The organism is Pseudomonas sp. UBA6310 (assembly GCF_002438225.1).
Lineage (GTDB): Bacteria > Pseudomonadota > Gammaproteobacteria > Pseudomonadales > Pseudomonadaceae > Pseudomonas_O > Pseudomonas_O kuykendallii.
The window spans coordinates 1-56,802 of the sequence record NZ_DJTK01000051.1 but is presented as its reverse complement, the minus strand read 5'-3'; the positions used below and the strand labels follow the sequence as shown (position 1 = coordinate 56,802).

48 protein-coding genes and 3 pseudogenes (1 of these 51 only partly in view) are annotated in these 56,802 nt (G+C 66.0%); 28 read left to right on the top strand and 23 right to left on the bottom strand.

Features of this window, described 5'->3' with window-relative positions:
• Positions 1-660, bottom strand: partial view of an AraC family transcriptional regulator gene (locus B3E91_RS12235; protein WP_287029652.1) — the 5' portion only. Its footprint begins 204 nt before the window's first position; only the first 660 of its 864 coding nucleotides appear in the window; its start codon is at positions 658-660; the stop codon falls past the left edge of the window.
• Positions 661-929: 269 nt separating this feature from the next.
• Positions 930-1,148, bottom strand: a pseudogene (locus tag B3E91_RS12230) (cupin domain-containing protein); the annotation flags it as partial.
• A 122-nt stretch (positions 1,149-1,270) separates the two neighbouring features.
• On the opposite strand from B3E91_RS12230, the gene B3E91_RS12225 reads away from it, so the two are divergent.
• Positions 1,271-2,251 (top strand): MBL fold metallo-hydrolase, encoded by a 981-nt coding sequence (locus B3E91_RS12225; RefSeq protein WP_287029650.1) that lies wholly within the window; start codon positions 1,271-1,273, stop codon positions 2,249-2,251.
• 193 nt (positions 2,252-2,444) lie between these two features.
• Positions 2,445-3,392 (top strand): LysR family transcriptional regulator, encoded by a 948-nt coding sequence (locus B3E91_RS12220; RefSeq protein ID WP_287029649.1) that lies wholly within the window; start codon positions 2,445-2,447, stop codon positions 3,390-3,392.
• 114 nt (positions 3,393-3,506) lie between these two features.
• Here the strand turns inward: B3E91_RS12220 and B3E91_RS12215 are convergent, their stop codons facing one another.
• Positions 3,507-5,213 carry a 2-isopropylmalate synthase gene (locus B3E91_RS12215; RefSeq protein WP_287029648.1) on the bottom strand — a complete coding sequence of 569 codons (1,707 nt, stop codon included), beginning with the start codon at positions 5,211-5,213 and terminating at the stop codon, positions 3,507-3,509.
• A gap of 305 nt (positions 5,214-5,518) precedes the next feature.
• Here B3E91_RS12215 and B3E91_RS12210 point away from each other — a divergent pair, with 305 nt between their 5' ends.
• The 4 genes from B3E91_RS12210 (at position 5,519) to B3E91_RS12195 (ending at position 8,552) form a co-directional block, all read left to right on the top strand.
• Positions 5,519-6,283 carry an AraC family transcriptional regulator gene (locus B3E91_RS12210; RefSeq protein ID WP_287029647.1) on the top strand — a complete coding sequence of 255 codons (765 nt, stop codon included), beginning with the start codon at positions 5,519-5,521 and terminating at the stop codon, positions 6,281-6,283.
• 127 nt (positions 6,284-6,410) lie between these two features.
• Positions 6,411-6,755, top strand: a complete 345-nt coding sequence (locus B3E91_RS12205; RefSeq protein ID WP_287029646.1) for a metalloregulator ArsR/SmtB family transcription factor — start codon at positions 6,411-6,413, stop codon at positions 6,753-6,755.
• Positions 6,756-6,774: 19 nt separating this feature from the next.
• Positions 6,775-8,067 carry an arsenic transporter gene (locus tag B3E91_RS12200; RefSeq protein ID WP_287029645.1) on the top strand — a complete coding sequence of 431 codons (1,293 nt, stop codon included), beginning with the start codon at positions 6,775-6,777 and terminating at the stop codon, positions 8,065-8,067.
• Between the two features lie 14 nt (positions 8,068-8,081).
• Positions 8,082-8,552 (top strand): arsenate reductase ArsC, encoded by a 471-nt coding sequence (locus B3E91_RS12195; RefSeq protein WP_287029642.1) that lies wholly within the window; start codon positions 8,082-8,084, stop codon positions 8,550-8,552.
• 214 nt (positions 8,553-8,766) lie between these two features.
• Here the strand turns inward: B3E91_RS12195 and B3E91_RS12190 are convergent, their stop codons facing one another.
• The gene (locus B3E91_RS12190) at positions 8,767-9,522 is read right to left on the bottom strand and encodes an SDR family oxidoreductase (protein ID WP_287029640.1); all 756 of its coding nucleotides are present in this window, start codon (positions 9,520-9,522) and stop codon (positions 8,767-8,769) included.
• 99 nt (positions 9,523-9,621) lie between these two features.
• Between B3E91_RS12190 and B3E91_RS12185 the strand changes: the two genes are divergently transcribed.
• Both B3E91_RS12185 and B3E91_RS22285 read left to right on the top strand, forming a co-directional pair.
• Complete coding sequence (locus B3E91_RS12185) at positions 9,622-10,269, top strand: cupin domain-containing protein (protein ID WP_287029639.1); 648 nt, start codon at positions 9,622-9,624, stop codon at positions 10,267-10,269.
• A 120-nt stretch (positions 10,270-10,389) separates the two neighbouring features.
• Positions 10,390-10,638 (top strand): GrpB family protein, encoded by a 249-nt coding sequence (locus B3E91_RS22285; protein WP_414708253.1) that lies wholly within the window; start codon positions 10,390-10,392, stop codon positions 10,636-10,638.
• Positions 10,639-10,865: 227 nt separating this feature from the next.
• Here the strand turns inward: B3E91_RS22285 and hrpA are convergent, their stop codons facing one another.
• The 6 genes and pseudogenes from hrpA to fadD2 all read right to left on the bottom strand — a co-directional run bounded on the left by hrpA (position 10,866) and on the right by fadD2 (position 21,587).
• The gene (gene hrpA, locus B3E91_RS12175) at positions 10,866-14,975 is read right to left on the bottom strand and encodes an ATP-dependent RNA helicase HrpA (protein WP_287029637.1); all 4,110 of its coding nucleotides are present in this window, start codon (positions 14,973-14,975) and stop codon (positions 10,866-10,868) included.
• A gap of 120 nt (positions 14,976-15,095) precedes the next feature.
• Entirely contained in the window at positions 15,096-15,875 is a 780-nt protein-coding gene (locus B3E91_RS12170; protein ID WP_287029635.1) for an SGNH/GDSL hydrolase family protein, read from the bottom strand.
• 240 nt (positions 15,876-16,115) lie between these two features.
• A complete protein-coding gene (locus B3E91_RS22280) occupies positions 16,116-16,871 on the bottom strand; it encodes a methyl-accepting chemotaxis protein (protein WP_414708254.1) in 756 nt (251 codons plus the stop codon).
• 102 nt (positions 16,872-16,973) lie between these two features.
• Positions 16,974-17,729: pseudogene (locus B3E91_RS22275) on the bottom strand (cache domain-containing protein); the annotation flags it as partial.
• 254 nt (positions 17,730-17,983) lie between these two features.
• The gene (gene fadD1, locus B3E91_RS12160; RefSeq protein ID WP_287029633.1) at positions 17,984-19,672 is read right to left on the bottom strand and encodes a long-chain-fatty-acid--CoA ligase FadD1; all 1,689 of its coding nucleotides are present in this window, start codon (positions 19,670-19,672) and stop codon (positions 17,984-17,986) included.
• A gap of 226 nt (positions 19,673-19,898) precedes the next feature.
• Entirely contained in the window at positions 19,899-21,587 is a 1,689-nt protein-coding gene (gene fadD2, locus B3E91_RS12155) for a long-chain-fatty-acid--CoA ligase FadD2 (RefSeq protein ID WP_287029632.1), read from the bottom strand.
• A gap of 225 nt (positions 21,588-21,812) precedes the next feature.
• On the opposite strand from fadD2, the gene B3E91_RS12150 reads away from it, so the two are divergent.
• The 10 genes from B3E91_RS12150 to codA all read left to right on the top strand — a co-directional run bounded on the left by B3E91_RS12150 (position 21,813) and on the right by codA (position 32,991).
• The gene (locus B3E91_RS12150) at positions 21,813-22,754 is read left to right on the top strand and encodes an alpha/beta hydrolase (RefSeq protein WP_287029631.1); all 942 of its coding nucleotides are present in this window, start codon (positions 21,813-21,815) and stop codon (positions 22,752-22,754) included.
• On the top strand, positions 22,751-23,221 hold the full coding sequence (locus B3E91_RS12145; RefSeq protein ID WP_287029630.1) for a MaoC family dehydratase: 471 nt from the start codon (positions 22,751-22,753) through the stop codon (positions 23,219-23,221). Before B3E91_RS12150 ends, B3E91_RS12145 begins: the two co-directional genes overlap by 4 nt.
• Before the next feature lie 272 nt (positions 23,222-23,493).
• Positions 23,494-24,768, top strand: a complete 1,275-nt coding sequence (codB, locus tag B3E91_RS12140) for a cytosine permease (RefSeq protein ID WP_273232840.1) — start codon at positions 23,494-23,496, stop codon at positions 24,766-24,768.
• A gap of 29 nt (positions 24,769-24,797) precedes the next feature.
• On the top strand, positions 24,798-25,859 hold the full coding sequence (locus tag B3E91_RS12135; protein ID WP_287029628.1) for an isopenicillin N synthase family dioxygenase: 1,062 nt from the start codon (positions 24,798-24,800) through the stop codon (positions 25,857-25,859).
• Positions 25,856-26,968 (top strand): BMP family ABC transporter substrate-binding protein, encoded by a 1,113-nt coding sequence (locus B3E91_RS12130; RefSeq protein ID WP_287029625.1) that lies wholly within the window; start codon positions 25,856-25,858, stop codon positions 26,966-26,968. Before B3E91_RS12135 ends, B3E91_RS12130 begins: the two co-directional genes overlap by 4 nt.
• A 5-nt stretch (positions 26,969-26,973) precedes the next feature.
• Positions 26,974-28,494 carry an ABC transporter ATP-binding protein gene (locus B3E91_RS12125; RefSeq protein WP_287029689.1) on the top strand — a complete coding sequence of 507 codons (1,521 nt, stop codon included), beginning with the start codon at positions 26,974-26,976 and terminating at the stop codon, positions 28,492-28,494.
• Between the two features lie 15 nt (positions 28,495-28,509).
• The gene (locus B3E91_RS12120) at positions 28,510-29,583 is read left to right on the top strand and encodes an ABC transporter permease (RefSeq protein WP_287029624.1); all 1,074 of its coding nucleotides are present in this window, start codon (positions 28,510-28,512) and stop codon (positions 29,581-29,583) included.
• Positions 29,583-30,512, top strand: coding sequence for an ABC transporter permease (locus tag B3E91_RS12115; protein WP_287029622.1), 930 nt, complete (start codon positions 29,583-29,585; stop codon positions 30,510-30,512). The genes B3E91_RS12120 and B3E91_RS12115 overlap by 1 nt, the downstream gene beginning before the upstream one ends.
• Entirely contained in the window at positions 30,512-31,753 is a 1,242-nt protein-coding gene (locus B3E91_RS12110) for a PucR family transcriptional regulator (RefSeq protein ID WP_090228571.1), read from the top strand. Before B3E91_RS12115 ends, B3E91_RS12110 begins: the two co-directional genes overlap by 1 nt.
• Positions 31,750-32,991, top strand: a complete 1,242-nt coding sequence (gene codA, locus B3E91_RS12105) for a cytosine deaminase (protein WP_287029621.1) — start codon at positions 31,750-31,752, stop codon at positions 32,989-32,991. The genes B3E91_RS12110 and codA overlap by 4 nt, the downstream gene beginning before the upstream one ends.
• Positions 32,992-33,265: 274 nt before the next feature.
• Here the strand turns inward: codA and ccoM are convergent, their stop codons facing one another.
• From ccoM to B3E91_RS12070, 7 genes and pseudogenes are all read right to left on the bottom strand, one after another.
• Positions 33,266-33,382 carry a cytochrome c oxidase subunit CcoM gene (gene ccoM, locus B3E91_RS12100; RefSeq protein ID WP_275937449.1) on the bottom strand — a complete coding sequence of 39 codons (117 nt, stop codon included), beginning with the start codon at positions 33,380-33,382 and terminating at the stop codon, positions 33,266-33,268.
• A gap of 180 nt (positions 33,383-33,562) precedes the next feature.
• A complete protein-coding gene (locus tag B3E91_RS12095) occupies positions 33,563-33,718 on the bottom strand; it encodes a hypothetical protein (RefSeq protein ID WP_282343359.1) in 156 nt (51 codons plus the stop codon).
• A 257-nt stretch (positions 33,719-33,975) separates the two neighbouring features.
• Positions 33,976-36,396 (bottom strand): annotated as a pseudogene (locus B3E91_RS12090) (TonB-dependent siderophore receptor).
• A 66-nt stretch (positions 36,397-36,462) separates the two neighbouring features.
• Positions 36,463-37,428 carry a FecR domain-containing protein gene (locus B3E91_RS12085; protein ID WP_287029687.1) on the bottom strand — a complete coding sequence of 322 codons (966 nt, stop codon included), beginning with the start codon at positions 37,426-37,428 and terminating at the stop codon, positions 36,463-36,465.
• On the bottom strand, positions 37,425-37,934 hold the full coding sequence (locus tag B3E91_RS12080; RefSeq protein ID WP_287029620.1) for a sigma-70 family RNA polymerase sigma factor: 510 nt from the start codon (positions 37,932-37,934) through the stop codon (positions 37,425-37,427). Before B3E91_RS12080 ends, B3E91_RS12085 begins: the two co-directional genes overlap by 4 nt.
• Positions 37,935-38,132: 198 nt before the next feature.
• The gene (locus B3E91_RS12075) at positions 38,133-38,738 is read right to left on the bottom strand and encodes an alpha-ketoglutarate-dependent dioxygenase AlkB family protein (protein WP_287029685.1); all 606 of its coding nucleotides are present in this window, start codon (positions 38,736-38,738) and stop codon (positions 38,133-38,135) included.
• A gap of 5 nt (positions 38,739-38,743) precedes the next feature.
• Positions 38,744-39,043, bottom strand: a complete 300-nt coding sequence (locus B3E91_RS12070) for an aspartate-semialdehyde dehydrogenase (RefSeq protein WP_273232857.1) — start codon at positions 39,041-39,043, stop codon at positions 38,744-38,746.
• A 191-nt stretch (positions 39,044-39,234) separates the two neighbouring features.
• On the opposite strand from B3E91_RS12070, the gene rapA reads away from it, so the two are divergent.
• Positions 39,235-42,078, top strand: a complete 2,844-nt coding sequence (gene rapA / locus B3E91_RS12065) for an RNA polymerase-associated protein RapA (protein WP_287029619.1) — start codon at positions 39,235-39,237, stop codon at positions 42,076-42,078.
• A 59-nt stretch (positions 42,079-42,137) separates the two neighbouring features.
• Here the strand turns inward: rapA and B3E91_RS12060 are convergent, their stop codons facing one another.
• Positions 42,138-43,469 carry a spinster family MFS transporter gene (locus B3E91_RS12060; RefSeq protein ID WP_286786250.1) on the bottom strand — a complete coding sequence of 444 codons (1,332 nt, stop codon included), beginning with the start codon at positions 43,467-43,469 and terminating at the stop codon, positions 42,138-42,140.
• Between the two features lie 236 nt (positions 43,470-43,705).
• On the opposite strand from B3E91_RS12060, the gene B3E91_RS12055 reads away from it, so the two are divergent.
• Positions 43,706-45,895 (top strand): putative bifunctional diguanylate cyclase/phosphodiesterase, encoded by a 2,190-nt coding sequence (locus B3E91_RS12055; protein WP_287029618.1) that lies wholly within the window; start codon positions 43,706-43,708, stop codon positions 45,893-45,895.
• On the opposite strand, the gene B3E91_RS12050 is transcribed toward B3E91_RS12055, so the two are convergent.
• From B3E91_RS12050 to B3E91_RS12035, 4 genes are read right to left on the bottom strand one after another with little or no spacing between them, the layout of a single operon-like run.
• On the bottom strand, positions 45,869-46,666 hold the full coding sequence (locus tag B3E91_RS12050) for a hydroxypyruvate isomerase family protein (protein WP_287029617.1): 798 nt from the start codon (positions 46,664-46,666) through the stop codon (positions 45,869-45,871). The two genes, B3E91_RS12055 and B3E91_RS12050, sit on opposite strands and share 27 nt — an antisense overlap.
• The gene (locus B3E91_RS12045) at positions 46,663-47,550 is read right to left on the bottom strand and encodes an NAD(P)-dependent oxidoreductase (RefSeq protein ID WP_287029616.1); all 888 of its coding nucleotides are present in this window, start codon (positions 47,548-47,550) and stop codon (positions 46,663-46,665) included. The genes B3E91_RS12050 and B3E91_RS12045 overlap by 4 nt, the downstream gene beginning before the upstream one ends.
• A 53-nt stretch (positions 47,551-47,603) precedes the next feature.
• On the bottom strand, positions 47,604-47,978 hold the full coding sequence (locus B3E91_RS12040; RefSeq protein WP_282343381.1) for a DUF5064 family protein: 375 nt from the start codon (positions 47,976-47,978) through the stop codon (positions 47,604-47,606).
• A gap of 51 nt (positions 47,979-48,029) precedes the next feature.
• The gene (locus tag B3E91_RS12035; RefSeq protein WP_273232868.1) at positions 48,030-48,350 is read right to left on the bottom strand and encodes a DUF2288 domain-containing protein; all 321 of its coding nucleotides are present in this window, start codon (positions 48,348-48,350) and stop codon (positions 48,030-48,032) included.
• Between the two features lie 373 nt (positions 48,351-48,723).
• On the opposite strand from B3E91_RS12035, the gene B3E91_RS12030 reads away from it, so the two are divergent.
• The 5 genes from B3E91_RS12030 (at position 48,724) to B3E91_RS12010 (ending at position 53,604) form a co-directional block, all read left to right on the top strand.
• Complete coding sequence (locus tag B3E91_RS12030) at positions 48,724-49,845, top strand: branched-chain amino acid ABC transporter substrate-binding protein (protein ID WP_273232869.1); 1,122 nt, start codon at positions 48,724-48,726, stop codon at positions 49,843-49,845.
• 118 nt (positions 49,846-49,963) lie between these two features.
• Complete coding sequence (livH, locus tag B3E91_RS12025; RefSeq protein WP_090228610.1) at positions 49,964-50,878, top strand: high-affinity branched-chain amino acid ABC transporter permease LivH; 915 nt, start codon at positions 49,964-49,966, stop codon at positions 50,876-50,878.
• Positions 50,875-52,134 (top strand): high-affinity branched-chain amino acid ABC transporter permease LivM, encoded by a 1,260-nt coding sequence (locus tag B3E91_RS12020; RefSeq protein ID WP_090228613.1) that lies wholly within the window; start codon positions 50,875-50,877, stop codon positions 52,132-52,134. The genes livH and B3E91_RS12020 overlap by 4 nt, the downstream gene beginning before the upstream one ends.
• Complete coding sequence (livG, locus tag B3E91_RS12015; protein WP_090228615.1) at positions 52,131-52,898, top strand: high-affinity branched-chain amino acid ABC transporter ATP-binding protein LivG; 768 nt, start codon at positions 52,131-52,133, stop codon at positions 52,896-52,898. The genes B3E91_RS12020 and livG overlap by 4 nt, the downstream gene beginning before the upstream one ends.
• Before the next feature lie 4 nt (positions 52,899-52,902).
• Positions 52,903-53,604 (top strand): ABC transporter ATP-binding protein, encoded by a 702-nt coding sequence (locus tag B3E91_RS12010; RefSeq protein WP_273232873.1) that lies wholly within the window; start codon positions 52,903-52,905, stop codon positions 53,602-53,604.
• A gap of 69 nt (positions 53,605-53,673) precedes the next feature.
• On the opposite strand, the gene B3E91_RS12005 is transcribed toward B3E91_RS12010, so the two are convergent.
• Entirely contained in the window at positions 53,674-54,021 is a 348-nt protein-coding gene (locus B3E91_RS12005) for a DUF5629 family protein (RefSeq protein WP_287029612.1), read from the bottom strand.
• 128 nt (positions 54,022-54,149) lie between these two features.
• Between B3E91_RS12005 and B3E91_RS12000 the strand changes: the two genes are divergently transcribed.
• The 3 genes from B3E91_RS12000 to ahpF all read left to right on the top strand — a co-directional run.
• Complete coding sequence (locus tag B3E91_RS12000; protein WP_287029611.1) at positions 54,150-54,749, top strand: short chain dehydrogenase; 600 nt, start codon at positions 54,150-54,152, stop codon at positions 54,747-54,749.
• 249 nt (positions 54,750-54,998) lie between these two features.
• The gene (gene ahpC / locus B3E91_RS11995; RefSeq protein ID WP_090228623.1) at positions 54,999-55,562 is read left to right on the top strand and encodes an alkyl hydroperoxide reductase subunit C; all 564 of its coding nucleotides are present in this window, start codon (positions 54,999-55,001) and stop codon (positions 55,560-55,562) included.
• Positions 55,563-55,705: 143 nt separating this feature from the next.
• The coding region (ahpF, locus tag B3E91_RS11990) for an alkyl hydroperoxide reductase subunit F (RefSeq protein ID WP_287029610.1) at positions 55,706-56,802 on the top strand (1,097 nt) is incomplete at its 3' end.

Below are 56,802 nucleotides of genomic sequence, written 5' to 3'. Positions count from 1 at the left end.
GATCATCTCGCGGACGCCGTAATCGTTCGGCAGCACGGCCCCGTCGATTTCGCCGCAGAGGGCGAAGCGGAATTCTTCCGCCGGTGTCGTGTCCGGGTTGCCGTAGGGAATGCCGAAGGTGCGCTGGGTGCCTACCGGCGACTGCCCGCTGCTCTTACGCCACTGGATGAATCGGCGCACGCTCTGGTCCAGCTGTGCGGGAGGGCCGCAGTGATCGAGCGCGGCGACCCGGACTTCGGCGAAATCAACGATACGTACCTGCATGCTAATGCTCCTGGAAAAATGGGGAATGGCGAAAACCGCATGCCAGGTCTGCCAGTTCGGCTGCTGCCGGAACGCACTGGGCGCCATGCCGAAGTCCCGTCGAAAGGCCCGACTGAATGCCTCGGGGCTGTCGAAGGCGGCGTCGAGCGAGGCGTCCAGCACCGAGTATTCCGCGCCGGACGCCAGCCGATGCGCCGCGCGCCGGAGACGCATCAGCTGCACATAGCGTGCAACCGGCACGCCCACATGGGCGGTGAATTGCCGGTGGAAGTGAAACGCCGAGAAATGCGCCACCTCGCTCAAGGCCTTCAGCGAAAGGTCACCCTCCAGGTGGTCATCGATGTAGGCGAGCACGGCGTCGAAGCGTTTGCCGTAGGCAGTTGGAGTTTCGGGCACTGGACGCTCCTGGTTATGCGGTCGGCGACAGCATCTCCCGATCCGCAACGGGCGCGCCTAGCCGGACTTGCTCAGGTTACGCCCATGGCGGCCGCCTCCGCCGGTCAGCCGCGGCTATCTGTTAGCACGGCGATGACAGGCTGGTCGGTCGCTACCCGTCGGCTCGTATTGCCATCGGCCGAGCAAGCAGGGTGGACGACGCTTCATCCGTCCACCGTGTCTCCAGGCTCCCCGGCTGCCCGCCGGCCTCGTACTCGGAAAGATTCGGGTCAGATCCACAAATCGTTCAAGGCAGTCCGTTCGCCACCTTCATGGCCCGTGTTCAAGATACCGCGCGGCTCGATCATCATCACTTTCGCTTCACCGCACGCTACTGTCCTGTGCTCGAGCCCGCGCGGCACGACATAGAGTTCTCCCGGGTTCACATGGACACAGCCGTCAGGCAGGTCGATGCGCAAGACCCCTTCCAGTACCAGGAACGCTTCATCAGCAGCCACGCGCCTCGCTGCATCCAGCCATCCATCTCATGGATACCCCGTATAGATTTCCGCTCCCTGGTTGGATACCACGCGAGCCTCTACGCTGATGCCTCACACTCAGGAGACTCACCATGAGCAAACCGAACAGAGCATTCGCTGCCGTTCTATTCACGGCCTTCCTGTTAAAGTTCCCTCTCGCACACGCCCAGCCCGATCCCCTGCCCGCGCACACCGTGCAGCAGCAGGCAGGCGGCTACAAGGTGCGGGTCGGCGACGTGGAGGTGACTGCGCTGAGCGATGGCACCATCCCCATCGATCTGCATGCCTTGCTCAAGGGCGCAGCGCCCGAGGACATCGACAAGCTGTTGCTGAAGAGCTTCCAGCGCAACCCGCTGGAAACCTCGATCAACAGCTTTCTCGTGACCCTGCCGGGCCACCAGGTGCTGGTCGATACCGGCGCCGGGCAGTTGTTCGGCCCCGGCAAAGGCGGGCGTCTGCCCGAGAGGCTGGCAAGTCAGGGCCTCAAGCCTGAAGACATCACCGAGGTGCTGCTCACGCATGCCCATTCGGATCATTCGGGCGGGCTGGTCAGGGACGGGCAGCGCGTGTTTCCCAATGCCACGGTGTATGTCGGCAAACCCGACCTGGATTTCTTCTTCGATGAAAGCAACCAGAAGCGAACGGGCTACGAACAGAAGTATTTCGACGTCGCCCGCCTGACCCTGCAGCCCTACCTGGACGCCGGCAAGGTGCGGACGTTCTCGCAAAGCGAGGAGGTGCTGCCAGGCATCACCGCCACGCTCCATCCGGGGCATACGCCGGGCTCGGCCTTCTACAAGCTGACCAGTGCCGGCGAGAGCCTGACCTTCGTGGGTGATCTCATCCATGTGGCAGCGGTGCAGTTTCCCCTGCCCGGGGTGACGATCACCTTCGACCAGAACCAGGCCAAGGCCGCCGCCGTGCGCAAGGCGCAGTTCGCCTCCTTCGCCAAGGAGCGGGCCCTGATAGCCGCGCCTCACCTGCCCTACCCCGGCATGGGCCATCTGCGGGGCAATGCCGGCGGAGGCTATGATTGGGTTCCCGTGACCTATACCGACCGCGAGGCGCACTAGGCGCTGTATGAAAGGCACCTGCGCCCGGGGCTGCGTTGTAACGATCCGGCGGGATCGCCAGCCCGGTCGGGAAGGCGCCGCCGGCCAGGGCGCCTTGAGCGAATGATGCGCGGCGTACAGCCTGCGAACGCGGACGCGGGCCCAGTTCAATCCTCCGCGGGTTTGCCTCGCCCAACCTGTCCGGAGACTTTTCGTGCAGCCCTATGAGATCGCCGGTATGAAGTTGCCTTCGGGTATCGACATGGACCTGCTGCTGACCCTGGATGCCTTGCTGGACGAGCAGAACATCACGCATGCGGCCTCGCGCCTGGGCATCAGCCAGCCGGCGATGTCTGCCCGGCTGTCCCGCCTGCGCCGGGTGTTCGGCGAGCGGCTTTTCATCCCGGCGCCTACCGGGCGCGGCGTGCTGCCGACACCCCGTGCGCTGGCGCTGCGCCCGACCTTGCAGCAGGTGCTCAACGGCATGTCCGCCCTGCTGGAGCCGGTGGGGTTCGATCCCGCCACCAGCCAGCGCACCTTCGTGGTGGCCTTGCACGAAAATCCGGCCCTGATGGTGGGCGCCGACCTGTTCAACCGCCTGCGCGAAAAGGCGCCGCTGGCGCGCCTGCGTTTCGCCCTGCCCGATCCCGACACGCTGCCCCGGCAGATGGAGCAAGGTGAAGTCGACCTGTTCATAGGCATTGGCGAATCGGCCAGCGGGGATTGGGTGGGACGCCGGTTGTTCACCGACCACTTCGTGACTGCACAGCGCAAAGGCCATCCACGCGGGCCGCGTGAACTCGGACTGGAGGATTTCTGCTGCGCACCGCATTTGCTGGTGTCCTCGGCCGGTGACCCCTTCGTCGGCATCGTCGACCGCGTTCTGGCCGAACGCGGCAGAAGCCGCCAGGTGATGATGTCGACGCAGAGCTACGCCATGGCGCCGGCGCTGGTGGCGGGCACCGATCTGCTGTGCACGTTGCCACGCCGCCTGCTGAGACAGTTCGCCACCTCGCTGGACCTCTTCGAGCCGCCGATCGACCTGCCATCGCTGGCCCTCAACGCCTATTGGCACCCACGCAACCATGAGGATGCCGCCAGCATCTGGCTGCGCGAGCAGGTCCTGCAGATTGCCGGCGTGCTGGAGCGAAACGAGGGCTGACTCGCTGTCAGCCCTCGGTCTGCTTCGTCATCCCCGTCGACCTGAATCCCGGAGTTCGCCGCTTCGCATCGCAGCGCGGCAGCTACCTTACGCAGGTGGTCGCCCTGCCGCCCGTCAGGGCTGACGCGCAGTCTGGCTCAGTTTCCACGCCAACTGCGCCGGGCCGTCGTCGAAGCGGGACACCGCGACCAGCAACGCCTGGATCGAGGCAACGACGATATTGGCGTGGCTGCCGGCACCGAAGCGCGAACCGGCCACGCCCGGCCAGGCTACCTCGACCAGCGCCAGGGCATTGGCGGCGGCACCGCCCCCCAGGCTGCGTTCCTCGTAGCTGTCGACCCGGATGGGCAGGCCGAGCGCCGCCACGGCAGCGTCGATAGGGCCGTTACCGATGCCCTGCAGCGTCTGCCGGCGGCCGCCTGGCAGCTCGATCTCCAGCCTCAGGCCCTGGCCAGCCTGGGCCTCGAACAGCTGATGGCCGAGATAGACCAGCTCTCCACCAGCGCGCGCGGGTGCCAGGTAGTGGCACTGGAACAGCTCCCAGAGCTCGGCGCTGGTCAATTCCGTTTCGCTGCTGTCGGCCATCTTCTGCACGATGGTGCTGAACTCCACCTGCATGCGCCGCGGCATCGACACGCCGTGGTCGCGCTGCAACAGGTAGGCGATGCCGCCTTTGCCCGACTGGCTGTTGACCCGCACGATGCTGTCGTAGGTGCGCCCCAGGTCCTTCGGGTCGATCGGCAGGTAAGGCACTTCCCAGATGCCATTCGGGTCCTGTGCGGCGAAGCCCTTGGCGATGGCATCCTGGTGCGAGCCGGAGAAGGCGGTGAACACCAGGTCGCCGACATAGGGATGGCGCGGGTGGATCGGCAGCCCGGTGCAGGTCTCGGCGACCCGCGCCACGCCGGCGATGTCGGAGAAGTCCAGGTGCGGGTCGACGCCCTGGGTGTAGAGGTTCAGTGCCAGGGTGACCAGGTCGAGGTTGCCGCTGCGCTCGCCATTGCCGAACAGGCAGCCTTCCACCCGCTGGGCGCCGGCCAGCAACGCCTGCTCGGCGCAGGCCACGCCGGTGCCGCGGTCGTTGTGCGGATGAACCGAGAGCACCACGTGCTCACGGCGCGCCAGGCGCTCGTGCATCCATTCGATCTGGTCAGCGAACACGTTGGGCGTCGCCACCTCTACCGTGGTCGGCAGGTTGATGATGATGGGCCGCTCGGGGCCGGCATCCCAGGTGCGAATGGCGGCGTTGCACATGCGCAGCGATACCTCCAGCTCGGCCATGCAGAAGGTCTCCGGGGAGTACTGCAGCACCCATTCGGTCTGCGGATGCGCCACCACCTTGTCCTTGAGCAGTTGCACGTGGCGCACTACCAACTGCTCCACTTCATCGACCGAGAGGCCGAACACCACCCGCCGCCAGACCGGTGCGATGGCGTTATACAGGTGCACGATCACCCGCCGCGCGCCAGCCACGGCGCGCACCGTCTCGTCGATCAGGTCTTCGCGCAGCTGGGTCATGACCATGGGCGTGACGTCGTCGGGGATGCCGCCCTCGTCGATCAGCTGGCGGATGATCTCGAAATCGGTGCGCGAGGCGGCCGGAAAGCCCATCTCGATCTCCTTGAAACCGAGGCGCACCAGCTCGCCGAACAGGTGCAGCTTGCGTTGCCGGTTCATCGGCTCGAACAGCGCCTGGTTGCCGTCGCGCAGGTCGGTGGACAGCCACACCGGCGCCTGGGCGATACGGCGCGATGGCCAGCGGCGGTTGGGCAGGTCGATGGAGGGAGAAGCACGGTACTTGGTTTGCGGATTGCGCAGCATGGGCGAACCTCGAACGGGAGAGCGAACAGTGCCGACCTCCCCTGCCCGCCATGGCGGGCTGTTCAAGGCCGGGATCTGGGGGAGATCGCAAGTCGGCGCCACACACGTGGCGACAGACCCCGGCCGAAGCTCAGGGCAAGTAGCGTTAGCGAGGGCGGCAGGAGGTTCATGGCGCGGTTCCGGTGAAAGAGGTGCCCAGCTTAGGCAGCCGGAACGCCGGCAACTCACGACAAATGGTCCATTGTTGTCGCCAAATGGTCATTCCTGCCGCTAAGCTGGCGGGCCACGCATCTTGGCCCCACCCCATGGTCGACCACAGCCAACTGCCCCACGAAGCCCTGGCGATGCCGGTCACCGGCGTGTCGGTCGACTACCCCAACGGTCATCAGGTGCCCGCCCACAGCCATCCGCGCGCGCAGCTGATCTATGCGACCTCCGGAGTGTTGCTGGTGGAGACCGCGGCCGGTCGCTGGGTCATACCGCCAACCCGCGCGGTGTGGGTGCAGGCGGGCGTCGAGCACGCCCTGCGCATCCGCGGCAGGGCCTGCATGCGCAGCCTGTTCGTCAGCCCCGACGCCATCGACGGCCTGCCCACGGGCAACTGCGTGATCGATGTGTCACCCTTGCTGCGCGAACTCATCCTGGCGGCCACCCAGGTGCCGGCGCAGTACACAGCCGACAGCCGGGACGGGCGCCTGATGCGCTTTCTTCTCGACGAACTCTGCAGCCTGCCAGTGCTGCCCTTCCACCTGCCCTGGCCGGAGGACGAGCGCATCGCGCGCGTCTGCGTGGCCCTGACGCAACACCCGGCGCTGGCCGGTGGCGCCGAGCATTGGGCAGACCGACTGGCCATGAGCCCGAAGACCTTTCACCGCCGCTTTCTGGCCAGCACCGGCATCACCTTCGGCCGCTGGCGCCAGCAGGCGCGCCTGCTGCTATCGCTCGAAGCCCTGGCCGAAGGCCAGCCGGTGTTGCACGTGGCGCTGCAGCATGGCTACGAGAGCCAGAGCGCCTTTGCCGCCGCGTTCCGCCGGCAGTTCGGCGTCGCGCCGTCGAGCTTCTACACATGAATCCGACAAATGCGTTGGCGGATGACGAGCGAGCCTGAGCGGCCGGGCGACGACGGTCGTGACCGATGAGCCTGTCCTTCACATATGGAAATCCGTATATTCGCTTTCCCGTATGTGAGGTGACGCCATGATCACTCCGCCCGAAGTCTTCAGGAACCTGGCCGACGAGACCCGTGCTCGCGCCACGTTGCTCATCGCCAGCCAGGGCGAGCTTTGCGTCTGTGAGCTGGTCTGGGCCCTGGACGACAGCCAGCCGAAGATCAGCCGCCACCTGGCGCAGCTACGCAGCAGCGGCCTGCTGCGGGATCGCCGCCAGGGCCAGTGGGTCTATTACCGCCTCAATCCCGAACTGCCCGCCTGGGTGCAGGAGATGCTGCAGGTCATCCTGCAGGCGAATGCACAGTGGCTGGCCGACAACACCCTCCGCCTGCAGAACATGGACGGCCGCCCCGTCCGTGACGCCTGCTGCTGACCCTACGAGCGAGTCCTCCATGCTGGTCGCCATTGCCGTATTCGTCTTTACCCTCGTCCTGGTCATCTGGCAGCCCAGGGGCCTGGGTGTCGGCTGGAGTGCCGCGTTGGGGGCGATCATCGCCCTGGCCGCAGGCGCTGTTTCGCTGCACGACATCCCGGCCGTGTGGGCCATCGTCTGGAATGCCACCGCCACCTTCATCGCCGTGATCATCATCAGCCTCCTGCTGGACGAGGCCGGTTTTTTCGAGTGGGCGGCGCTACACGTGGCACGCTGGGCGAACGGCAGCGGCTATCGCCTATTCGCCTTCTGCGTACTGCTTGGCGCTGCCGTTTCGGCGCTGTTCGCCAACGATGGCGCGGCCCTCATCCTCACGCCCATCGTCATGTCGATGTTGCTTGCCCTGCGCTTTTCGCCCGCGGCGACCCTGGCCTTCGTGATGGCTGCCGGCTTTATCGCCGATACCGCGAGCCTGCCGCTGGTGGTCTCCAACCTGGTGAACATCGTCTCGGCCGATTACTTCGGCCTGGGCTTCGCCCAGTACGCGTCGGTGATGGTGCCGGTCAACCTCGCCAGCGTCGCGGCCACCTTGCTGGTGCTGTTCCTGTTCTTCCGCCGCGATATCCCGCGACGGTACGCGCTCGATGCGCTCAAGGAGCCGAAGGCGGCGATCCACGACCGCGCCACCTTCGTCGTCGGCTGGTGGACATTGCTGGTGCTGCTGGTCGGCCTGTTCGCTCTGGAGCCGATGGGCGTTCCAGTCAGCGTGGTCGCTTCGGTCTGCGCCGCGCTCCTGTTGGCCGTTGCCGCGCGTGGGCATCGCATTTCCACCCGCCGGGTGCTGCGTGATGCGCCCTGGCAGGTGGTGGTCTTCTCCCTCGGCATGTACCTGGTGGTGTACGGCTTGAAGAACGCCGGCCTCACGGACGTCCTTACCCAGCTGCTCGACAGCCTTGCCGAACAGGGGCTGTGGAGCGCCGCCATCGGGACCGGACTGCTCTCGGCGTTGCTGTCCTCGGTGATGAACAATATGCCCGCCGTGCTGGTCGGCGCCCTGTCGATCCAGTCCAGCGGCGTGGAGGGCCTGGTACGCGAGGCGATGATCTACGCCAACGTCATCGGCTGCGACCTCGGCCCGAAGATCACCCCGATTGGCAGCCTCGCCACCCTGCTCTGGCTGCATGTGCTGGAGCGCAAAGACATGCGCATCACCTGGGGCTACTACTTCAAGGTCGGCATCCTCCTGACCCTGCCCGTTCTGCTGATCACCCTTTCGGCCTTGGCACTGCGCCTGGGTCTGTCCGCCCCCTAGCTTAGGAGCCTCAGATGCGAGTCCTGTTCATGTGCACGGCCAACAGCTGCCGCAGCATCCTCTGCGAAGCGCTGTTCAACCATTGGGCGCCGGAAGGCTTCGAGGCAATCAGTTCCGGCAGCTTCCCCAGGGGCCAGGTACTGCCACGTAGCCTCACCACGCTGCAGCAGGCTGGCATCTCCACCGAAGGCCTGAGCAGCAAGGGTAACGAGGCGTTCGAGGACAACCCGCCGGAGATTGTCATCACCGTCTGCGACAAGGCCGCCGGGGAAGCCTGCCCGGCGTACTTCGGCCCCGCACTGAAATCCCACTGGGGGCTGGCAGACCCTTCGGATGTGGTCGGTGACGAGGCGGCCATCGACGCCGCCTTCCGCGCCACGCTGGCCCGCATCGAGCAGCGCTGCCGGGCCTTCTTCGCCCTTCCCTTCGACAGCCTCGGCCACGACGAACTCGAACGCGAGCTGGATCGCATCGGCGCGCTCTGAGCAGGAAGCACCTGTCCGACCGACCTTTCGCTGTCCGCCAGCGAAGCGCCGACCCGCAAGCACAAGCCGCGCATCCTGCGGCGGTATGCGCGCCTTCAGCCACAGGCGGACGGTCAGCCAAAGGTGTCCGCGAGCCGTGCAGCGCCTGGAAAGCGCGTTGCCCACACGGCTATCGCGGCGTGACAGGAGGACGAGCGTTTTGCCAGCCACGCCGTCACGCAGAGGCGTGCTGCTCAGCTTCCAGCGCGACGGCATCAGCGCCAGCGGCGGTGCGCATGGGCGAGGCCGGGTCGTTCGCTACGCGCCATACCGCTTCGGCGACATCGTCGGCCTCAGTGACCTCGGATGCTTGAGACCACTCCGCGAACATCTTCTGCGCCAGTTCGGTATAAGGCTCCGGAATGCTGCCTTGCACGCGGGACTGTGCGTTCTTCCCGAAGTCGGTCGTCGGGGCTCGCCCCGGCAGCACCAGATTCACCCGGACATTGAACGCTGCGAGCTCAAGTGCGAGCGACTCGGTGAACGCATTCACCGCCGCTTTGCTCGCGGTATAGACGCTCAGCAGCGGCAATGACTTCATCGTTACGCTCGAAGTGACATTGATGACCACTCCGGCTTTACGCTGCCTGAACTGCGGCAATATCGCCTGAATCATCGCCATCAGGCCAAAGGTGTTGGTCTCGAAGGTTTCGCGGATTGCCTGCATCGAGAAGCCTTCGAGTGCGCCCAGCAAGCCAATGCCGGCATTGTTGACCAGCACGTCGATTGGCCCCGCGTCCTCCAGCACCCGCTGGATGCTGCCTGGATCGGTCACGTCCAGCGCCAGCACGCGGAGATGTTCGGATGCGGGAAAAAGCCCCTCGTTTGGCGAGCGCATCGTCGCGATGACCTTCCAGCCGCGCTCCAGAAAATAGTGAGCGGTGGCCAGACCAAAGCCGGAGGAGCATCCCGTAATCAGCACGGTTTTCATGGGTAGTACCCTTGCGTGGTTGACAGAGCCATAACGATAGGCTGCTGCAACCGGACTTAATATAATTTGAAGTCCGTTAGTATTTCGCAGGAGTCCGACATGTCTGATCCACTCGCAGAAGTGGTCACCCTTCTGCAACCGGGCGCCTCGTTTTCCAAGATTGTCAGTGGCGCGGGGGCCTGGCGCGTAAACCGCTCGGTCGATGGCGAGCCGTTCTACTGCGCGATCCTCGAGGGAGGCAGTCGGCTGTCAGTCGCCGGCCAGCCCGCGATAACGTTGCACGCGGGCGACTTCGTGCTCATTCCAGCCGCCTACGACTTCACGATGATGAGCCGCCAGGCGATGGCAGAAGGAGACCCCGACACCCTCCCCGTCGAGGTACGGCCACGTGACATTCGCGTGGGCAGGCAGGACATCCCGGTCGATGTTCAATTGTTGATAGGACACTGCACCTTCGGCTCTCCGGATGCCGCGCTGCTGGTGACGCTGTTACCCCAGCTGATACACGTTCGCGGCGAACGCCGACTGGCAACGCTGCTAGAACTCGTTACCGAGGAGGCGCGCGGCCAGCGCCCGGCACGGGATTTCATCCTCGCGCACCTGCTGGAAGTACTGTTCATCGAAGCGCTGCGCTCCACTGCAACCGAAACCGCGCCGGCCGGCCTGCTGCGCGGACTCGGCGATGAACGCCTGGCCGTGGCGATACGCCAGATGCACGAACATCCGGACCAGCGCTGGACGTGCTGATTCCTGTATCTGCCCCGGCAGAGAATGAGTCAGCCCGCCATCGAAAAGCGGTACAAATGGCAAAGGACAGCATCCTAGGGCACGGAATACAGTTGGTCGACTTTCAGGCCACCCAAGAGATTGCCGCCTTCGCGCAGAGCTACGCTCAGTAGCCACAAGCCGCACCCGGATACCCCCTCGGATTACAGACCACACGCGTGCCCGCCACGTCATAGCCGCGACCTGTTGAGAGAAGACAGCACTATCCGCAAGCAATATCAGGATTTGAAGCTGCAGCTCGAAGCTAACAACCGGGGAGGCATTGCTGAATATCTCGCGCAAAAGGCGCCCTACATTGATGCCTTGATGGATGTGCACTTACGGGATTAAGTCCGTGCTCACATCAGTTCTCCAGCAAGTAGCCTGGATATCAGAACGGCGAAAAATGCTTCGCGGCCTCCCACTCGCTATATCGACAGTAGGCGGGGGAAACCGCGAGGCGCTGTCCACCCGCAAGATCAAAAACCCGAAGTGATTGAAAGGCCGGACATTCGACAGCTCCACCGGCAAAACCCGGTGGACAAACAAAGCGTTGTCCACCCTACGAAAGCAACGCCTCAGCCTTCCACTGCCGCCCACTGCTTGTTCAGCCGCTTGTCCGACACCGCCACCCGCGTGCCCAGTTGCTGGGCGAACAGGGAGACGCGGTATTCCTCCAGCATCCAGCGGTAGAGCTGCAATTCGGGGTCGCGTTTGCCTTCCTGGGCGTGTTTGGCCAGGCGGGTCTGGTATTGGTCCCAGTAGCCGGCCAGTTCGCCGGACCACACGCGGTCGCGTTGCAGTTGCGCGCCGATCTTCTCGAAGCGTTGTTCCACGGCCTTGAGGTAGCGCGGGTATTCGCGTAGCCATTCGGCCGGGGTTTCGCGGACGAAGCCGGGGTAGACGAGCCGGCCGAGCTGCGCCTTGATGTCGTTCAGCGCCACCGCCTGGGCCAGGTCGATCTTGCCCTTGAAGCGCTTCTGCAGGCCGTGCCAGAGCTTGAGGATATCCAGTACGAGCTTGCCCAGGCGCTCGGCATGTTCGGTCCAGACGCCGCGCTTCTTCTCGGCCAGGGCGGCCAGGGCGGCGCCGTCGCGCGGGAGCGTGGCTTCGCCGTCGAGCACGCAGCTGTCGAGGCTGGCGAGCAGGATGTCCTCGACCAGCGCATCGACGCGGCCCATTTCGCGGTAAAGCAGGCCGAGGTCGGTCAGCCCCGGCAGCTTGTTGCGCAGGAACTTGGCGGGTTCGGCGAGTTGCTGAAGCAGCAGCCGTTGCAGCGCACGGCGGTGCTGGTACTCGGCTTCGGCCTGGGTCGGAAAGCGGCCTTCCTTGACCATGCCGCCCTCCTCCACCAGCGCCGGGTAGACGGTCATCGACAGCCCGGCGACCTTCTGCTGGGTCTTCTCGGCGACTTCGGCGAATGCCCTGGCCTCCACAGGGCCCTGCTGCTTCTGCGTCTGCGGGATCGCCAGAGCGGCCTGGCTGGCTTCGGCGAAGCGCGCTGTGAGTTCGGCCAGGTCGCGGCCTTCGCCGAGGAACTTGCCGCGCGCATCGACCACCTCGATGTTCATCTTCAGGTGGCCGTCGAGCTGCGCCGCGGCTTCCGCCCAGGCGTCCTCGCTCACCCGCGCACCGGTCATGCGTTGCAGCTCGCGGCCGAGGGATTCGGGCAGCGAGCCTTCGGCGAAGACGACCTTGGCCAGCGCCGCCTTGACGAAGTCCGGCACCGGCACGAAGTTCTTGCGGATCGCCTTGGGCAGGTTGCGCACCAGCGCCACCGCCTTGGTTTCCAGCAGGCCGGGCACCAGCCAGTCGAGGCGTTCGCTGCGCAGTTGCGGCAGCAGCGGCGCCGGCACGCGCAGGGTCACGCCGTCGCGCGGGTGATTGGGCTCGAAGTGGTACTCCAGCGACAGCTCCAGCTCGCCGATGTGCAGGCTGTCCGGGTACTGCGCGGCGGTGACTTCGCTGGCCTCGCGGGCGAGCACGTCTTCCTCGCGCATGATCAGCAACCCGGCGTTCTTCGCGCTCTCGCGCTTGTACCAGTTCTCGAAGCTGGCGGCCTGGTAGATGTCCTGCGGGATACGCGCGTCGTAGTAGCCGAACAGGGTTTCCTCGTCGGCGAGGATGTCGCGGCGGCGCGCCTTGGCTTCGAGTTCGTCGAGGCGTTCGAGCAGTTCGCGGTTGGCCGACAGGCAGCGCGCGCGGCTGTTGATCTCGCCGCGCACCAAGCCTTCGCGGATGAACAGCTCGCGCGCCACCGGCGGGTCGATGGGACCGTAATGCACCGGCCGGCGGCCGACCACGATCATGCCGTAGAGGGTGACCTGCTCGTAGGCCACCACCTGGCCGCGCTTCTTCTCCCAGTGCGGCTCGAAGTGGTTGGTCTTGATCAGGTGCGCGGCCAGCGGCTCGATCCAGTCCGGCTCGATCTTCGCCACCATGCGCGCGAACAGCTTGGTGGTTTCCACCAGTTCGGCGGCCATGATCCAGTTCGGCTTCTTGCGCCCGATCACGCTGGAAGGGTGCACCCAGAAGCGTCGCTGGCGCGCGCCGAGGTAGTCGCCGTCCTCGGTCTTCTGGCCGACCTGGCTGAGCAGCCCGGAAAGGATCGCCCTGTGCACCGCGGCGTAGCTGCGCGCGCGCTGCGCGGCCTCGCTGGCTTCGGCCTGCTGGCGGGCGACGACGTTGACCCTGGTGTCGGTGGTCGGCGTTGGCGCGGCGCTGCCGGAGGCCGCATGGGTGTCGCTTCGCTCGATCCGTCCTGCGGGCGGGGCGGATTGCGGCACGTTTTTCGTAGGATGGCGTTGAGCGGAGCGATACCCATCGGGTGACAGCTGCAGCTCGCGGCAGATCAGCGTCAGCTGGCGATGGGCGTCGCGCCACTCGCGCAGGCGCAGGTAGTTGAGGAAGTTCTTGCGGCACCAGGCGCGCAGCGGGTTGGCGCCCAGCTCCTGGCGTTTTTCCTCGAAGCCGCGCCAGAGGTTGATCAGTGCGGCGAAATCGGAATCCACGTCCTTCCACTGCGCGTGCGCCTGGTCGGCGGCCTGCTGGCGGTCGGCCGGACGCTCGCGCACGTCCTGCACGGAGAGCGCGCTGGCGACGATCAGCACCTCGTCGAGGCTGCCCTGCTGCGCGGCCTCCAGCAGCATGCGGCCCAGCCGCGGGTCCACCGGCAGGCGCGCCAGCTGGCGGCCGAGCGGGGTCAGCTGGTTCTCGCGGTTGACCGCGGAAAGCTCCTGCAACAGGTTGAAACCGTCGCTGATGGCCTTGCCGTCCGGCGGCTCGATGAAGGGGAAATCCTCTATCTGGCCGAGGCGCAGATGGAGCATCTGCAGGATCACCGCGGCGAGGTTGGTGCGCAGGATCTCCGGATCGGTGAACGCCGGCCGGGCGAGGAAATCCTCCTCGCTGTACAGGCGCACGCAGATGCCCGGTTCGACCCGTCCGCAGCGGCCCTTGCGCTGGTTGGCGCTGGCCTGCGAGACCGCCTCGATGGGCAGGCGCTGGACCTTGGCGCGGTAGCTGTAGCGGCTGATGCGCGCGGTGCCGGAGTCGATCACGTAGCGGATTCCGGGCACCGTGAGCGAGGTTTCCGCGACGTTGGTGGCGAGCACGATCTTGCGCCCGGCCGCCGGTTTGAAGATCTTCTGCTGCTCGGCGGGCGTCAGCCGCGCGTACAGCGGCAGCACCTCGGTGAGGCGCAGGTTGGCCTTGCGCAGCATCTCGGCGGCATCGCGGATTTCCCGCTCGCCGGGGAGAAACACCAGCACGTCGCCGGGGCGCTGGCCGACGTTCTTCTCGTGCGCGGCAATTTCGTCCAGCGCGGCGAGGATGCCCTGGTCCACCGAGAGGTCTTCCTCGACGCGGTTGCCGTCCTCGTCGTTCTCGGCGGCGAGCGGCCGGTACCAGGTTTCCACCGGATAGGTGCGCCCGGACACTTCGACGATGGGCGCGCCCGGGAGGCCGGCCCCGCTGAAGTGCTGGCTGAAGCGCTCGAGGTCGATGGTCGCCGAAGTGATGATCACCTTGAGGTCGGGCCGGCGCGGCAGCAGGGTCTTCAGGTAGCCGAGCAGGAAGTCGATGTTGAGGCTGCGTTCGTGGGCCTCGTCGACGATGATCGTGTCGTACTTCTCCAGGTAGCGGTCGTGCTGGGTTTCGGCGAGCAGGATGCCGTCGGTCATCAGCTTGATCAGCGTGGCGTCCGTGCTCTGGTCCTCGAAGCGCACCTGGTAGCCGACCCGCTCGCCGAGCGGCGTGCCGACTTCCTCGGCGACCCGCGTGGCGACACTGCGCGCGGCCAGGCGGCGCGGCTGGGTGTGACCGATCAGGCCGTGCACGCCCCGCCCGATCTCCAGGCAGATCTTCGGCAACTGGGTGGTCTTGCCCGAGCCGGTTTCGCCGGCGATCACCAGCACCTGGTGCTTCTGTAGCGCCGCCTTGATCTCGTCGCGCTTGGCGGCGATCGGCAACTGGTCGTCGTAGCGCATCGCCGGCACGCTGGCGCGCCGGGCCTCGACCTTGGCCACCGACGCCTGGAAACGCTCGATCCACTGCGCCAGCCTGGCGTCGTCGCCACCGGCGTTCTTGCGCAGCTCGTGCAACTGCCGGCGCAGGCGGTGACGGTCGGCGATCAGGGTCTGGTCGAGGTTTTTCAGCAGGGCATCGGCGGTGGCGTTCGAATCGGTCATCAGGCGCTTGGCTGGCATCTACGGCGGAGGGCGGATTGTCGCAGATTTCCGCACCCCGCAACGAACACGGGACCGGCGCGCCGATCCCGTGTGTACCTGCTGCCCGGACGGGCGCGCGACTCAGCGCGTCGCCTGTACCGTCGCGCCGCCGAGCCCGGCGGGCACCGTGCGCAGGGCGACGTCCACCGATTGCAGCGCGGTCCAGGCGTCCTGCTGCAGCTCGGCGGCGGTGGCGTGTTCGAAACGGCTGCTCTGCGCGGCCTGCGGCGCCGGCGGCGGGTTGCCGTAGATCAGCGAGTAGAACACCGAGGCGGCGAGGTAGGAGCCGGTGTAGGTCGGATGGCTACCGTCGGCGATGAACAGCGTCGGCTGCGGCTGGCTGGCCAGAGCGACTTTCCAGGCATCGCCGACCGGCGCCAGCAGGCCGTGGTTTTCCTTCGCCACCTGGGTGTAGACGGCGTCCAGCGTGGACTGCATCGAGGGGTCGTTCTGCCGCGCCCAGGTCAGGTAGAAGATCGGCTGGGCGCCGGCCTGGCGCGCGGCCTGGGCGACCAGGCCGGCGTACTTGCGGGTGGATTCGGCGTCCTGCAGCGGCATCAGGCTGAAATCCTGGATCACCACGTAATCCCAGTGCTGGCTGGCGAGCACCTTCTGCACCTCGCCGCGGGCCCAGTGCTGCTTCAGGCTGGAACCGGCGACGGTGACGTCCTTGACCTCCAGCGCGCGCGGCTGCTTGGCCTCCACCGACATCTGCCGGACCATCAGCGGCAGCTGGTTGTAGAAGGTGTAGCTGTTGCCGACGAAGAGCACCTGCAGCGGCTCCCCGGCCTGGGCCTGGCCGAAAACGGCGGTGATGAAAAGAAAGGACGTCAGGAAGAACTGTCGCAGCTGAGTTCGCATAAAGATCACTCGGTGAACGTGAAGAGAACGGGCGTGGAGATTCTGGCGCGCCCGTGTGACAGCACGCTTATATGCGATATCTGTGCAAAAAACGCTCAACTCCAAGCGTTCGGCGACGAGAGGTAGAAGCGCTCCGGCGACAGCGGAACGCTCAGGGATAGGCAAGCGAAGCGGCGTGAACGGCGGCGCCTTCACGCCCGGAAGCAGCTGGCGCCCCGCGTTGCGCGGGGCGCCGGGGACTCATACGCGGAACTGTTGCACCAGCGCCTGCAACCGACCGCTGAGCGCGTTCAGCTCGGCGGCGGTGCGCGCGCCCTGGGCCGCGTCCGAGGCGACGCTGTCGACCGCCGAAGCGATCTGGTGAACGCTGCGGTTGATCTCCTCGGCCACCGCCGTCTGCTCTTCCGCGGCGGAGGCGATCTGCGCGTTCATCAGGTTGATGGTGCCGACCAGCGTGGTGATGGCCTCCAGCGAAAGCCCGGTCTGGTTGGCCTGGCTGCTGGTGGCCTGGCCCTTCTCGCCGCTGCGCTGCATGGCGGTCAGCGACTGGGCGGTGGCGCTCTGCAGGCGGTTGATCATCGCCTGGATCTCGCCGGTGCTCTGCTGGGTGCGGCTGGCCAGCGCGCGCACCTCGTCGGCGACCACGGCGAACCCGCGCCCGGCCTCGCCCGCGCGGGCGGCTTCGATGGCCGCGTTGAGCGCCAGCAGGTTGGTCTCGTCGGCGATCGAGCGGATCACTTCGAGCACCCCGACGATGCCCTGCACGTCGCCGTGCAGGCCGTCGATCACGGCGCCGCTGGCGTGCACGTCCTCCACCAGGCTGTGGATCTGCACGATGCTCTGCTCCACCACCTCGCGCGCCTTGCGTCCCTGCTCGTCGGTTTCCTGCACGGCTTCCGAGGCGCGCTGCGCGCTGCTGGCGACTTCCTGGGCAGCCGCGGACATTTCGTTGATCGCCGTGGCGACCTGATCGGTCTCCTGGCGCTGGCGATCCATCGCCTGTTCCGAGCGATGCGCCTGGCTGGCCACGGCCTCCACCAGCATCGACAGCTCGGAGGACGTATTGCTGACCTGGCGCACCAGCGCCTGGATCTTCTCGACGAAGCGATTGAACGCGCTGGCCAGCTCGCCCAGCTCGTCGGCGCCGGTCACCGGCAGCCGCTGGGTGAGATCGCCATCGCCGCGGGCCACCTCGTCGAGACTCGCCTTGATCCGCAGCAGCGGCCGCAGCAGCGTGCCGGAGAGGTACATCGCGACGGCGCCGATCACCAGCAGCAGGCCCACGGCGCTGCCGATCATCAGCCACGTCAGTTGGTCGATGCGTTTGCCGAAGTGCGCGCGAATGGTCTGAACTTCCCGCTCGATACCGTCAAGGTTGACCGAGGTGCCGAACACCATGTGCCACTTCGGCAAGTACTCGGAATAGCCGATCTTCGGCACCAGGGTGGTGCCATCGCCGAGCACGAAGCTGTAGTCGACGTAATGGCTGCCGTCACGCCCGGCTCGCACCAGCTCGCGGATCGCGTAGACGCCCTGCGGATCGCGGTAGTCCTGGAAGCTCTGCCCGATCTTGTCGCCAGTGCTGCCCTGGAACAGCCGCACGGCGCTCTCGTCATACCCCCAGTAGTAGCCGTCCTTGCCATAGCCGAGGTTCTGCAGCAGCTCGACGGCGCGCGCCCGGGCTTCCAGATCGCCCTCCGCGGAGGCCTCGTACAGCGGCGCGATCGCCTTGCGCGCGACCTGTACGTAATGCTCGATCTCAATACGCCGGGCCTCGATCAGGCTGCTGCGGGCCTCGGCCTCCTGCTGCGCGGCGACGCCCTGAAGCACCCAGACCGACAGCCCCCCGAGCATCAGGGAAAGCAGAAAGCAGGGCACCAGGACCAGCAGCAACACTTTGGGGCGCAATCTCAGGCTGAGCATGAAGCATTTCCTTATAGAGCGTGACGGACGCCGGGCGGCGTCGCCACCGAGGCGGCAATTCTGACAAAAAGCGCGCAGCAACGGGACGACGAGCGAAATACCTGCGCCAGACTGCCGCAGGTCCGGACGCCACGCAGCAACGAAAAAGCCCCGCATGGGCGGGGCTTCTCCGAACGGCGGGACGCTTACTTCTTGCCGAGCTTCTTCAGCTCTTCGTCACGCAGCTCGCGGCGCAGGATCTTGCCGACGTTGGTGGTCGGCAGCGCGTCGCGGAATTCCACGGACTTCGGTCGCTTGTAGCCGGTGACGTTGTCGTGCATGTGCTGCATGACCTGGTCCTTGGTCAGGCTCTCGCCCGGCTTGACCACCACGAAGACCTTGATCGCCTCGCCGGATTTCTCGTCCGGGATACCGATGGCGGCGCACTGCAGCACGCCCGGCAGGGTGGCGAGCACGTCTTCCAGCTCGTTCGGATACACGTTGAAACCGGAGACGATGATCATGTCCTTCTTGCGGTCGACGATGCGCAGGTAACCGTCTTCCTGGATCACCGCGATGTCGCCGGTCTTCAGCCAGCCATTGGCGTCGAGCACCTCGGCGGTGGCTTCCTCGCGCTGCCAGTAACCCTTCATCACCTGCGGGCCCTTGATGCACAGCTCGCCGATGGAGCCGATCGGCAGGTCGTTGCCTGCGTCGTCGATGACCTTGCACAGGGTCGAGGGCACCGGGATGCCGATGGTGCCGACCTGGATGTTCTGGAACGGGTTGACCGTGGCGACCGGGCTGGTCTCGGTCATGCCGTAGCCTTCGCAGATGCCGCAGCCGGTGACCTCTCTCCAGCGCTCGGCGGTGGCCAGTTGCAGCGCCATGCCGCCGGAGAAGGTCGCCTTCAGCGCGCTGAAGTCGAGGCGGCGGAAGTCTTCGCTGTTGCACAGCGCGACGAACAGGGTGTTCAGGCCGACGAAGCCGGTGAACTTCCATTTGCCGAGTTCCTTCACCGTGCCGGGCAGGTCGCGCGGGTTGGTGACGAGGATGTTGTGCCCGCCGATCAGCATCATTGCCATGCAGTGAAAGGTGAAGGCGTAGATGTGGTACAGCGGCAGCGGCGCGATGAGTATCTCGCAGCCCTCGTTGAGGTTGGCGCCCATCAGCACCTTGCACTGCAGCATGTTGGCGATGATGTTGCGGTGCGTGAGCATCGCGCCCTTGGCCACGCCGGTGGTGCCGCCGGTGTATTGCAGCACGGCGACGTCGTTGCCCTGCGGAGCGGATTCGCGCAGCGCCTTGCCGCGACCCTTGGCGAGGGCATCGTTGAACTTCACCGCCTGCGGCAGGTTGAACGCCGGCACCATCTTCTTCACATACTTGACGACGCTGTTGACCAGCAGGCGCTTGAGCGGCGGCAGCAGGTCGCCGACCTCGGTGACGATGACGTGGCGCACGCCGGTCTTGGGCAGCACGTCTTCGGCCAGGTGGGCCATGTTGGCCAGGCACACCAGCGCCTTGGCGCCGGAATCGTTGAACTGGTGCTCCATCTCCCGCGCGGTGTACAGCGGGTTGGTGTTGACCACCACCAGGCCGGCACGCATCGCGCCGAACACGGCGACCGGGTACTGCAGCACGTTGGGCATCTGCACGGCGATGCGGTCACCGGGTTGCAGGTCGGTATGGTTCTGCAGGTAGGCGGCGAAGATGCCGGAGAGTTCGTACAGCTCGCCGTAGCTGATCGTCTTGCCGAGGTTGCTGAAGGCGGGCTTGCCGGCGAAGCGTTGGCAGGACTCTTTCAATACCGCCTGGATGTTCGGGTATTGGTCGGCATTGATGTCAGCAGGGATGCCCGCCGGGTACTTGTCCTTCCAGAAGTTTTCGATCATGGAAGCCCACTCCTAAGCAACAGCTGGTCTCATCGCCTTTGAGGCGATTGGTTATTGTGTCTGCGCATCCTGCCCTCGCACGGGGAGGGCAAAAAATCGCGCCGAGCGTAGCAGCTTTGCCAGGAGCCCACCAGCACCAACATCTGCCTAGCCAGTAACGAAAATGACCGGATACAAGTATCCGGTCATATTTTTGCTATTGCCCGAAATGCCCTTTCCAGACGCCTCAGGCGATGTCGCGCAGCTCGCGGCGGAGGATCTTGCCCACCGGCGTCATCGGTAATGCGTCCCTGAGGACGATGTGCTTGGGCACTTTGTAGCCGGTGAAGTTGGCCTTGCAGTAGTCCTTGAGTTCCTCGACGCTGACCCCGCCCTCGCGCGGCACGACGAACAGCTTCACCGCCTCGCCGGAGCGCTCGTCCTCGACGCCGATGGCAGCGCAGCTGGCGACGCCCGGATGCGCCATCACCACTTCCTCGATCTCGTTGGGGTATACGTTGAAGCCGGAGACGATGATCAGGTCCTTCTTGCGGTCGACGATGCGCGTGTAGCCATCCGGGTCGATCACGGCGATGTCGCCGGTCTTCAGCCAGCCCTCGGCGTCCAGGACCTCGGCGGTCGCCTCCTCGCGCTGCCAGTAACCCTTCATCACCTGCGGCCCCTTGATGCACAGCTCGCCGCGTTCGCCCAGCGGCAGCTCGTTGCCGTCGTCGTCGATCACCTTGAACGCGGTGCCGACCACCGGGATGCCCACGGTGCCCAGGCGCGCCTTGTCGCCGTAGGGGTTGGTGCTGGCCACCGGCGAGGTTTCGGTGAGGCCGTAGCCTTCCACCACCGTGCAGCCGGTCATCTGTTTCCAGCGGTCGGCGGTGGCCTTGACCAGCGCGGTACCGCCGGAATTGGTCAGCTTGAGGTTGGAGAAGTCCAGGGTCTTGAAGTCGGGATGGTCCATCAGCGCGACGAACAGGGTGTTCAGCCCGAGCAGCGCGGAGAAGCGCCACTTCTTCAGCTCCTTGATGAAGCCGCCGATGTCGCGCGGGTTGGTGATCAGCACGTTGTGGTTGCCGTTGAGCATCATGCACATGCAGTTCGCGGTGAACGCATAGATGTGGTACAGCGGCAGCGGCGCGATCATCACCTCCTCGCCCACCTTCATCAGCGGCTTGCCGTCCGGGCCGAGCTGCTGCATGCAGGCGTCCACCTGCAGCATGTTGGCCACCAGGTTGCCGTGGGTGAGCATGGCACCCTTGGCCACGCCGGTGGTGCCGCCGGTGTACTGCAGCACGGCGATGTCGTCGAGACCGACATCCACCGGTTTCTGCCCGTGACCCTGGCCCTTGCGCAGCGCCTCCTTGAACGGCACCGCCTGCGGCAGATGGTAGTCCGGGACCATCTTCTTGACCTTCTTCACCACCGTGTTGACCAGCAGGCCCTTGAGGCTCGGCAGCATGTCGCCCATGCGCGCCTCGATCAGGTAGTCGATCTGCGTATCGGGCAGCACCTCCTCGACCAGCTTGCCGAACATGTTGAGGTAGACCAGCGCGCGCACGCCGGCGTCCTTGAACTGGTGGCGCATCTCGCGGGCGGTGTACAGCGGGTTGGTGTTGACCACCACCAGCCCGGCACGCAGGGCGCCGAACACGGCGATCGGGTACTGCAGCACGTTGGGCATCTGCACGGCGATGCGGTCGCCGGGCTGCAGGTCGGTGTGCTTCTGCAGGTAGCAGGCGAAGGCGGCGGCCTGGCGATTGAGCTCGGCGTAGCTGAGGGTGACGCCGAGGTTGCTGAACGCCGGACGGTCGGCGAACCGCTTGCACGAGCGCTCGAACACTTCGATGACGGACGAGTAAGCCGTCTGATCGATCGAAGCAGGCACTCCGGCCGGACGTTTGTCGCTCCAGAAATCAGGCTGCATTGTTATTGTCTCCTTGGTCCTGAACGTGGCGCGCCCGCTCGTGCGGGCCTTTCCGGACGTTAGCAGGTGGGCCGGACGGCGCAAATCGCCATAGACCGCGTGAATCTTGCCGGCTTTGCCGCAGGCTGCTACCGCGCCGGCTGGCTATGCTCAAGCGGTCACCGGTGGCTTGCGCTGCCGGTCGTCCCGTGCAAAATGCCGCCACCACAGGGTTCGAGAACCACCATGCGCCACGATGCCTTCTGGCTCACCACCAGCGATGCCGCGCCCGTCCACGTCCAGCGCTGGTTCGCCGAACAACCGCCGAAAGCCGTGCTGATGCTGGCCCACGGCATGGCCGAACACGCCGGCCGCTATGCCCGTTTCGGCGCGGCGCTGGTCGCCGCCGGCGTCGAGCTGTATGCCCACGACCAGCGTGGCCACGGCCAGACGGCGCAGCGCGGCATCCTCGGCGACTACGCGGTGAAGGATGGCTGGCAACGGGTGATCGACGACCTCGCCGCGCTCAACCACCACATCCGCCAGCAGCACCCGCGCACGCCGATCTTCCTGCTCGGCCACAGCATGGGCAGCTACATCGCCCAGGCCTACCTGATGCAGCACAGCTGCGCGGTGAGCGGCGCGATCCTTTCCGGCTCCAACTACCAGCCGGTCTCGCTGTATCGCGCGGCGCGCCAGGTGGCGCGTTTCGAGCAATGGCGCCAGGGCCCGACCGGGCGCAGCGCGCTGATCGACTTCCTGTCCTTCGGCTCCTTCAACAAGGCCTTCAAGCCGAACCGCACCGCCTTCGACTGGCTCAGCCGGGACCCGGCGGAAGTGGACGCCTACATCGCCGACCCACTGTGCGGCTTCCGCTGCACCAACCGCCTGTGGATGGACCTCCTCGGCGGGCTGCAGGAGATCACTCCGCTGGAAAAGCTGGCGCAGATCGACGCGCGCCTGCCGTTGCTGGTGATCGGTGGCGAGTGCGATCCGGTCAGCGACGGCGAGCGCCTGGAAGACCTCGCCGAAGCGATGCAGCGCGCCGGCCTGCGCAAGGTGCAACTGAAACTTTACCCGGGCGCCCGTCACGAACTGCTCAACGAGACCAATCGCGACGAGGTGACCGCCTTCCTCATCGACTGGCTGCAACAGGCCCTCGACTCATCCGCCAAGGACACGCCATGACCCAGCTCCGCAACTTCCCCTACGACAGCCTCGAAGTCGGCCAGAGCGCGCGCTACGAAAAGACCGTCGAAGAACGCGACATCCAGCTGTTCGCCGCGGTTTCCGGCGACCGCAACCCGGTGCACCTCGACGCAGCCTACGCGGCCGGCACGCAGTTCAAGGAGCGCATCGCCCACGGCATGTTCAGCGGCGCGCTGATCAGCGCGGCCATCGCCTGCGAGCTGCCGGGACCGGGCACCATCTACCTCGGCCAGAGCCTGAAATTCACCCGCCCGGTGAAGCTCGGCGACGCCCTGACCGTGGAGCTGGAAATTCTCGAAAAGCTGCCGAAGAACCGCGTGCGCATCGCCACCCGGGTGATCAACCAGGATGGCAAGAAGGTGGTGGACGGAGAAGCCGAGGTGATGGCGCCGACCGAGGCGCTGGACATCGCCCTGGCCGAACTGCCGCCGATCAGCATCGGTTGAAACCCGCCGCCGACCGCCTCGCGACCGCGCGAGGCGGTCGGCCCCAACTGGTGCAAGGCGGCTTTCGCACGCACCAGCCCGGCCCACGACATGGCCATATCGCACAAGCATTCGTACCGGATGACGGAATAAATCGCCGTTTCTTTGTGCAAATCGCACAACCCGACCCGTCACCCTGAACAACACCCCCGCTTTTTCGCCTCCCCGCCCGGAACTGGCACAGCCTTCGCAATCGCCGAGGCCACACCCAATCACGGCAGGAGGACACGGACATGGCTCAGGCACCGGACAGCGGCAACGACTACCCCCTCAGCGAGGTCCCGGCCGGCGCGCGCAAGGGCCTGTTTTCCACCTCGATCATGCTGTTCGGCTTCACCTTCTTCACCGCCACCATGTTCGCCGGCGGCAAGATCGGCATGGCCTTCGACTTCAAGACACTGATCTGGGCGGCGATCATCGGCAACCTGCTGCTCGGCGCCTACGCCGCCGTGCTCGGCCTGATCGCCTGCCGCAGCGGGCTGAACTCGGTGCTGATGGGGCGTTTCTGCTTCGGCGAGGTGGGCAGCAAGCTGTCCGACATGCTGCTCGGTTTCACCCAGGTCGGCTGGTACGCCTGGGGCACCGCGACCATGGCCCTGGCGCTGGTGAAGATCCTCGGCCTGCCGGAAGGCTGGACCATCCCGCTGATGGTGCTGTTCGGCTTCGGCTTCTGCATCACCGCCTTCGTCGGCTACAGGGGCCTGGACCTGCTCTCGCGCGTTGCGGTGCCGGCCATGTGCCTGTTCCTGGTCTGGTCGCTGTGGCTGGCCACCGACAAGGTCGGCGGCCTCGGTGCGCTGCTGGCCATCGAGCCGCAGCAAAGCATGAGCATGAACCTGGCGATCACCATGATCTTCGGCACCTTCGTCAGCGGGGCCACCCAGGCCACCAACTGGACGCGCTTCGCCCGCAACGGCCGGGTGGCGATGCTCTCCAGCATGGTCGGGTTCTTCTTCGGCAACGGCCTGATGATCGTCACCGGCGCCTACGGCGCCATCGTCTACCAGCAACCCGACGTGGTCGAAGTGCTGGTCCTGCAGGGCCTGTCGATCGTCGCGGTGGTGATGCTCTTCCTCAACCTGTGGACCACCCAGGACAACACCATCTACAACTTCGCCGCCGCCGGCTGCAACCTGCTGCGCAGCGAGCGACGCAAGCTGATCACCGTGGTCGGCGCCGGCATCGGTACCCTGCTGGCGATCGGCGGCATGTACGAGATGCTGATCCCGTTCCTGATCCTGCTCGGCTCGATCATCCCGCCAATCGGCGGCGTGATCATGGCCGACTACTTCTACGGGCATAAGCAGCGCTACCCGCGCCTGGCGGACGTGCGCCTGCCGAAGTTCAACGCCGTCGGCCTCGCCGCCTACTTCATCGGTGCCTTCTGCGCCTACGTCTCGCCCTGGGTGGCGCCCATCGTCGGCATCCTGGTCGGCGCGCTGGCGTATGTCGTGCTGTTCCAGTTGCGCCAGTTGGCCACCCGCAGCGCCGGCACCAGCCGCGCCTGAACTACGCCATTCACCTCAGGGACGTCACCATGCAAACCGTAAGAACCGGCAACGGCCCCCGCAGCTTCAGCGCCTCGGGCCTTGAAGCGCGCCAGTTGCCCTTCTCCGAAATCCCCGTGATCGATTTCTCCGCCATGTACGGCGGCGACCCGGAAGCCCGGCAAAGGGTCGGCGAGGAGGTGCGCAGGGCGTGCACCGAGGTCGGTTTCTTCTACGCCCGCGGGCACGGCGTGCCGGACGAGGTGATCGATGCCACCTTCAGCGCCGCCCACCGCTTCTTCGACCTGCCGCTGGAGGTGAAGAAGGCGGTGGACATCGACCGCTCGCCGAACATGCGCGGCTACACGCCGATGCTCGGCGAGAACACCAACGAGGAAGGCCAGGGCGACATGCACGAGGGGTTCGACCTGGCCCTGGAAGTGCCCGCCGACGACCCCGACGTGCAGGCCGGCGTGTTCGGCTACGGCCCCAACCAGTGGCCCGAGCAACTGCCCGGTTTCAAACCCGCGCTGCTCGCCTACCACGCCGCCATGCTGGATTTCGGTCGGCGCATCTTCGCCGCCTTCGCCCTGGCCCTGGAGCTCGAAGAGGACTTCTTCGAGGCCTACCTGAACAAGCCGATGGCGCACATGCGCGTGCTCTCCTACCCGAGCCAGAGCGGCGCCATCGACGACGCGCAGATCGGCATCGGCGCGCACTCCGACTACGAGTGCTTCACCATCCTGCGCACCGACGAGGTGCCGGCCCTGCAGGTGCTCAACAGCGCCGGCGAGTGGATCCAGGCGTTGCCGATTCCCGGCTGTTTCATCGTCAATGTCGGCGACCTGATGGCGCGCTGGACCAACGGCTACTTCGCCTCGACGCTGCATCGCGCGATCAACTCCTCGGGGCGCCAGCGCTACTCGATCCCCTTCTTCTTCGGCCCCGACTCGCAGAGCCTGATCGAGGTGCTGCCGAGTTGCCAGAACCCGGACTGGCCGCCGCAGTACCCGCCGATCACCGCCGGCGACTACATCCGCTCGCGCTTCGACCACACCTACTTCCACCGCCAGAAAGACGAAAGCCAATCTCCTGAAGGGAATACCCCATGAAAACTCGCCGTCACGCGTCCCTGCACCTCGCCTGTATCGGCCTGCTGGCCTCCACCGCCCTGCTCGCCCTGGCACCCGCGCAGGCGGCGGAAGCCTTCAAGCTGGCCGGCAAGCCGAAGATCGCCTTCATCTATGCCGCCACCGTCAAGGACGGCGGCTGGAACGAATCCATCGACAACGGCCGTCAGCAGGTGGCCAGCGAACTCGGCTACCCGATCGCCGTGGCGGAAAGCATTCCCGAGGAATCCACCGCGCTGAAGAACGCCATCGACCTCTACGTGCAGCGCGGCTTCAACATCATCGTCACCACCTCCTTCGGCTACTCCGACGGCGTGTTGGAAGCGGCCAAGAAATACCCGCAGGTGGCCTTCCTCGCCGCCTCCGGCACCACCAACGCGGCCAACCTGGAAAGCTTCTACCCGCGCACCTACGAGGCCTGGTACCTGGCCGGCATCGCCGCCGCCTCGGTCAGCCCGAACAAGACCCTGGGCATGCTCGGCGGCTTCCCTGTGGCGCCGGTGAACTGGGACATCAACGGTTTCGCCCTCGGCGCACAGTCGGTCGACCCGACGATCAAGACCATCGCCCTCTACACCAACTCCTGGTGGGACCCGGCCAAGGAAAGCCAGGCGGCCAAGTCGATCCTCGAGCAGAACGCCGACGTGATCGCCAACAACCTGTCCTCGGCCGGCCCCTTCACCGCCGCGGAAAAGGCCGGCAAGGCCTCGGTGGGCTTCCAGCTGGACATGAGCAAGATGGCACCCAAGGGACACCTGACCTCGGTGGTCTTCCACTGGGACAAGTACCTGGTGCCGACCATCCGCAAGATCGTCGACGGCAGCTGGGAGCCGAACGAATACGGCGCCTTCCCCGGCCTCGCCGAAGGCGTGGTGGACATCACCCCGCTGAGCGACAAGGTGCCAGCCGAGGCCCGCGCGAAGATCGAGGCGGTGCGCGCGCAGATCATCGCCGGCAGCTTCTCGCCGTTCAGCGGCCCGCTGTTCAAGCAGAACGGCGAGCAGGCCGTGGCCGCCGGTGCGACGCTGGACGACGCGGCGATCTGGAACATGGATTATCTGGTCAAGGGCACCGTCGGGAGCGTCAAGTGACAGCCATGCCGGCGGCCTCGGCCCCGGTGTTCCTGGAGCTGCGCGGGCTGAGCAAGCGCTTCGGCGAACGCACCGTGCTCGACGGCGTCGGCCTGCACCTGGAGCGCGGCGAAGTGCATGCGCTGCTGGGCGAGAACGGCGCCGGCAAGTCGACCCTGATGAACATTCTCACCGGGGTCTACCTCGCCGACGATGGCGAGATCCGCCTGCAGGGCGAACGCCTGGCGATCCGTCGCCCGGCGGACGCCAGCGCGGCGGGCATCGGCATGGTGCACCAGCATTTCCGCCTGGTGGAGCGCTTCAGCGTGGTGGAGAACCTGCTGCTCGCCGCTGGCGGGCGCAAGGGCCTGCGCAGCGCCGCCGAAGCCAGCGCCGCGCTGCTGCGCACCGCCGAGCAGATCGGCCTGCGCATCGACCCGCAGGCGCAGGTCGCCGACCTCTCGGTAGCCGAGCGCCAGCGCGCGGAAATCTGCAAGGTGCTGGCCCTCGGCGCGCGCATCCTGATCCTCGACGAACCCACCGCGGTGCTCACCGACCGCGAGGCCGGCGACATGCTCTCGGCGATCCGGCGCATGGCCGACACCGGCCTCAGCATCGTGCTGATCACCCACAAGCTGCGCGAAGTGATCGGCCACAGCCACCGCCTGACGGTGATGCGCCAGGGCCGCACGGTGGCCGCCAACCTGCCGACCACCAGCCTTTCCATGGAAGAAATCGCCCGCCTGATGGTCGGCGAGCAGAAGGCCGGCCCGGAGCGCGCCCCGTCCACGCTGATCAGCAACGGCGCCGACCTGCTGATCGCCCACCAACTGTGCGTCAGCCGCGCCGACGGCGGCGTCGGTATCGACGGCGTCAGCCTGCGCGTGCGCGCCGGCGAAGTCCTTGGCGTCGCCGGCGTCGGCGGCAACGGCCAGCAGCAACTCGCCGACGCCCTGCTCGGCAGCCTGCCGATCGAGGCCGGCAACCTGTCCCTGGACGGCGCCGAGGTGACCCACGCGTCCATCGCCCGTCGCCGCGACCTCGGCCTGCGCATCATTCCCTCCGACCGCATGGCCAGCGGCCTGATCGGCGAACTCTCGGTGGCCGACAACCTGGCGCTGACCCGCGTGCGCGGCGGCCATTACCGAAGCGGCTGGCTGAACCGCGCACGCATGCGCGCCGACGCCCTGGCCGCCATCGCCCACCAGGCCATCGCCGGCGCGACCCCGGAGCTGCGCACTAGCCTGCTCTCCGGCGGCAACGCGCAAAAGGTACTGCTGGCCCGCGAACTGGACAGCGGCGTGCGCCTGCTGGTCGCCCATTCGCCGACCCGCGGCCTCGACGTCAAAGCCTGCGCGGTGGTCCACCAGGCGATCCGCGAGGTGGCCGCCAGCGGCGCCGCCTGCCTGCTGATCAGCGAAGACCTGGAGGAAATCCTCGCGCTCTCCGACCGTATCGCGGTGATGAGCGCCGGTCGCATCACCGGCGAGTGCCCGGGCGGGTCGAGCGCCGAAGAGGTTGGCCGGCTGATGCTCGGGCATGCCTGACATGAGAATGAAACGATGATCGCGCTGCCTTACACCTTCGCCCTGCAACGCCGCCTGACGCTGTCCGGCCGTCGTGGCGTCGGCACCTTCGTCGGCGGCCTGGCTGCCGGCATCCTGCTCGGCCTGGCGCTGCTGGTCTGGGCCGGCGTACCGACCGAGTCGCTGCTCGACGACCTCTTCGTGCAGGTCTTCATCAGCCCGCAGGGGCTGGCGCAGACGCTGACCCTGACGGTGCCGCTGATTCTCGTCGGGCTGTCCTCGGCGGTCGCCATGCGGGTGAAGTTCTGGAACATCGGCATCGAGGGCCAGCTCTGGCTCGGCGCCATCGGCGCCACGGCCGTCTCCCTCTACGGCGTCGGCCCCGAGGCGCTGCGCCTGCCGCTGATGCTGCTCGCCTCCGCGCTGTTCGGCGCCGCCTGGATCGCCCTGCCACTGGTGTTGCGCCTGCGCCTGCAGGTCAGCGAACTGGTGGTCACCCTGCTGCTCTCGAACATCGCCTACCTGCTGTTGCAGCACCTGCTGTTCGGTGCCTGGCGCGATCCGGCCAACAGCTTCCCGATGTCGATGCAGATCGGCGGCGACGAGCGTCTGGCGCTGCTCGGCTTCGGCAACCTGCACAGCGGCCTCTTCATCGCCCTCGCCGTGACCCTGCTGGTGGCGATGCTCAGCGAGCGCAGCCGGCTCGGTTTCCACGCCGCCGCCATCGGCGCCAACCCGCAGGTGGCGCGCGCCGCCGGCATCCCGGTGGGCCTCACGCTGGCGATCATGGTGTTGCTCTCCGGCGCGCTGTCCGGCCTGGCCGGCGGCCTGATCATCACGGGCAGCGAATATCGCCTGACGCAGAACATCGGGTGGAACATGACCTTCAGCGGCATCGTCATTGCCTTCGTCGCGCGCTTCAAACCGCTGTGGATCCTGCCCACCGCCTTCGCCCTCGCCGGGCTGTACAACGCCGGCAGTACGCTGAAGGTGTTCTACGGTCTGTCCGACGCCGTCGTCGTGCTGCTGCAGGGGCTGATCCTGATGAGCCTGCTCGTCGCGCAATTCTTCGCCCATTACCGCATCGACATGAAGAAGGAGACGCGTTGATGGACATCGCCTTCCTCGGCAGCTGGCTCGGCAGCGTACCGACCGCCGCCATCCCGCTGCTGCTGGCCAGCGTCGGCCTGATCCCTTCCGAACGCGCCGGGGTGGTCAGCCTCGGCGTCGAGGGCTACCTGGCGATGGGCGCGATGGCCGCCGCCGCGGTGACCCTGGAGAGCGGCAGCCTGGTTCTCGGCGTCGCCGCCGGGGTGGCCGCCGGCGCCCTGCTCGCACTGGGCTTCGGCATCGCCGTGGTGCTGCTGCGCGCCGAGCAGATCCTCGCCGGCCTGGCGACCATGGCCATCGGACTCGGCGCCGCCGGGCTGCTCGGCCGCGACTACGTGCATCGCACCTTCGAAGGCGTGGCCAACGTCGATCTGGGCAGCCTCGCGCAGTTGCCGCTGCTCGGCCAGCTGCTGTTCGCCCAGGACCCGCTGGCCTACCTGGCCATCCTGCTCACCCTCGGCGGCTGGTGGTTGATCGCCCGCAGCCACTTCGGCCTGCGTCTGCGCGCGGTCGGCGAGGACCCGGCGACCGCCGATGTCGCCGGGGTCAACGTGCAGCTGCACCAGTTGTTCGCGGTGACCTGCTGCGGTGCGCTCGGCGGCCTCGGCGGCGCATACTTGTCCGCGGTGGCGAGCAACGTCTGGGTCGAGAACATGGTCGCCGGGCGCGGCTGGATCGCCCTGGCGCTGGTCATCTTCGCCCGCTGGGACCCGCTGCGGGCGATCCTCGGTGCCTTTCTCTTCGGTGCGGTGGAAGCACTGCTGCCGCGCCTGCAGGCCAGCGGCTTCGACGCGCCGGTGTACCTGATGGGCATGCTGCCCTACGCGCTGACCATCGTCGTGCTGGTGGCCGCCAGTTGCTCGCGGGCGCGGCGCAACGCCGAACCGGCGGCGCTCGGGCAGTCCTACATCCGCCAGGACCGGCGCTGATGAGCCTGACCGTCGCCGACGCCCTCGCCCTCCCCGGTCTGGAAAGCATGCACCTGCGCGCCGGCGCGGCGGGGCTCGACAATCCGGTGCGCTGGCCCTACGTGGCCGAGAACGAAGGCATCGCCGACTGGGTGATGGGCGGCGAACTGATCTTCGTCACCGGCATCAACCATCCCCGCGACGAGGCCAACCTGCTGCAACTGGTGCGCGAGGCGCAGCAGCGGGTGGTCGCCGGAATGGTCATCCTCACCGGCGAGGAATTCATCCAGCAGATTCCCGAGGCGGTGATCGCCGAAGCCGAGCGCCTCGGCGTGCCGCTGCTCGAGCAGCCCTACCAGTTGAAGATGGTGGTGGTGACCCAGGCCATCGGCACCGCGCTGGTCCAGGAACAACTGCTCGGGCGCTCGCGCCAGCACGTTCTGGAGCAGTTGCTGGAAGGCGACTACCAATCCCTCGACGTGCTCACCCAGCGCGCCCAGACCCTGCACCTGCCGCTGGCCGTACCGCGCCAGGTGGCGCTGTTCAAGCTGGAAAACAGCGAGCGGCTGTTCGCCGGGGACGACCTGCAGGACGCCGAGCGCAGCCTTCAGGCCAGCCGCCAGCGCCTGCAGCGACGTCTTGAACAGGCTCTGAACGACCTCGGCGAGCCGCTCGCCCTGGTCTGCCAGGGCGAGCACTGGATCGCCCTGCTGCCCGCCGCCGACGCCCAGCGCGAGCAGCTCAACCGGCAACTGATGACCGGCCTGCTCGACGAACTCAACCAGACCCTGGCGCCGCTGCGACTGTTCCTTGGCCTCAGCGCCGGCGGTCATGGCCCGTCCGGCTATGCCCTCGCACTCGGCGAAGCGCGCCAGGCGCTGGTCGCCGCGCAATCCTTCCCGGAGCGCCTGGGGTTATGCTGCTTCAACGAACTCGGCGTGCTCGAACTGCTCGGCGCGATTCGCGACCGCAAGCTGCTCGACCGCTTCGTCGATACCACCCTTGGCGCGTTGATCGGCGACGACTCGCGCCATGAACCGGTGCTGATGCCGACGCTGGAGGCCTGGTTCCACGAGAACGGCAACCTGGCCCTGGCCGCGCAGCGCCTGGCCGTGCACCGCAACACCCTGAGCTACCGGATGCAGCGTATCGAAGCGCTCACCGGCCGCTCGTTCGACGACCCGCACCAGCGCCTGAACACCGCCGTCGCTCTGATGATCTGGCGGCTATCGTCTCCCCGAAATCCACGGAGTCCTGCATGAATATCGTCAACGCCCGCCTGCGCGGAAAAGACGGCCTGTACCGCATCGAGCTGAGCGGCGAACGCATCGCCGCGATCCAGGCCCAGGTCGGCAGCAGCGTCGCCAACCCCGGCGACCTCGACGCCGCCGGCAACCTGGTCACGGCGCCCTTCATCGAGCCGCACATCCACCTGGACGCCACCCTCACCGCCGGCGAGCCGGCCTGGAACATGAGCGGCACGCTGTTCGAAGGCATCGAGCGCTGGGCCGAGCGCAAGGCGCTGGTGACCCACGAGGACAGCAAGACGCGGGCGAAGAAGACCATCGACATGCTCGTCGACCACGGCATCCAGCACGTGCGCACCCACGTCGACGTCACCGACCCGACCCTGGCCGCACTCAAGGCGATGGTCGAGGTGCGCGAGGAAACCCGCCACCTGATCGACCTGCAGATCGTCGCCTTCCCGCAGGAAGGCATCGAGTCCTACGCCAACGGCCGCGCGTTGATGGAAGAGTCGCTGGTGATCGGCGCCGACGTGGTCGGCGGCATCCCGCACTTCGAGAACACCCGCGACCAAGGCGTCAGCTCGATCAAGTTCCTCATGGACCTGGCCGAGCGCAACGATTGCCTGGTGGACGTCCACTGCGACGAAACCGACGATCCGCAGTCGCGCTTCCTTGAAGTGCTGGCCGAGGAAGCCCGCGTGCGCGGCATGGGCGAACGCGTCACCGCCAGCCACACCACGGCGATGGGTTCCTACGACAACGCCTACTGCTCCAAGCTGTTCCGCCTGCTGAAGATGTCCGGGATCAACTTCATCTCCTGCCCGACCGAGAGCATTCATCTGCAAGGCCGTTTCGACACCTATCCAAAGCGCCGCGGCCTGACGCGGGTGGCGGAAATCGACCGCGCCGGGATGAACGTCTGCTTCGCCCAGGATTCCATCGTCGACCCGTGGTATCCCCTCGGCAACGGCAACATCATGCGCATCCTCGAAGCCGGCCTGCACATCTGCCACATGCTCGGTTACGACGACCTGCAGCGCGGCCTCGACCTGATCACCGACAACAGTGCGCGCACCCTGAACCTGGGCGAGCGCTACGGCCTGGAAGCCGGCCGCCCGGCCAACCTGTTGATTCTTTCCGCACCCAGCGACTACGAAATGATCCGCAGCCAGGGCCACGCGCTGGTCTCGATCCGTCACGGCAAGGTGCTGATGCAACGCACCCCGGCAAAAATCGAGCGCATGGCGGGCTGAGGGAACACGGGGAGGCACGACTCAGGGACCGATCACGGGTCGGTTCGCTGACAAGGCGGGAATGCGTGGGCGGAATGCACGTCGAGCCACTCGATCGGGCCGAACGGAAAACGGCGGAAGGCGGAAGGCGGAAGGCGGAAGGCGGAAGGCGGTAAGGATGACGGGCTCGGCGCTCGCAAAATCGACAACGGCTATGCCCAAACCACTTTTCTGCAGGCAAAAAAACGGGCGACCGAAGTCGCCCCAAGTGCCTTGCGTGCTCTTTAAAGAAGGATCAGTTTGCTTTTTGCTTCTTCGAATCCTTCCAGATGAAAAGTCCGAAACTGGTGCAGAAAACGACACAGAGTCCGACGATAAGCAGACCTGCGATTACCACTTCATCTAGAAACATGGATGGCCTCCTGCGATGGGGCGTTATGCTTGGATGGGTCCAAGATAGTCACCCTCGACGCGGGCAAAATTGATTTGAATCAAGTGCGGGGAAAGCCAATCCGACGGCTTCTTGGGGGAATGACCTGAGTCAAGCATTGGCGGATTGATGGGCGACCGATGGCCGCGGATGGCGGGGGTTCTAGCGTTTTTTCGGTTTGTTCTTCGGCTTCTTCTTTTTCGCCAGGGGCATCGCCTGCTCGAAGGCCTGACGCATTTCATCCAGGCGCTTGTCGCGCAGATCGTGGATGCGTTTGTCTCGCTCGGCGGCGAAGTCGATCAGCTTGTCATCGTTCATGTTGACCTCCCCCGTAGTACCTGTGCCGCCAAACGCCTTTTCGGTGCAATTTTCCAGCATTTTTATCGAGTTGTCTTCAATTGGCCGCTCAATCAGTCTTCAGGGCTGCGCGGCGCTACGCAGCCAGGGAAGTCGGTCGGAAACCATTAAGGATGATCTCCTTCCCGCCCCCTATACAGGGAACGGTATCCGCACAGACATGGAGTGAATGCGATTGCCGGTTAAGTGCCGGGGCAGCGCCCAGGCACTTGATGGATCTAGAAGCCGATCGTGGCCGAAAGGATGTAGGTACGCGGTGTGGCGAGCGTCAAACCTGGCTCGCTATCGTCCGAAGCGCCGGCGGAGATCCAGTCCCGCTCGTTCAGCAGGTTTTCGACAGTGCCGCGCAGGGTAATGGTCTTTCCATCGACCTTGAAGGCGTAGCGGGCGCCAACGTCATAGCGCGTCCAAGAGTCGATTTCCTTGGTGTTGGCCTGATCCAGATACTAGGAACTGCTGTAGATGCCACGGGCGGTGAGGGTTAGCCCCTGCAGCGCTGGCACGTCCCACTCGGCACCTAGGTTGGCGTTGTACTTGGGCGTGGCCGGGGCGCGGTTACCATCGTTGGCGCCACCGTTGTTGGTATCTTCCAGGTTGCTGTCGATGTACATCACACCGCCGAGCAGGCGGAAGCCATCGATGGGCTCGCCGAACAGGCTCAACTCGATACCGTCGTTCACCCGCTTGCCACTTGGGCCGAAGGTACCCTTTACACCAGAAGCGGGCGCATCACCTGTCTCATAGGCAGGCTGCTTGATGCGAAATGCTGCAGCGGTAATGGCGAACTTACCCATGTCGTATTTGGCACCGGCCTCAAGCTGGCGGCTGATGAAAGGGGGGAATATGTCGTCTTCGTTGCTGGCGGTCGAGGGAGCGATCTTGCCCTGGCTCAGCCCTTCCATGTAGTTGGCGTAAAGCGACAACTGATCGGTAGCCTTGAACAGCACGCCAACCGACGGCGAGAGTTTTTCCTCGTCGTAGGAGGTTTCGCCCTTGATGCCATTCTCCCAGTCGTCGACCTTCACCCGCTGCCAACGCGCGCCGAGCGTCAGGAGCATCCGATCCTCGAAAAAGCCCAGAGTGTCGGACAAGGCGACGCCGCTGAAGCGGTTCTCGGTGTAGACCTTTGCGTCGTTCCGGGTCCGCACGGTAGGTTCGGGCGTAGTGACCGGGTCGTAAAGATTGCCCGGGCGGTTGGCGTAACGCCCGCCACCGTTCTCGAAGTCCATCGAGAAATAGTCGGCAGCCAGATTCACCTCATGGCTCACTGTGCCGGTCCGGAACCATTTGCGCACACCAGCGTTGACCGTGCGTACGTCTTCGTCGCGGGTGAAGTCGCGGGGCTGGATGCTGAAGTCGCCCGCGGCATTGGTGATCGATACGTTGTGGCGCAGGAAGTCGTGGTTGCTCTTACGTGCCCCGACCGCGCCGTAAACCATCAGCGAGTCGTCGATGTCGTACTCGCCCCGTATCGCACCGAAGGTGTCGCGGGTCCGGGCTTTGGTCCAAGCCTGGGCATAGTTGTGGCGAACATCATCCGCCCTGGGCACGGGCGCATCGGCGCCTACCAGCACGCGCTCCTGGGGCGCATCGGTGTCGCGCTCGGTATGGCCTACATCCATCGACAGGCGCAGGCGTTCATCTCGGAAGTCCAGGCCGAGCACGGCCATCTCGCGGTCGACCTTCTGGTGATCCCACTCGGTATCGCCGGACTGCTTGACGCCGTTGAAGCGGATGCCGAAGCGGTTGTCATCGCCAAAGCGGCGGCCTACGTCCAGCGCGCCGCCCACCTGGCTGTCGGAGACATAGGTGCCGGTAAATTCGGTGATGGGCTTGTCGGTGGCGCGCTTGGGAACGATGTTGATGCCGCCGCCGACGCTACCGCGCGGCGATATGCCGTTGATCAGTTGAGTCGGGCCGCGAATGATGTCGACCCGGTCGGCCATCTCCATGTCGATGGAGTACGTCGGCATGATGCCGTAGAGGCCGCCGTAGGACACATCGCTGTTGAACAGGCTGAAGCCACGGATGGTGAATTGTTCGAAACGACCGCCCGCCGGATTGGTGGAGCGTACCGCCGGATCGCTGGCGGTCAGATCGGCCAGGGTGCGTGCCTGCTGATTCTTGACCGCCTCCGAAGTGTAGGTGGTCATGCTGAACGGCGTATCCATGAAGTCGCGCGAACCCAGCAAACCCTGCGAGCCGAGCCGGGCGACCTGGCCGCCGGCATAGGCCTGGCCGTCCGCCGGGCCGCTGGCAGCGATGACCGAAGCAGGCGCCAGTTGCAGCGCAGCGCCTTCCGCGACCGGAGCGAGGGTGTAGGCCTGCTCGCCGACGGGCACCAGTCGCAGGCCGGAGCCCAGCAGCAAGTGGGCGAAGCCCTCCTCGACGCCATACTGCCCGGAAAGACCGGCCGTGGTGCGTCCATTGACCAGCGCCGGGTCGACCGACAGGCTGACGCCTGCCTGCCCGGCAAAACGCGTCAGTGCGGAACCCAGGCTACCGGAAGGGACCTCGTAACTACGCAGCGGCGGCGTGTCTGCCCAACTGCTCGGGATGAATGGCGGGAGGGAACTCAGGGCCAGCAACAAGGCGAGATGCGACAGCGGGCTCGTACGAAAAGGCGGTGCAGCGGACATGGCAAGGCTCTCGTATTTTATTCACTTACCGGGAATGACCGGTGAGCTGAAAAAAAGGGACGGGCTTTACGCACTGTTCTTCTGCGTGAAGGCTTTGCGAGACCGCAGAGTTACCCAGTAACGGCTACGCATCTGCACCTCGACCGGCAGGCTGGCAGCCAGTAACGAAAGGATCTGGTCGGTGTCGTCGAGACGGAATGTGCCGGTGACACGAAGGCTTTCGAGCTCGGGCTCCCAGCGCAACAGGCCGGCGCGATAACGGCTCAGTTCGCGCAGGAAGTCACCCAGGGCCTGGTCCTGCGCCGTCAGTACGCCCTCGCGCCAACCGGGCGCGGAAACGTCGAAGACGCCAATCGGCCCTGCCCCGTTCAACGCCAGACGGACCTGCTGACCTGCATGCAAATCCATCGACACGCCCCGCAACGGCCCCAACTGAACCGAGCCGCTGAGCACCGACACCTGGCAATCGCTGGAATTGAGCCGTACACAGACCGCGCTCCGACCTACGAGGATGCGCCCATATGGCGCCTCGATGGCCAGTGCCGCGTTGCCCGGTACGCTCAGCGCAATTTCGCCACGCAGCAGCGTCACGACGCCGCTGCCCAGGTCCAGATTCACGGCACTGTCCGTGTTGAGTTGCAGCAGGCTACCTGCGGCCAGCGGTAGCTTACGGAGTTCACCGGTGGAGGTGTGGAGGTCGGCGCGCCAGACATCCAGCGGCAATTGCCGACTCAGCAGCCAGGCTGCAGGAACCACCGCGGCAATGCCCAAGGCTCGCTTGAGCAGCGCGCGACGGCCCTGGTCCGGTCGGTCCAGAGTGGACATTGCCAGCCCCGACGGCAGGCCGCAGAAGCGCTCGCGCAGTTGGCGAGCCTTCTGCCAGGCGCGCTCGTGGGTACTGGAACTCTTACGCCAGCTCTGCAACTCCGGGTGATCGTCCTCGCAGGTGCCCGCCGACTCCAGCAGCGCCAACCACTGTGCCGCCTGGCGTATTACCTCGCGATCCTCGTTCGAGGGCACTCGGCGCGTCACCATTCCACCAGCAGGCAATGCTCGTAGGCCTGGGCCATGTAGCGTTTGACGGTGCGCTCCGAAACCTCCAGGCGTTCGGCAATATCGCGGTAGCCAAGGCCGTCGAGCTGACTCAATAGAAAGGCGCGGCGCACCTGGGCCTGCAGCCCGTCGAGCAGCTCATCGAGCGCGTGCAACGTTTCCAGCAGCAGCCAGCGTTGTTCCGCAGACGGCACGCTGTCTTCAGGCATTTGCGCCAGGGCTTCGAGATAGGCGTGTTCCAGGCTGCGTCGAGCGTAGAAGTTGCTCAACAGGCGTTTGCCCACGGTGAGCAGATAAGCCCTGGGCTCGCGCATGTCGGCGATTTTCTGGGAGCTGGAGAGCACCCGCAGAAAGGTATCCTGGCTGAGGTCCGCCGCATCCCAGGCGTTGCCCATTCGCCGGCGCAGCCAGCTTTCCAGCCAGCCATGGTGGTCGCGGTACAAGGCATCAAGGGACCGCTCCGTCGACGTCACTGCTTCAGTCATCTCAAGGAACCCGGGCGACGGATATCAAATGAGAGTGATTCTAATTAGTGAGTCGAACGAAAACCAAGTGCTTTTCGAAAGGTGCCGCACGCCCGCTTCGACCGCCGCTCCCGGCGAGCCCCATCGGGTGACTTGACGGGGCGCCCGCTCATGCCGGCTACGCAGGAAACCTCCGCGTCGTGCCGCGCATCCATCAGGCTACCGGTGCTCGGGCAGCACGTGACGGAAGGTGAGATTGAGGCGGGGCGCGCAGGCCTTGCGCGTTTTCGCCACCTGGTGCTGCCAATGATGCTGCGTCGTACCGCCCATCACCAGTAGCGAACCGTGGCCGAGGGCCAGCGAATGTTCGATGCGGCTCTGCCCCTTGCGGCGCAGGTCGAAGCGTCTCGCGCCGCCCAGGTTCAGCGAGGCGATCACGGGATTGCGCCCCAGGTAGCCCTCGTCATCGGCGTGCCAGCCCATGGAGTCCTGGCCATCGCGGTAGTGGTTGATCAGCACGCCATTGAACGCTTGCCCCGCGGCCTCTTCGACGCGCCGGCGGATCTGCGCGAGCAACGGCGTCCAGCTCGACGCGCGATGGGTCAGCCCGGAATAGCTGAGGTGAACGCCGGGATCGGCATACCAGGCGACCAGTCGCGGAACCGGCAGGCGCCGGCCATGCACCTGCACGATCGGTTGTTCCCAGGGCGTATCGCGCATCAGCGCCTGCAGCCAGGCGTCGGCGGTTTCGGCGTCCAGCCAGCCCGGCTGGTAGCGCAGATCGGCGTCGGCCAGTTGCAGCGCAACATCGGCGAACAGGTCCATGCCGCTCAAACTTCTACATCCACCCACAGGCCCTGGCGCGGCAGGGCTTCCACCGCCTCGGCATCGGCTTCGTCGACGTTGCCCTCCGCCAGCTCGGCGGCGCTGTAGGCACGGCGGCGCTGACGCCGGCGCTGCTCCTCGCGCAGCAGCTCCTCGGTTTCCTGCGGGTGGCGCCTGTCCAGCGCCACCGCGTCCTCGGCGGAGGTCTGCTGCACCGGCGCGACGGCGGGAACCACGGGACGTTGCACGACCGGGTCCGGCTGGGTGGCGACCGGCAACATGGTTGGGGTTATCGGCGATAGCATCTTCAATCCCTCCTTGCGATGTCTGTCGGCGCGCGGCCGGCTACCTTTAGCCAGGCGGCTGTCCTTTCGTCGTTGCAACGCGTTTGCAGCACCTTGGACTGTGCCTGAATCGGCAAGTGCCGTCGCCCTGCGCCGGTCCTTCCGTTAAGATAACCGGCTTTTTCGAAGCGATTTCTCAGACGGAGAGCGGCATGGCGCAGCAGTATCAACCGGGGCAACGCTGGATCAGCGACAGCGAAGCAGAGCTGGGACTCGGCACGGTCATCTCCCAGGACGGTCGCCTGCTCACCGTGGTCTACCCGGCCACCGGCGACACCCGCCAGTATGCCCTGCGCAGCGCGCCGCTCACGCGCGTGCGCTTCGCCCCCGGCGACGAAATCACCCACTTCGAAGGCTGGAAGCTGACCGTGCGCGAAGTCGAGACCGTCGATGGCCTGCTGGTCTATCACGGGCTCGACGAGCAGAACCAGGCGCAGACGCTGCCGGAAACCCAGCTGTCCAACTTCATCCAGTTCCGCCTGGCCAGCGACCGCCTGTTCGCCGGGCAGATCGACCCGCTGAACTGGTTCGCCCTGCGTTACCACACCCTCGAACACCAGAGCCGCGTGCTGCAATCCTCGCTGTGGGGCCTGGGCGGCGCGCGTGCGCAACCGATCGCTCACCAATTGCACATCGCCCGTGAAGTCGCAGACCGCATCGCCCCACGCGTCCTGCTGGCTGACGAAGTGGGCCTGGGCAAGACCATCGAGGCCGGCCTGGTGATCCATCGCCAGTTGCTTAGCGGGCGCGCCAACCGCGTGCTGATCCTGGTTCCGGAAAACCTCCAGCACCAGTGGCTGGTGGAAATGCGCCGGCGCTTCAACCTGCAGGTGGCGCTGTTCGACGGCGAGCGCTTCGCCGAGAGCGATGCCAGCAACCCGTTCGAGGACACCCAGCTCGCCCTGGTTTCCCTGGAGTGGCTAGTGCGCAGCGAGAAGGCCCAGGACGCCGCGTTCGCCGCCGGCTGGGACCTGATGGTGGTCGACGAGGCGCACCATCTGGTCTGGCATCCGGAGAAGGCCAGCCCCGAGTACGCGCTGGTCGAACAGCTGGCCGAAGTGATTCCCGGCGTGCTGCTGCTCACCGCGACACCGGAGCAGCTTGGCCAGGACAGCCATTTCGCGCGCCTGCGCCTGCTCGACCCGAACCGTTTCCACGACCTGGAAGCGTTCCGCGCCGAGAGCGCCAACTACCGGCCGATCGCCGAGGCGGTGCAGGAGCTGCTGGAGAACGGCCGTCTTTCGCCGGCCGCGCAGACCACCATCGGCGGTTTCCTCGGCGCGGAGGGCGAAGCGCTGATCGCCGCCATCAGCGACGGCGACATCGACGCCAGCGGCCGCCTGGTCCGCGAGCTGCTCGACCGCCACGGCACCGGCCGCGTGCTGTTCCGCAACACCCGCGCCGCGGTCCAGGGCTTTCCCGAGCGCCAGCTGCACCCGTATCCGCTGCCCAATCCGGACCTGTACATGGAGCTGCCGCTCGGCGAACAGGCCGAGCTGTATCCGGAACTCAGCTACCAGGCGCAGCCGGACGCCGGCGAAGAGCGCTGGTGGCGCTTCGACCCGCGCGTCGAGTGGCTGATCGACACGCTGAAGATGCTGAAGAAATTCAAGGTACTGGTGATCTGCGCCCACGCCGAGACCGCGCTCGACCTGGAGGACGCCCTGCGCGTGCGCTCCGGCATTCCGACCACGGTGTTCCACGAAGGCATGAACATCCTCGAACGCGACCGCGCCGCCGCCTATTTCGCCGACGAGGAATTCGGTGCGCAGGTACTGATCTGCTCGGAAATCGGCAGCGAGGGCCGCAACTTCCAGTTCAGCCATCACCTGGTGCTGTTCGACCTGCCGGCGCATCCGGACCTGCTCGAGCAGCGCATCGGCCGCCTCGACCGGATCGGCCAGAAGCACGTCATCCAGCTGCACGTGCCCTATCTGGAAAACAGCGCGCAGGAGCGCCTGTTCCAGTGGTACCACCAGGCGCTGAACGCCTTCCTCGCCACCTGCCCTACCGGCAATGCCCTGCAGCACCAGTTCGGCCCGCGCCTGCTGCCGCTGCTCGAAGGCGGCGACGATGGCGAATGGCAGGCGCTGGTGGACGAAGCGCGCGCCGAGCGCGAGCGCCTCGAAGGCGAACTGCATTCCGGCCGCGACCGCCTGCTGGAACTGAACTCCGGCGGTGCCGGCGAAGGTGTCGCGCTGGTCGAGGCGATCGAGGAGCAGGACGACCAGTACAGCCTGCCGATCTACATGGAAGAGCTGTTCGACGCATTCGGCATCGACAGCGAGGACCACTCCGAGAACGCCCTCGTGCTGCGCCCCAGCGAGAAGATGCTGGACGCCAGCTTCCCGCTCGGCGACGACGAGGCGGTCACCGTGACCTACGACCGCAACCAGGCGCTGGCCCGCGAGGACATGCAGTTCCTCACCTGGGAACACCCCATGGTGCAGGGCGGCATGGACCTGGTGCTGGCCGGCTCGATGGGCAACACCGCGGTGGCGCTGATCAAGAACAAGGCGCTGAAACCCGGCACCGTGCTGCTCGAACTGCTGTTCGTCAGCGAAGTGGTGGCGCCCCGTGCGCTGCAGCTCGGGCGCTTCCTGCCGCCGGTGGCGCTGCGCTGCCTGCTCGACGGCAATGGCAATGACCTGGCCTCCAAGGTCGCCTTCGAGACCCTCAACGATCAGCTCGAAAGCGTGCCGCGGGCCAGCGCCAACAAGTTCATCCAGGCCCAGCGCGACGTGCTCGGCCCGCAGATCAACGCCGCCGAGGCGAAGGTCAGCCCGCGCCACATCGAACGCGTCGAACAGGCCAAGCACCGCCTGATGGCCGAACTGGACGAGGAGCTGGCGCGCATGGTGGCGCTGCAGGCGGTCAACCCGAGCGTGCGCGACAGCGAGATCGATGCGCTGCGCCACCAGCGCGAGGAAGGCCTGGCCTGCCTCGACAAGGCCGCGCTGCGCCTGGAGGCGATCCGCGTGCTGGTCGCCGGCTGAGGCGCCAGCCCGGAAACGAAAAAGGCCCGCAGATGCGGGCCTTTTTTTCGTCGTGCCGATCAGGCCGCCGGGGCGGCGGCCACCAATCCGGCCTGCATCGCACGCGAGTCGCGGGCGAAGCTGCGCATCGCCTGGAGCAGGCAGAGCATGGTGACGAACAGCGCCGAGGGGATCAGGTACATGGCGTTGTGCAGACCGACCGCCTTGAACGCCTCGCTCATCTGGCTGGCGCCGGCGGCGTGCATCGCGGCCTGAGCGAAGTAGTCGGAGAGGACGCCGACGACCAATGGGCCGAGGCCGCCGCCGAGCAGGTACAGGCCGGCGAAGAACAGCGCCATCGCGGTGGCGCGCAGGCGCGGCTCGATGACGTCCTGGATCGCCGTGTAGACGCAGGTGTAGAAGTTGTAGGAGAACAGCCAGCCGATGCTGTAGACGGTGATGAACAGGCCGATCTCGATGCGCCCGGAGAACAGCGCGAAACCGGTGGCCACCGCCGCCACCAGCATGCTCACCGCGGCGAACATCAAGCGCCCGCGCTCGGATTTCTGGTGGAACCGGTCCGCCACCCAGCCGCCCAGCGTCAGGCCGATCAGGCCAGTCACGCCGACGATCACCCCGGTCGCCACTGCCGCCTGCTGCAACGGCAGCAGGAAGTAGCGCATCAGCATCGGCACCATGAACGAGTTGCAGGCGTAGGTGGCGAAGTTGAACGCCAGGCCGGCCAGCGTCAGCCACCAGAAGGTGCGGATCACCAGCACCTTGCGCAGCGGTTTCTCCACCGGCGCGGCATCCACCTTGACCGTCTCCGCCGCGCCGCGTGCCGGCTCCTTGATCAGGAACATGAACGCCGCCAGCAGCAGGCCAGGCACGGCGGCGATGAAGAACGGCGCGCGCCAGCTGTCGAACGCCTCGACCATTGCACCAATGGTGAAGAACGCCAGCAGCAGCCCCAGCGGCAGGCCGAGCATGAAGATGCCCATGGCGCGGGCACGCCTGTGCGCGGGGAACAGGTCGCCGATCAGCGAGTTAGCGGCCGGCGCGTAGCTGGCCTCGCCGATGCCGATGCCCATGCGGATCAGCAGGAAGCTCCAGAAATTCCAGGCCAGGCCGTTGATCGCGGTAAGACCGCTCCAGGCCGCCAGGCCCCAGCCCATGATCTTGCGCCGCGCGCCGGTGTCGGCCATGCGCCCCAGCGGCACGCCGGCGATGGCATAGACGAGGGTGAAGGCGGTGCCGATCAGGCCCAGCTGGAGGTCACTGAGGCCCCACTCGTGGCGGATCGGCTCGATGATGATCGCCGGGATGGTGCGATCGAAGAAGTTGAACAGGTTGGCGAGGAACAGCAGGAACAGGATGCGCCAGGCATTCGCCGCTTGCGTGGAGGGCTGCATGGGTCGGTCTCTCTTGTTGTTATAACTTCCCTGGTCATACCGCGGCCCAGGCGCCTGACTGCAATCTAAGACGGCAGGCCCCGGGTGTCTGCGACCATTCGCGGGTGTTATGTCAGCAAATGCGACAGCCTTGCAGTTGCTGCGATATAACGACGATTCTCTGGCGTCGTTTATTTGAACAAAGAAACCGCCACACGCTCTAAGGGCAAGCGTCCCCGCCTGGAGTCCCGATCAACATGGAATCGCCCGGTCTTGCAGCCCTGTTCAACCTGCCCAGGGAGGGAATGGTCGCGCTGCACTGCATGCACAACGGCTGGCTGGTGATGCTCGCCTTCATCGTCGCCACGGCAGCGGGATTCACCACTCTGGGCATCACCGAGCGCATGGTGCATGCGCGGCGGCGGCGCGGGCGCCTGACCTGGGGCGTACTGGGCGCGCTGTGCATGGCCGGCGGCATCTGGTCGCTGCATTTTCTCTGCATGCTGGCCTTCCGCGCGCCGATTCCGATCCACTACACGCTGCCGGCGACCCTCGCTTCGCTGATCATCGCGCTGATCACCGCGGCGCTGACGATGTTCACCCTGAACAAACCGGCATTGCCGATGCGGCGTTACGTGGTGTCGGCGGTCTGCATCGGCCTGGGCATCTCCGCCATGCACTACAGCGGCATGCTGTCGATCGTCTCCCCGGCCAGCCAGCATTACGACCCGCGCCTCTTCGTCCTTTCGCTGATACTGGCCGTCGCCGCCAGCCTGGTGATCCTGCTGCTGGCCATGCACTTCCGCCGGCGCACCACGTCCCGCCAGCGCCTGCTCAAGCTCGGTGCCAGTGCACTGGTGGCGCTGGCGATCCTTTCCATGCACTTCACCGGGATGCACGCGATGACGCTGGCGGTGCCGGAAGGCACGCCGCTCCAGTTGCAGCCGGCGAACGACACCCTGCAACTCGGCCTCAGCATCGGCCTGATCACACTGATGATCATCGTCATCAGCCTCGGTGCGGCCTGGACCAACCGCAAGCTGCAAAGCAAGGAGCGCGACCTGCGCCGGGTCAACGCGCTGCTGCGCAAGCTCGACCATGCCCAGGCGTCGCTGAAGAAGGCGGCGCACCACGACGCGCTGACCAACCTGCTCAACCGTCGCGGCTTCAACGCGCTGTTCGCCGAGAAGCTCGAGGAACACTCCGAACAACGCCGCGACATGGCGGTGATGTTCCTCGACATCGACCACTTCAAGCGGATCAACGACAGCCTCGGGCACGACGCCGGCGACGAACTGCTGCAGGTGATCGCCCAGCGCATCCGCAGCGCGGTGCGCGAGGGCGACGCCATCGCCCGCTTCGGCGGCGACGAGTTCTGCATCCTCGCCAGCCTCGAGCAGCAGGACGACGCGCGCCTGCTGGCGCAACGGGTGATGCAGACCATGAAGGAGCCGATCGCCCTCGCCGGGCGCAGCATGGTGATGACCACCAGCATCGGCATCAGCCTGTTCCCGCAGGACGGCGACGCTTGCGACGAGTTGCTCAAGCACGCGGACATGGCGCTCTATCAATCCAAGGGCAGCGGGCGCAACCACTTCACCTTCTTCAGCGAACGGCTGCGCAGCAAGGCGTCGTTCGAGCTGGAACTGGAGGAGGACCTGCGCAAGGCGCTGGCGCGCGACGAGGGGCTGCAGCTGTTCTACCAGCCGATCGTCGACCTGCGCAGCGGCCGCACCACCAAGCTCGAAGCCCTGGTGCGCTGGCAGCATCCGCAGCACGGCATGCTCTCGCCGGACCGCTTCATCGGCATCGCCGAGGCCAACGGTTTCATCACCGAACTGGATGGCTGGGTGCTGCGCCGCGCCTGCCACGACGTCGCCCGTTTGCAGGCGCGCGGTCATCCGCCGCTGATCGTCACGGTGAACTGCTCGGCGCTGAACCTCGCCCACGAACAGCTCCCCGACGAGGTCGATCAGGCCTTGCGCCAGTCCGGATTGCAGCCGCGGATGCTGGAACTGGAGGTGACCGAAAACGCGCTGATGAGCAACATCAATCGGGCGATCTCGCTGCTCCAGGAGATCCGCCAGCTCGGCGTGTCCCTGGCGATCGACGACTTCGGCACCGGCTATTCGTCGCTCGCCTACCTCAAGCGCCTGCCGATCAACACGGTGAAGATCGACCGCTCGTTCATCCAGGACCTGGCGGCGACCGAGGAGGACCGGCAGATCATCCAGGCGATCCTGGCAATGGCCCACGCGCTGCGCCTGCAGGTGGTCGCCGAGGGCGTCGAGACGCAGGAGCAGGTGAGCTTCCTGCGCGACCAGGGCTGCGATTTCATGCAGGGCTTCCTGTTCTGCCGGCCGCTGCCGATGGCGCAACTGGAGAGTTTCCTCGCCGATCGGCCGGAGTTGCCGCTGCCGTTATCCGGGCAGATCAGCCTGGTCTGAGCGCCAGCTCGGCAGCCAACCGAGGGAATCCACGGTTGCCCCGCCCGGCCGGTATTCCGCCGCCAGCCAGCCGCGGTAGCCGCTGCGGCGCAGCGCCTGCAACGCCGAAGCGAAATCCAGCGTGCCGCTGCCAGGCTCGTGGCGGCCGGGGCAATCGGCGAACTGTACATGGCCGATACGCTCGCCGAGCGCCTCGATCCCGGCGGCCGGGTCGAGACCCTGGCGCGCCATGTGATAGAGATCGAACTGCGCGCGGAAATTCTCGTGCGCCACCGCCTCGAGCAGCGCCTGCAGGTGCTCCGGGGTGTTGATCAGGAAGCCGGGCATGTCCAGCGGATTGATCGCCTCGGCGAGCACGCCGATGCCCAGCTCGGCGAACGCCTCGGCGGTGCGGCGCAGGTTCGCCGTCAGCGTCTGCAACGCCAGCTCGCGGGGAACGCCCTCGGCCAGGCGCCCGGCCAGCACGTTCACCCAGCGCGGGCGCAGCACCCGGGCGTAATCCAGCGCCAGGCGCAGGGCCTCGTCGAACTCGGCCTGGCGCTGCGGCAGCGCGGCCAGGCCCGGGCCGCCCTGCATCAGGTCGCCTGCCGGCAGATTGAACAGCAGCAGCGGCAGGCCGACAGCGTCGAGGGCATCCTTGAAATCCTGCGCCGACACCTCGTAGGGAAACTGCACCTCGACGCCGTCGAAACACGCCGCGGCGGCGGCCTCGATGCGCTCCAGCAGCGGCAACTCGGTGAACAGCAGGGACAGGTTCGCGGCGATCTTCATGCCTCCAACTCCCGGTAGTGCTCGATCAGGGTGGCCAAATCGCGAGCCAGGTAACCGTGGCCGCCGTGCAGGCGCATCAGTTGCGCGCCGAGGCCGCTCATGGGCGTCGCCGAGCCCTGCTCGCGGGACAGTTTCACCGCCGTGTCGAGGTCCTTGAGCAAGGTGCGCACGTGCCAGCGGATCGGCTCGAAGCGCCGTTCGGCCATCTGCGGGGCGAGAATCTGCAGCGGTTTCGAGTCGGCGAAGCCGCCGGCCAGCGCGGGTGCCAGCAGCGTGGCATCGACGCCCGAGCGCTCGGCCAGGGCCACCACCTCGGCGATCACCAGGGCGTTGCAGGCGACGATCATCTGGTTGCAGACCTTGGTCACCTGGCCGGCGCCGACGTCGCCCATATGGGTCAGGCGCTGGCCGAGGTGCGCCAGGATCGGCCGCAGCTGCTCGATGTCCGCCGCCTCGCCGCCGGCCATGATCGTCAGGCTGCCGGCCTCGGCGCCCACGGTGCCGCCGGAAACCGGCGCATCGACCCAGCGCATGCCGGTGCGCGAGGCCAGTTCGGCGGCGATCTGCCGGGTCTCGGCTGGATCGAGGCTGGAAAAATCCACCAGCAGTTGGCCGGGCTGCGCGCCCTCGACGATACCGCCGGCGCCGAACACCACGTCGCGCACCGCCGCGGTATCGCTCAGGCAGAGCATCACGACGTCGCTACCGGCGCAGAGCGCGGCGGGGCCATCGACGACCATCGCGCCGGCCGCGGCCAGGGCTTCGGTCTTGTCCGGGCTGCGGTTCCATACCCGCAGCGGATAGCCGGCCGCCAGCAGGCGGCGACTCATGGGCTGGCCCATCAGGCCTGTGCCGGCGAAGGCGAGCTTCGGCAACGCGCTCATCTAAAGGTGCTCCTGCAAGCGTCGGACGTCAGCCCGGTCCGGGCTGGCGCCGCTCAAAGACCGTCCTGGCCGAGGTGATCGAGGTTCATCGGCTCGCCGGGCTTGAGATCGAGCAGCCGGCGGATGTCGGCGAACATCGCGTCGAAATCCTTGTGATCGACGAACACGCTGCCGAAATGCGGATGCCTGCCATGCTGCTCGGCGATCCGGCTGATCTTGGTGGCGAAATTGAAGGCGTCGTCGCGGTGAAGCTCGAAGGTCTCCTCGAAGGCCTTGCCGTCCACGTCGCCCTTCATGAGCATGTGCAGCATCTGCCCTTCCTGCGCGTCACTGCGTACCTCGTAGTGCACGTCGATGGAGAACTCCTGCCCGTCCGGCATACCCGGGAAGCTGAGGTGGTGCAGATGCAGATGGCCCGATTCGAACATGTGGTGCTCCCGTAAGGCATAAAGGATCGGACTGTCTGCCCGTGGATAGTTTCAGTGCCTGGCACCCTGCCCGAGGTCGCGTTCCTGCACCAGCACCCAGGGCGCCACCACCACCGCCCAGAGCGGCGGATCGCGGGCGACCAGGTCTTCGGCGAGGGCGTCCTCGATCTTGCCCAGCGCACCGTCTCGCATCCATGCACCGACCTTTTCGCCGTCGTCCTCGGCCACGGCCTGGGCGACTTCCACCAGGTCCAGCGCGGGCGCGACCCAGAGCAGCGCGCCACGGGCGAAAAAAGGCTGCAGCTCGGCCCAGCCGATTGCTGCGGTTTCGCCGAGAAGCTTGGCGTAGAGCGTTTCGTCGGAGCCGGTCATGGACTCACCTGTGGCTGTCGCGGAGACGAATGATAATGCCCAGGGCGCAGCGCGCCAAACCGTCGCGGCTGGCGCGCGATGAGCTGCGCGGCCTGCGCAACGGCGTGCCCCGGCCTCGCCCCGCTCCCGATGTTCCGGTCAGATCTATGCAAACAGCATGCGAGACGAGGAATTTGCGGCGGAATTTTGTACACTTGTTGCGTTTAGGCGACACCCCTCCGTTCCGCTTGGCGCCCTGGCTTTCAAGCCGTCGACGCCCGCCTTACACTGTACCGGTACAGTTGTACGGGCATGACCCGGAGGGTCTACCGTTCGGTTCCACGGCCTGCCGCGCAGAGCCGACACAACCAAAACACCAGAGAGTGGAGCACCAATGAACAAGGCTACCAAGCAGCTTTCCAAACTGTTCGCCGCCATGGCCCTGGCCGGCGCTGCCAGCTATTCCGTTGCCGCCGACACCATCAAGATCGCCCTCGCCGGCCCCGTGACCGGCCCGGTCGCCCAGTACGGTGAAATGCAGTTCATCGGCGCCAAGATGGCGATCGAGCAGATCAACAAGGCCGGCGGCGTCAACGGCGAGCAACTCGAAGGCGTGGTCTACGACGATGCCTGCGACCCGAAACAAGCGGTCGCCGTGGCCAACAAGATCGTCAACGACGACGTGAAATTCGTCGTCGGCCACCTGTGCTCCAGCTCCACCCAGCCGGCTTCGGACATCTACGAAGACGAAGGCATCATGATGGTCACCCCGGCCGCCACCAGCCCGGAAATCACCGCGCGCGGCTACAAGCTGATCTTCCGCACCATCGGCCTGGACAGCTTGCAGGGCCCGACCGCCGGCGCCTTCATCGCCGACCACGTCAAGCCGAAAGTGGTTGCCGTGATCCATGACAAGCAGCAATACGGCGAAGGCATCGCCACCGCCGTCAAGCAGACCCTGGAGGCCAAGGGCGTCAAGGTCGCGATGTTCGAAGGCATCAACTCCGGCGACAAGGACTTCTCCTCGCTGATCGCCAAGCTGAAGCAGGCCAACGTCGACTTCGTCTACTACGGCGGCTACCACCCGGAACTCGGCCTGCTGCTGCGCCAGACCAGTGAAAAAGGCCTGAAGGTCAAGTTCATGGGTCCGGAAGGCGTGGGCAACAAGGAAATCTCGGCGATCGCCGGCCCGGCTTCCGAGGGCCTGCTGGTCACCCTGCCGAAATCCTTCGACCAGGATCCGAAGAACCAGGCGCTGGTCGAGGCCTTCAAGGCGAAGAACCAGGACCCGACCGGTCCGTTCGTGTTCCCGGCCTACGCCGCGGTCCAGGTGATCGCCGAAGGCATCAAGAAAGCCGGCAGCACCGACACCGACAAGGTCGCCGCAGCGCTGCGCGCCAACAGCTTCGACACCCCGACCGGCAGCCTCGGCTTCGACGAGAAGGGCGACCTGAAGGACTTCAGCTTCGTGGTCTACGAATGGCACCAGGACGGTACCAAGACCGAAGCCAAGTAAGCGTCACGCTTGAAACCCAAAGCCCACTGCGTTCGCGCAGTGGGCTTTGTCTATCCGCATGTTCCGGACATCCACGCGTCACGAGCGCCGCAGTACGGGATGTTCCAGGAGTCAGGTAATGCCCGAGCTCTACCACTACCTTCAGCAGCTGGTTAACGGTCTCACCGTTGGCAGCACCTATGCCCTGATCGCCATCGGCTACACCATGGTCTACGGCATCATCGGCATGATCAACTTCGCCCACGGCGAGGTGTACATGATCGGTTCCTACGTGGCGTTCATGGCCATCGCCGGCCTCGCCATGTTCGGCATCCACAGCCTGCCCATCGTGATGATCGCGGCCTTCGCCGCCAGCGTCATCGTCACCAGTGCGTATGGCTACAGCATCGAACGGGTCGCCTACCGGCCGCTGCGCGGCAGCAACCGGCTGATCCCGCTGATCTCGGCGATCGGCATGTCGATCTTCCTGCAGAACGAGGTCCTGCTGACCCAGGACTCGAAGGACAAGGCGATCCCCAACCTGATCCCCGGCAACCTGGTGCTCGGCGACAACGGCGTGACGATCTCCTACATGCAGATCCTGATCTTCGTCGTCACCACCCTGACCATGCTCGGGTTGACGCTGTTCATCTCGCGTTCGCGCCTCGGCCGCGCCTGCCGCGCCTGCGCCGAAGACATCAAGATGGCCAACCTGCTGGGCATCAACACCAACAACATCATCGCCCTGACCTTCGTCATCGGCGCCGCCCTGGCGGCGGTCGCGGCGGTGCTGCTGGGCCTGCAATACGGCGTGATCAACCCGCACCTGGGCTTCCTCGCCGGGATCAAGGCGTTCACCGCCGCGGTGCTCGGCGGTATCGGCAGCATCCCCGGCGCCATGCTCGGCGGGCTGGTGCTGGGCGTCGCCGAAGCCTTCGGCGCCGACCTGTTCGGCGACCAGTACAAGGACGTCGTCGCCTTCAGCCTGCTGGTTCTCGTTCTGTTGTTCCGGCCGACCGGCATCCTGGGCCGCCCGGAGGTTGAAAAAGTATGACCGCACACAAACTCAAGACCGCGTTCTTCAGTGCCCTGCTGGTGATCGCCGTGGCCTACCCGGTGCTCGGCCTCAAGCTGACCACCGTGGGCATCGGCCTGCAGGTGCATGGCGCCAGCGCCACCACCCTGTGGATCATCGCCGGCTGCGCCGTGGCGATGTTCGTCTGGCAGCTGTTCCGCCATCACCTGGCCGCCGGCTGGGCCGCCAGCCCGAACCTGCCGAGCGTACCGGCCGGTGCCGGCAACTTCCTCACCCTGCCGTCGACGCAGCGCTGGATCATCCTGGCGCTGGTCATGCTCGCGCTGGTCTGGCCGTTCTTCGGCTCGCGCGGCGCGGTGGACATCGCCACGCTGATCCTGATCTACGTGATGCTCGGCCTCGGCCTGAACATCGTCGTCGGCCTCGCCGGCCTGCTCGACCTCGGCTACGTGGGCTTCTACGCCGTCGGCGCGTACAGCTACGCGCTGCTGTCGAGCTACTACGGCTTCGGCTTCTGGACCTGCCTGCCGATCGCCGGGGCGATGGCCGCGCTGTTCGGCTTCCTGCTCGGTTTCCCGGTACTGCGCCTGCGCGGCGACTACCTGGCCATCGTCACCCTGGGCTTCGGCGAGATCATCCGCATCCTGCTGCGCAACCTGACCAGCATCACCGGCGGCCCCAACGGCATCAGCAACATCGAGAAGCCGACGCTGTTCGGCCTCTCCTTCGAGCGCAAGGCCGCCGAGGGCATGCAGACCTTCCACGAGTACTTCGGCCTGGCCTACAACTCGATCAACAAGGTGATCTTCCTCTACCTGATCGCCCTGCTGCTGGTGCTGCTGACCCTGTTCGTGATCAACCGCCTGCTGCGCATGCCCATCGGCCGCGCCTGGGAAGCGCTGCGCGAGGACGAGATCGCCTGCCGCGCGCTGGGCCTGAACCCCACCGCGATCAAGCTCTCGGCGTTCACCCTCGGCGCCTGCTTCGCCGGTTTCGCCGGCAGCTTCTTCGCCGCCCGCCAGGGTCTGGTGACGCCGGAATCCTTCACCTTCATCGAGTCGGCGATCATCCTCGCCATCGTCGTGCTCGGCGGCATGGGTTCGCAGCTGGGGGTGATCCTCGCCGCCATCGTGATGATCCTGCTGCCCGAGCTGATGCGTGAGTTCAGCGAGTACCGCATGCTGATGTTCGGCGCCCTGATGGTGCTGATGATGATCTGGCGTCCGCAGGGCCTGCTGCCCATGCAGCGTCCCCACCTGGAGTTGAAACGATGAGCCAGCCGATTCTTGAAGTGAGCGGGCTGTCCATGCGTTTCGGCGGCCTGCTGGCCGTCAACGGGGTGAACCTGCGCGTCGAGGAAAAACAGGTGGTCTCGATGATCGGCCCGAACGGCGCCGGCAAGACCACCGTGTTCAACTGCCTGACCGGTTTCTACAAGCCGACTTCCGGCAGCATCCGCCTCGCCGGCGAGCAGATCGAAGGCCTGCCGGGCCATCACATCGCGCGCAAGGGCGTGGTGCGGACGTTCCAGAACGTGCGCCTGTTCAAGGACATGACCGCCGTGGAAAACCTGCTGGTGGCGCAGCATCGCCACCTCAACACCAACTTCCTCGCCGGCCTGCTGAAGACGCCGGGCTACCGCCGCAGCGAGCGCGAGGCGATGGATTTCGCCGCGCACTGGCTGGAACGGGTCAACCTGACCGACGTCGCCAACCGCCCGGCGGGCACCCTCGCCTACGGCCAGCAGCGCCGCCTGGAGATCGCCCGCTGCATGATGACGCGCCCGCGCATCCTGATGCTCGACGAGCCGGCCGCCGGCCTCAACCCGCGGGAAACCGAAGACCTCAAGCAACTGATCGGCGTGCTGCGCGACGAGCACAACGTCACCGTGCTGCTGATCGAGCACGACATGCACCTGGTGATGAGCATTTCCGACCACATCTTCGTGATCAACCAGGGCACGCCCCTGGCCGACGGCACGCCGGCGCAGGTCCGCGACAACCCGGACGTGATCAAAGCCTATCTGGGGGAGGCGTAATCCAATGCTGTATTTCGATAACGTGTCCACCTTCTACGGCAAGATCCAGGCGCTGCACGGCGTCAGCGTGGAAGTCCGCAAGGGCGAGATCGTCACCCTGATCGGGGCCAACGGCGCCGGCAAATCCACCCTGCTGATGACCCTCTGCGGCACGCCGCAGGCCACCAGCGGCAGCATTCGCTACGAAGGCGAGGAACTGGTCGGCCTGGAAACCCCGCAGATCATGCGCAAGAGCATCGCCGTCGTGCCGGAAGGCCGCCGCGTGTTCGCCCGCCTGACCGTCGAGGAAAACCTCGCCATGGGCGGCTTCTTCGGCAGCAAGGCGGACAACCAGCAGCAACTGGACAAGGTGCTGCACCTGTTCCCGCGGCTCAAGGAACGCCTGGCGCAGCGCGCCGGCACCATGTCCGGCGGCGAGCAGCAGATGCTCGCCATCGGCCGTGCGCTGATGAGCAAGCCCAAGCTGCTGCTGCTCGACGAACCGTCGCTGGGCCTGGCGCCGATCATCATCCAGCAGATCTTCGACATCATCGAACAGCTGCGCGAAGACGGCGTGACCGTGTTCCTCGTCGAGCAGAACGCCAACCAGGCGCTCAAGCTCGCCGACCGCGGCTACGTGCTGGAGAACGGCCGGATCGTCATGCAGGGCAGCGGCCAGGAACTGCTGCACGACCCGAAGGTGCGCGACGCCTACCTCGGCGGCTAAGCCTGCCAGAACGAAAAACCGCCCTTCGGGGCGGTTTTTTCATGCGCGCTGTCAGGCGGCTCGCGTTTTCTACGCGTCGTTGCTGGCGTCGTCTTCTTCGGCGTCGCTGTCGTCGCCACCGAATGCCGCCAGGCACACCAGCCGGTGTTCGCCATCGGCGTCGGCGACGCGCCAGCTGTCACTCGGCGCATCGAAGGTGGCGGCCCGTACCTGCACGGAAGAGAAGCGCCAGACGCGGCGAGTACGGCCGTCCATGCACTCGATGCTCAGCAGGCTGTCGGCGTCGGCGAAGACGCCCTGGGCGACCTGCGCCAGCGCCGCCTCGTCCAGCGCGAACTGCCAGGCGTGCAGGTCGTCGATCAGCAGCATGTCGGCGGTTTCCAGGGCGGTCAGCAGCGTCGGTGTTTCCGTAGTCATGGGGGTCATCGTCGGCAAAAGGAGCGCACATGATAGCGCCTGCGCAGTGCCCACTGCCGCGCAGGCGCTCACCGCCGTGCCCGGCTTGCGCCTACACTGGGTGCCCATCCCCCGACAGGAGCAGCTCCATGAAGATCATCCTCATCGGCGCCAGCGGCACCCTCGGCAAGGCGATCGATGCCGAACTCGCCCCGCGCCACGAGATCGTCCGGGTCGGCCGCAGCAACGGCGACCATCAGGTCGACATCACCGATACGGCCTCGATCGGTCGGTTGTTCGAGCAGATCGGCCGGTTCGATGCGCTGGTCAGCGCGGTAGGCAAGGTGCACTTCGGCGCGCTGGCCGAGATGGGCGAGGAACAGTTCGCCGTCGGCCTGCGCGACAAGCTGATGGGCCAGGTCAACCTGCTGCTGATCGGCCGCGAGTTCGCCAACGACGGCGCGTCCTTCACCTTCACCTCGGGCATCATCAGCGACGAGCCGATCCGTTTTGGCAGCTCGGCGAGCCTGGTCAACGCCGCGATCGACGGTTTCGTCCGCGGCGCGGCGATCGAGCTGCCCCGCGGCCTGCGCGTCAACGCCGTAAGCCCGACGGTGGTCGAGGAGTCGATGGAGGTGTACGCCAGCTATTTCCGCGGCTTCAAGCCGATCCCCGCGGCGGAAGCGGCGCTGGCCTACGCGAAGAGCGTCGAGGGCGCGCAGACCGGGCAGGTCTACAAGCCGCGCTGACGAACATCGGGGTCTTGGGAGTGTCACACCCAGACATGACAATCCCCGATGGAACGGAGCGGCCCCCTGCGGGCCGTTTTCGCTGCTGGCGTGTTGCGGGCGACTGGTCGATCATGTTCTTCGCGCGCGAGGCGCCGCTGCATAGAGTCAGCCAATGACAGTCATCGCCTCAATCAATTAAAACTTTCCCGCCAACCTCGTTAGGATGGCGACATCAAATTTTCCAAACCCCCTGAAGGAGCTCCACTGATGTCTCTGATTAACACTCAAGTCCAGCCTTTCAAAGTCAACGCATTCCACAACGGCAAGTTCATCGAAGTCACCGAGGAATCCCTCAAAGGCAAGTGGTCGGTACTGATCTTCATGCCGGCTGCCTTCACCTTCAACTGCCCGACCGAGATCGAAGACGCCGCCAACAACTACGCCGAGTTCCAGAAGGCCGGTACCGAGGTGTACATCGTCACCACCGATACCCACTTCTCGCACAAGGTATGGCACGAAACTTCGCCGGCCGTTGGCAAGGCTCAGTTCCCGCTGATCGGTGACCCGACCCACCAACTGACCAACGCCTTCGGCGTGCACATTCCGGAAGAAGGCCTGGCCCTGCGCGGCACCTTCCTGATCAACCCGGAAGGCGTGATCAAGACCGTGGAAATCCACTCCAACGAGATCGCTCGTGACGTGTCGGAAACCCTGCGCAAACTGAAAGCCGCCCAGTACACCGCCGCTCACCCGGGCGAAGTCTGCCCGGCCAAGTGGAAAGAAGGCGAGAAGACCCTGGCTCCGTCGCTGGACCTGGTCGGCAAAATCTAAATCGAGCGCTCGTCAGGTCGTCGTTGACCCCTGACAAACCGTTCCAAGCGCCACGAGGTTAAACGTCTCAAGGTGCCCGACGCCCGGGTGCGATCCGCCCGGGCGTTCTTTTCTCAAAATTCAGCAAAAGGGAAACCGCCGCCATGTTGGACGACAATCTTAAAACCCAGTTGAAGGCCTACCTCGAAAAGGTCACCCAGCCGTTCGAGATCGTCGCGTCCCTCGATGACAGCGCGAAATCTCAGGAAACCCTCGGCCTGCTGCAGGACATCGTCAGCCTGACCGACAAGATCACCCTCAAGACCGATGGCGCGGACGCCCGCAAGCCGTCGTTCTCGCTCAACCGTCCCAACGGCAACATCAGCCTGCGTTTCGCCGGCCTGCCGATGGGCCACGAATTCACCTCGCTGGTCCTCGCCCTGTTGCAGGTTGGCGGCCACCCGTCTAAGGCCACGGCTGAAACCCTCGAGCAGATCAAGGGCCTGGAAGGCGAATTCAACTTCGAGACCTACTTCTCGCTGTCCTGCCAGAACTGCCCGGACGTGGTCCAGGCGCTGAACCTGATGGCCGTGCTCAACCCGAACATCCGCCATGTCGCCATCGACGGAGCGCTGTTCCAGGACGAAGTCAACGACCGCCAGATCATGTCGGTGCCAAGCATCTACCTGAACGGCGAGCTGTTCGGCCAGGGCCGCATGGACGTCGAGCAGATCCTCGCCAAGATCGACACCGGCGCCTCGGCCCGCGACGCCGAGAAGCTCAACGCCAAGGAAGCCTTTGACGTGCTGGTCATCGGCGGTGGCCCGGCCGGCGCCGCGGCGGCGATCTACGCCGCGCGCAAGGGCATCCGCACCGGTGTCGCCGCCGAGCGCTTCGGCGGTCAGGTGCTGGACACCATGGCCATCGAGAACTTCATCTCCGTGCAGGAGACCGAAGGGCCGAAGCTGGCACGCGCGCTGGAAGAGCACGTGCGTCAGTACGAGGTCGACATCATGAACCTGCAGCGCGCCAGCCAGCTGATCCCGGCCAGCGGCGAAGGTGCCCTGCACGAAGTGAAGTTCGAGAGCGGTGCCAGCCTCAAGGCGAAGACCGTGATCCTCTCCACCGGCGCCCGCTGGAGGGAAATGAACGTGCCCGGCGAGCAGGAATACCGTAACAAGGGCGTGGCCTACTGCCCGCACTGCGACGGTCCGCTGTTCAAGGGCAAGCGCGTGGCGGTGATCGGCGGCGGCAACTCCGG

Bases quoted from the DNA above. Each gene is read 5' to 3' on its own strand.
- B3E91_RS12225 (WP_287029650.1), top strand. From the start codon at position 1,271: ATGAGCAAACCGAACAGAGCATTCGCTGCCGTTCTATTCACGGCCTTC.
- B3E91_RS12215 (WP_287029648.1), bottom strand. From the start codon at position 5,213: ATGCTGCGCAATCCGCAAACCAAGTACCGTGCTTCTCCCTCCATCGAC.
- B3E91_RS12210 (WP_287029647.1), top strand. From the start codon at position 5,519: ATGGTCGACCACAGCCAACTGCCCCACGAAGCCCTGGCGATGCCGGTC.
- B3E91_RS12205 (WP_287029646.1), top strand. From the start codon at position 6,411: ATGATCACTCCGCCCGAAGTCTTCAGGAACCTGGCCGACGAGACCCGT.
- B3E91_RS12200 (WP_287029645.1), top strand. From the start codon at position 6,775: ATGCTGGTCGCCATTGCCGTATTCGTCTTTACCCTCGTCCTGGTCATC.
- B3E91_RS12195 (WP_287029642.1), top strand. From the start codon at position 8,082: ATGCGAGTCCTGTTCATGTGCACGGCCAACAGCTGCCGCAGCATCCTC.
- B3E91_RS12190 (WP_287029640.1), bottom strand. From the start codon at position 9,522: ATGAAAACCGTGCTGATTACGGGATGCTCCTCCGGCTTTGGTCTGGCC.
- B3E91_RS12185 (WP_287029639.1), top strand. From the start codon at position 9,622: ATGTCTGATCCACTCGCAGAAGTGGTCACCCTTCTGCAACCGGGCGCC.
- hrpA (WP_287029637.1), bottom strand. From the start codon at position 14,975: ATGACCGATTCGAACGCCACCGCCGATGCCCTGCTGAAAAACCTCGAC.
- B3E91_RS12170 (WP_287029635.1), bottom strand. From the start codon at position 15,875: ATGCGAACTCAGCTGCGACAGTTCTTCCTGACGTCCTTTCTTTTCATC.
- B3E91_RS22280 (WP_414708254.1), bottom strand. From the start codon at position 16,871: ATGGATCGCCAGCGCCAGGAGACCGATCAGGTCGCCACGGCGATCAAC.
- fadD1 (WP_287029633.1), bottom strand. From the start codon at position 19,672: ATGATCGAAAACTTCTGGAAGGACAAGTACCCGGCGGGCATCCCTGCT.
- fadD2 (WP_287029632.1), bottom strand. From the start codon at position 21,587: ATGCAGCCTGATTTCTGGAGCGACAAACGTCCGGCCGGAGTGCCTGCT.
- B3E91_RS12150 (WP_287029631.1), top strand. From the start codon at position 21,813: ATGCGCCACGATGCCTTCTGGCTCACCACCAGCGATGCCGCGCCCGTC.
- B3E91_RS12145 (WP_287029630.1), top strand. From the start codon at position 22,751: ATGACCCAGCTCCGCAACTTCCCCTACGACAGCCTCGAAGTCGGCCAG.
- codB (WP_273232840.1), top strand. From the start codon at position 23,494: ATGGCTCAGGCACCGGACAGCGGCAACGACTACCCCCTCAGCGAGGTC.
- B3E91_RS12135 (WP_287029628.1), top strand. From the start codon at position 24,798: ATGCAAACCGTAAGAACCGGCAACGGCCCCCGCAGCTTCAGCGCCTCG.
- B3E91_RS12130 (WP_287029625.1), top strand. From the start codon at position 25,856: ATGAAAACTCGCCGTCACGCGTCCCTGCACCTCGCCTGTATCGGCCTG.
- B3E91_RS12125 (WP_287029689.1), top strand. From the start codon at position 26,974: ATGCCGGCGGCCTCGGCCCCGGTGTTCCTGGAGCTGCGCGGGCTGAGC.
- B3E91_RS12120 (WP_287029624.1), top strand. From the start codon at position 28,510: ATGATCGCGCTGCCTTACACCTTCGCCCTGCAACGCCGCCTGACGCTG.
- B3E91_RS12115 (WP_287029622.1), top strand. From the start codon at position 29,583: ATGGACATCGCCTTCCTCGGCAGCTGGCTCGGCAGCGTACCGACCGCC.
- B3E91_RS12110 (WP_090228571.1), top strand. From the start codon at position 30,512: ATGAGCCTGACCGTCGCCGACGCCCTCGCCCTCCCCGGTCTGGAAAGC.
- codA (WP_287029621.1), top strand. From the start codon at position 31,750: ATGAATATCGTCAACGCCCGCCTGCGCGGAAAAGACGGCCTGTACCGC.
- ccoM (WP_275937449.1), bottom strand. From the start codon at position 33,382: ATGTTTCTAGATGAAGTGGTAATCGCAGGTCTGCTTATCGTCGGACTC.
- B3E91_RS12095 (WP_282343359.1), bottom strand. From the start codon at position 33,718: ATGAACGATGACAAGCTGATCGACTTCGCCGCCGAGCGAGACAAACGC.
- B3E91_RS12080 (WP_287029620.1), bottom strand. From the start codon at position 37,934: ATGACTGAAGCAGTGACGTCGACGGAGCGGTCCCTTGATGCCTTGTAC.
- B3E91_RS12075 (WP_287029685.1), bottom strand. From the start codon at position 38,738: ATGGACCTGTTCGCCGATGTTGCGCTGCAACTGGCCGACGCCGATCTG.
- B3E91_RS12070 (WP_273232857.1), bottom strand. From the start codon at position 39,043: ATGCTATCGCCGATAACCCCAACCATGTTGCCGGTCGCCACCCAGCCG.
- rapA (WP_287029619.1), top strand. From the start codon at position 39,235: ATGGCGCAGCAGTATCAACCGGGGCAACGCTGGATCAGCGACAGCGAA.
- B3E91_RS12060 (WP_286786250.1), bottom strand. From the start codon at position 43,469: ATGCAGCCCTCCACGCAAGCGGCGAATGCCTGGCGCATCCTGTTCCTG.
- B3E91_RS12055 (WP_287029618.1), top strand. From the start codon at position 43,706: ATGGAATCGCCCGGTCTTGCAGCCCTGTTCAACCTGCCCAGGGAGGGA.
- B3E91_RS12050 (WP_287029617.1), bottom strand. From the start codon at position 46,666: ATGAAGATCGCCGCGAACCTGTCCCTGCTGTTCACCGAGTTGCCGCTG.
- B3E91_RS12045 (WP_287029616.1), bottom strand. From the start codon at position 47,550: ATGAGCGCGTTGCCGAAGCTCGCCTTCGCCGGCACAGGCCTGATGGGC.
- B3E91_RS12040 (WP_282343381.1), bottom strand. From the start codon at position 47,978: ATGTTCGAATCGGGCCATCTGCATCTGCACCACCTCAGCTTCCCGGGT.
- B3E91_RS12035 (WP_273232868.1), bottom strand. From the start codon at position 48,350: ATGACCGGCTCCGACGAAACGCTCTACGCCAAGCTTCTCGGCGAAACC.
- B3E91_RS12030 (WP_273232869.1), top strand. From the start codon at position 48,724: ATGAACAAGGCTACCAAGCAGCTTTCCAAACTGTTCGCCGCCATGGCC.
- livH (WP_090228610.1), top strand. From the start codon at position 49,964: ATGCCCGAGCTCTACCACTACCTTCAGCAGCTGGTTAACGGTCTCACC.
- B3E91_RS12020 (WP_090228613.1), top strand. From the start codon at position 50,875: ATGACCGCACACAAACTCAAGACCGCGTTCTTCAGTGCCCTGCTGGTG.
- livG (WP_090228615.1), top strand. From the start codon at position 52,131: ATGAGCCAGCCGATTCTTGAAGTGAGCGGGCTGTCCATGCGTTTCGGC.
- B3E91_RS12010 (WP_273232873.1), top strand. From the start codon at position 52,903: ATGCTGTATTTCGATAACGTGTCCACCTTCTACGGCAAGATCCAGGCG.
- B3E91_RS12005 (WP_287029612.1), bottom strand. From the start codon at position 54,021: ATGACTACGGAAACACCGACGCTGCTGACCGCCCTGGAAACCGCCGAC.
- B3E91_RS12000 (WP_287029611.1), top strand. From the start codon at position 54,150: ATGAAGATCATCCTCATCGGCGCCAGCGGCACCCTCGGCAAGGCGATC.
- ahpC (WP_090228623.1), top strand. From the start codon at position 54,999: ATGTCTCTGATTAACACTCAAGTCCAGCCTTTCAAAGTCAACGCATTC.